Origin of the sequence: Curtobacterium sp. PhB115 (assembly GCF_003752025.1) — a bacterium.
Classification (GTDB): Bacteria; Actinomycetota; Actinomycetes; order Actinomycetales; family Microbacteriaceae; genus Curtobacterium.
In genome coordinates this window covers 1-56,961 of record NZ_RJKR01000011.1, presented here as the reverse complement: position 1 = coordinate 56,961, position 56,961 = coordinate 1, and the positions used below count along the sequence as shown (strand labels likewise).

Sequence of the window (56,961 nt, the reverse complement as noted above, 5' to 3'; positions counted from 1 at the left end):
CCGAAGGACGAGAAGGCCGCACTCGTGCAGCAGGCACAGGCGCTCGCCGCCCGTGTGAAGGAGGCGCAGGCCCTCGTCACAGCGGCCGAGCAGACCTTCACCTCCGTCGTCCGTTCCATCCCGAACGTCGTGCTGCCCGGCGTGCCGGAGGGTGGGGAGGACGACTTCGTCACGCTCCGCACCGTCGGCACGAAGCCCGAGTTCGACTTCGAGCCGAAGGACCACGCCGACCTCGGCGAGCACCTCGGCATCATCGACATCCCGCGCGGTGTGAAGGTCTCCGGCTCGCGCTTCTACTTCCTCCGCGGCCTCGGTGCCCGGCTCGAGATCGCGCTGATGTCGCTCGGCCTCGACCGCGCCGTCGCAGCCGGGTTCGAACCGCTCATCACCCCGACGCTCGTCCGCCCCGAGACCATGGCGGGCACCGGGTTCCTCGGCGAGCACGCTGCCGAGGTCTACCGGCTCGAGGCCGACGACCTGTACCTCACCGGCACGAGCGAGGTCGCCCTCGCCGGCTTCCACGCCGACGAGATCCTCGACCTGGACAGCGGTACCCACCGCTACGCCGGCTGGTCGACCTGCTACCGGCGCGAGGCCGGTTCGGCGGGCAAGGACAACCGCGGCATCCTCCGCGTGCACCAGTTCAACAAGCTCGAGATGTTCTCCTACGTCCACCCGGACCAGGCCGAGGCCGAGCACGAGAAGCTCGTCGGCTACCAGGAGCAGATGCTGCAGGACCTCGGGCTGCACTACCGCGTGATCGACGTCGCCGGCGGCGACCTCGGCACGAGCGCCGCGAAGAAGTACGACATCGAGGCCTGGGTCCCGACGCAGGGCACGTTCCGCGAGCTCACCTCCACGTCGAACTGCACCACGTACCAGGCCCGCCGTCTCGACATCCGCTACCGCACCGAGAGCGGCAAGACCGCTCCGGTCGCCACGCTCAACGGCACGCTCGCGACCACCCGCTGGATCGTCGCGATCCTCGAGACGCACCAGCAGGCCGACGGCTCCGTCGTCGTGCCCGAGGTCCTGCGCCCCTACCTCGGCGGCGTCGAGGTGATCGAGCCCCGATGAGCGCGAAGGGGCGGTTCGTCGATGGTGACGCGCAGGGCGCCGGCACCGGTGCGCCCACCCGCACCAAGCGCTGGTTGGTCGCACTCGACATCGACGGCACCACGATGCGCGAGGACGGGGTCATCACCGACACCGTCGTCGCCGCCATCCGCGACGCCGAAGCCGCCGGGCACGAGGTCATGCTCTCCACCGGCCGCAGCGAGGGCATGACCGTGCCCCTGCTCGAGACCCTCGGCATCGAGCCGAAGTACCTCGTCTGCGCCAACGGAGCACTCACGCTCGCCCGTCGCCCCGACGGGTCGTACGAGCGCGTCCACGTGGAGCGGTTCGACCCGTCCGAGGTCCTGCAGACGATCCACGGCGCGCTCACCAACGCGGCCTTCGGCGTCGAGGACGAGACCGGCCGGTTCCTGCTGTCCGAGAACTTCCCGGCCGACACCATGACGAACGCCGGCGAACAGGTGCCCTTCGAACGCCTGCTCGAGGTCGAGGCCACCCGCGTCGTGGTGATCTCGCCGGAGCACGGGCTCGAGGAGTTCCTGCAGATCGTCGAGGCGATGGGCCTGCACAAGGTCTCGTACACCGTGGGGTGGACCGCGTGGCTCGACATCGCACCAGAGGGCGTGACGAAGGCGACCGCGATGGAGCGCATCCGCGAGTGGCTCGACATCCCGCGGTCGCGTGTCTTCGCCGCGGGTGACGGCCGGAACGACATCGACATGCTGCGGTGGGCGTCGACCTCCGGTCGCGGCGTCGTGATGGGCCAGGCTCCGGACGACGTCGTCGACGCCGGCAACGAGCTCACCGGCGGCGTGACCGACGACGGCTTGGCAGCGGCGCTCGACTCCCTGCCCCGCTAGACTTCTCGGGACGCGATCACGTCTCGCCACGTGGTCGCGTCACTGGAGGGTTGTCCGAGCGGCCGATGGAGCCTGTCTTGAAAACAGGTGGGCAGAGATGTCTCGTGGGTTCGAATCCCACACCCTCCGCCATGCAACGCGTCGGTACGGTCGGTGGATGATCGAGGTCGTCGAGTACCGGGCGTCGTGGCCCGACCGGTTCGCCGCGTTGCGTGACGCGTACGCCGCGGCCCTCCAGGAAGCCGAAGCTCCGTTCCGCGCCATCGAGCACGTCGGCAGCACCGCGGTCCCCGGTCTGGCGGCCAAGCCGGTCATCGACGTGGACGTCGTCGTCGATCCCGCGCACGTGTCGGCTGCCGTGTCCGCGCTCGCGACGATCGGGTTCGAGCCACGCGGCGACCTCGGCGTCCCGGATCGGCAGGCCTTCCGGACGCCCGAGCGCTTCCCTCCGAGCAACACCTACGTCGTCACGGCCGGGTCGCTGGCGCTGCGGAACCACCTCGGCGTCCGCGACGTCCTTCGTGCGGATCGGGCGCTCCGCGACGAGTACGCCGCGGTGAAGCGCAGCGCAGGTGCCGAGGCACGCGACATCGACGACTACCTCGAGCGCAAGAGCGGCGTGCTCAGCCGTGTCCTCGATGAGGCCGGCCTCTCTGCCGAGGAGCGTGACGCGATCACCGCCGTCAACCGCGGCATCACCGGCCGAGGCGCTCGCGGCTGACCGAGGCGCGTCAGGGTCGGTACGGCCGTGGCCACACGGCGACGAGCTCCCCGCCGGTCAGGCTCAGTGACACGACCATGCCGATCAGCGAGTCGACCAGGAGCACGACGACCGCGAGGACCCAGGCCGACCTGCGGGTCCCTCGCGCTCGACCCGCGAGCGCGAGCAGTGCGGCGAGCCCGAGGGCGTGCGCGAGGAGCAGCGGCACCCCGCCGATGGTGACGATGTCCTCGTTGAACCCGGAGCGGTCGTGCGCCGTGCCCCGCAGGTCCTCCTCGGAGGCGAGGTACAGCCACAACCACGAGCAGCACCCGCCCAGCGCGCCGATCACCGCCGTGGCCCAGAACGCCCACGTCCAGCCCATCGACGTCCACCCCGACCGTCGTTCCGACACCGCCCCCGTCGTCATCCGCTCAGGGTAGCGCCGGTTGTCGGATGCCGAATGTGCTCGCCATCCGCGCAGCGGTATCCGGCGTTCCGCCCTGCAGCGTGATGGCTCGCGAAGGGTGACATCCTGAGTGTCGTGTCCGCTAATGTCCGTCACATGGCAGAGCTCGACTATGCGTTCCTCGCTGATTTTGCGCAGGTGGAGAACGGTCGCCTGATGGTGATCGGCGGGAGCTACACGCACGCCACGCTCGAAGGTCGTGCCCTCCCGGCGAACTGGATCACGTCGGTGGCCGGACGGGTTCGGATGCGAGAGGGTGACGGGCCGGTCGAGATGAGTGTCCTGCTGGGCCCGGACGACGGCGCGTACGAGATTGCCTTCAGCAGCGTCCTGACGACGGATCAGGGGGCCCGACCGTACGGAGACGGCAAGGTCGGGGTCCTGTTCGCTGCGACTCTCACCATTCCGATCCTCAGCGCGGGGACGTACACCTGTCACGTGCGGCTGGACGACGTCGAGGTCCGCACGCTTCGGTTCGAAGCGGAAGTGCTGGGAAGCTAGTTGCAACCGGTCTTCACCCGCCATGTGCTGCAACGCATGGCCCAGCGTCGAATAGAACGTGCTGACGTCATGTCCGTGCTCAGCGAGCACTTGCACGTCTTGCCGACTCCGGAGGGGTCCACTCGGTTCGACGGCGTCCCACGGGGCGACGGGCGTGTCCTCAAAGTATGGGTTGTAGGCTCGCCTCCACAGACCGAACCCATGGTCGTCAAGAGCGCAGCGTGGAAAGGTGGTATCTGATGCCGAGAGTTCCGTTCCAGATCACGGTCGATGCGCAGAGCGATGTCGCCTACATCACGATGAGCGACTCCGACGTCGAGGACACGCGCGAACTCACTGCCGACGTCCTCGTGGACGTCGATGCCCTCGGCATGGTCGTGGGTATCGAAGTGCTGCGCCTCGATGCGGAGATCCCGTTCCAGCGTCTCGTCGACGAGTTGCACGTTCACAGCGCGGATGTCGAGACCCTGCGAGCACTCCGGCCGAGTGTTGCGTCGTCGCTGCGTTTGACTCAGGGCACCGAAGGCACTTCTGTCCAGCGGGGTGCCGCAGCGAACGCGGACGGTTCGTCGATCGCGGTCTGACAACGAGGACGAGCGCAGGCCCCTCGGCTCCGGTGAGGAGCCGGTACTCCTCGGTCATGCGGCTTCGAGATCCCGCTCGCGGAGCAGGATGTTCTTCCCGAGGAACAGCTGCGGCGTGCGCCGCTTGATGGACGTCCGCCACTCCGCGATGCCTCGTCGTCCCCGTCCCACAGTCATTCGACGGGGAGACCGAGTGACAGGGCGCCCTCGTTCGGGTGCGAGAAGTCGTCAGCCGAACGTCGGTTGTCGACGTCCGACGCGAGGGACAGCCAGAGCCACGTGGCGAAGCCTGCGACCGTCCCGAGCGCTGCCGTCACCCAGAAGGCCACAGCGCGCCCTGTGGACGCTTCCCCCGTCGTCATCGGGTCAGGGTACCTGCGGGGCGAGGGAACTCGCCTGCGGTGACTGACGGTCCTGGTCCACGAACCGGGGTGTTCGTGAACCAGGACCGTCACCGCCCTGACGAGAACACGCTTCAGGCCGTCGCGAGCGCCGGGTACAGCGCCGACAGCGGCGCGCTCAGACCCGCCCGGACGTTCCGGCTGATCTCGTCGGCGAGGACCTCGTGCTCGCCGGCCTCGACCGCGTCCCAGATCGTCCTGACGATGTCGGCCGGGTCGGCCTTCTCGACGTCGAGGTCGGCGGTCATGCCGGTGTCGGTGTAGCCGAGGTGGGCGCCGACGACCTGCGTGTCCTGCGGTGCGAGCTCGAGCCGGAGGGAGTTCGTGATGGACCAGAACGCCGCCTTCGAGGCCGAGTAGCCACCCGCGAGGGCGATCCAGCTCAGGACGGAGTGCACGTCGATGAGTGCCCCGCCGCGGAGTGACGGCGCGAAGGCCTTGGCGACGCGGAGTGCACCGAAGACGTTCGTCGCGAAGACGTGCTCGACCTCGTCGACGGAGGTGTCGAGCAGAGGTGCGGAACCGCCGATGCCGGCGTTGTTCACGAGCACGGTGGTGTCCGCGGCGGCACGGGCGGCCGCGTCGACGCTCTCCTGGCTCGTCACGTCGAGGGCGAGCGGCACGATGCGCTCGTCGTCCCAGGTGCGCGGGGTGCGGGCGGTGGCGTAGACCTTGGCGGCGCCGCGGTCGAGTGCCTGCTGGACGAACTCGGCGCCGAGGCCGCCGTTCGCTCCGGTGACGAGGACGATCGCGTGGGTGAGGTCGGTCATGAGGTGCTCCAGTCGAGAAGAAGATCAACAGCAGGTGAGTACGGAAACCGAACCTAACACGTCGTGTCCGGAAATCGAACCCAGCTAGGATGAACGCATGCTCGGCATCCTCGGCGGCGACGAGCGCTGCCCCATCGCACGCTCCCTCGACGTCCTCGGCGAGAAGTGGACGCTCATGATCGTCCGCGACGCCCTCGGCGGCTCGACCCGCTTCAGCCAGTTCCAGCAGAGTCTCGGGATCCCGCGTGAGGTCCTCACGGCCCGGCTCGCCTCGCTCGTCAACGGGGGAGTGCTCGAACGCACGACCTACAAGCCCGAGGGTGCGCGGGCCCGCGAGGAGTACGTCCTCACCGATGCGGGGCGTGACCTGTCCCTGGTGCTGCTCGCCCTCGGCGGCTGGGCGGACCGGCACCGTCCGTCCGAGCGCACGTCGGACCTGCGCTTCGTCGACACCGAGTCGGGTGCAGCCGTCGAGGCTGCCGCGGTGACGCGGGAGACGCACCAGCGCGTGCCGCTGGAGCGACTCACCGCGGTCATGGAGCGTGCGTCCGCGACGTGAGCGATGGCGGACGGGAGGGAGGTGGCGGCCCCGCCCCGCGCCTCCAGGCCGTCAGTCAGGTGCGTCAGCGACGCACGTCGCACCCGCAACTCGCGCCCAGGACCAACTCGGCCGGCACGAGGTCGCGGTGCCACTGGTTGTCCGCGTCGAGCCCGAGCACGCGGTCGACCGCGGCGATCGCCATCGTCTCGATCGGCTGTCGGACCGTCGTGAGCTGCGGGTTCGTGTAGTCCGCCTCGGCGCCGCCGTCGAACGACACGATGGCGACGTCCTCGGGCACGCTGAGTCCGAGTTCCCAGAGCGCGCGCAGGAGTCCGACGGCCTGCATGTCGGAACTGACGAAGACCGCTCGTGGTCCGGTGCGGTCGCTGAACATCCGGAGACCGGCCTCGTACCCGCCGTGTCGGGTGAAGTCGCAGCGCACGATCGGTCCGTCCGGGTGGCCGGCGTCGCGGAGGGCGCGCATCCATCCCTGTTCCCGGAGCTCCATCGAACCGGCGTGCCCCATCACGAGGCCGATGGACGCGTAGCCGTGCTCGACCAGGTGCTTCGTGCCGTCGTGGGCGCCGCGCAGGGCGTCGACACCGATGCTCGCGTAGTCGGGGACCTCGAAGAAGGTGTTGAGCAGGACCATCGGGATGCCGGGGTCCGACACCGTGGACAGGTCCGGGCGGGTCATGATGCTCGTCATGATGATGCCGTCGACCTGGCGGGCCGACAGGCTGCGGAGGCGTTCGCGTTCCTGCACGGCGTCGCCGTCACTGTTCGCGAGCAGGACGTCGTAGCCGCGGGCGGCCGCGGCGTGTGTGACCTCCACCGCGAGCTCGGACCAGAAGGGGTTGTCGAGTTCCGGCACGATCAGGCCGAGCATCTTCGACGATCCGGTGCGCAGCGCCTGCGCGCTGGCGTTCGGTCGGTACCCGAGGACCCGGATGGCGTCCCGGACCCGGGCGGCGGTCTCGGCGGCGACCGGACGGGGTCCGTCGTGGACGACGTAGCTGACGACCGAGGTGCTGACCCCGGCGTACCGGGCGACGTCGGCGCGGGTGACCGCCCTCGGGGTCGTCGGGACGGTCACGGGTGCCACCTTCGTCGGGTCGGAAGTCGCGTTCGGGTGCCGGCCCGTGCGGACCGACACCCGAACACCACTTGCTATTCGCTCGCGATACTAGACGAGGACCCGGCCTCGGCCGTCTCGGGGGCGTCACCGAAGTCCGGCACGTCGAGGCGGACGCCGCCCTGCAGTGCCGACTGGTGGGCGATGATGCCCGGCAGCGTGAACCGTGCGGCGGTCCAGGCGTTCACCGGCGGCAGGGTGCGGTCGACGACGGCGCGGACGAAGTCGTCGGCCAGGAACTGGTGCGAGCCCTCGTGTCCGGTCGGGACGCCGGCGTACTCGGCCGGCAGACGGTCGGTGTCGTGCACCTCGGCGTACCCGGAGACGAACGCGTCACGGAGCGAGGGGTCGACGCCGGCCAGACGCGGGTCGTCGAGCTCCATCGTCGCCTGCGTGTTGATCTTGTCGCTGATGTCGTGCGAGTCCTCCTTGTCCTGCCAGACGCTGACCTTGGCGAGCTGCTCGAAGCTCGCCTCGGTGCCGAAGTAGCGGAAGCGGGACTCGCGGATGTGCGACGGGTAGCCGACGCGGCGCATCTCGTTGATGCGCATGACGCCGCCGTTGTCGAGCTCGAACAGGGCGGTCGCGTTCGAGAAGTCGTTGTCGAACTGGCTGACGTCCTTGTCGAAGACGCCGTCGCCGCGGTCGTCCTTGACGCCGAGGCAGCTGACGCTGACCGCGTGACCGGGGATCGCGCCGAGGACGCCACCGACGGAGTGCGTCGGGTAGAGCATCGGCGGGTAGCTGGCGGTGCGCTTCCAGTCCTCGCCGCCGCTGAACTGGTAGGCGGCGTAGAAGCCGAGGTCCATGTCGTGCACGTAGTCGCCCTCGGCGTAGAACACGCGGCCGAAGGCGCCGTCGGCGACCTGCTTGCGCGCGAACACCGTGGCGGGGTTGTAGTAGCTCGTCTCGCCCATCATGTAGGTGAGCCCGGTCTCGCGGACGGCCTCGATGATGGCGCTGATCTCCTCGACCGAGATCGCCATCGGGACGGCGGAGTAGACGTGCTTGCCGGCGCGCAGGGCCTTGACCACGAGCGGGCCGTGCGTCCAGCGCTGGGTGAAGATCGCGACCGCGTCGACGTCCGAGGCGAGCACGGCGTCGAAGTCGGGGAAGGTGCCGTCGAGGTGCTGCGACTCGACGAGCTCGGACGCACGGTCGTCGACGAGGTCGGTGACGAACACCCGGTCGACGTCGGGGTGGAGCTTGAACAACTTCGCGAACTGCGGGGCGAACTGGCCCGCGCCGACCATTCCGACAGAGATCATCAGTGACCTTTCCAGGGTGGGGGATGCGTCGCCGAGCGAGTCGCTCCGATGCGATCGAGGAGCATCCTGACACACCTTGTCTACACGTGACAACCCCCTCACCGGCCCAGCAAAAAGATGCTTGTCAAGTGCTATCCCCACGTGTAGATTCCCGGCTCACGGACTGCTGCACGTCAGTCCACCGCAGACGAAGGAGTCGCGATGGCCACCGAGAGCCCAGTGTCGTCACCCTTGACGACAGCCAGCACGAGACGGAGGAGCAGGTCCGTCGACCTCGCCGCCGCCCGCACCAGCGCACCACGGCGCCGCCCCAGGAACGACCTCTGGCTGGCACTCGCCTTCATCGCCCCGGCCGCCGTCGGGTTCGCGGTGTTCCTCGCCTGGCCGACCGTGCGGGGCATCTACCTGAGCTTCACGTCGTACAACCTGCTCACGCCGCCCGAGTTCACCGGCCTGCAGAACTACGCCCGCCTGGTGCAGGACTCGATCTTCTGGCACTCGATGGTCGTGACGGTCGAGTACGTCCTCATCAACATCGTCATCCAGACCGTCGTGGCGCTGTTCATCGCCGTGATGATGCACCGCCTGACGAAGTCGACCTTCGTCCGCGGGATCGTCCTCGCCCCGTACCTGGTGTCGAACGTGGTCGCCGCGCTCGTCTGGCTGTGGATCCTCGACACCCAGCTCGGCATCGGCAACGAGATGCTCGCAGCGCTCGGCCTCGACCGCATCCCGTTCCTGCAGAGCGACGTGTGGGGCATCCCCTCGATCGCCCTCATCAACGTCTGGCGTCACGTCGGGTACACCGCGCTCCTGATCTTCGCGGGCCTGCAGTCCCTGCCGGAGACGGTCTACGAAGCCGGACGCATCGACGGTGCGAGCGAGTGGAAGATGTTCTGGCGCATCACCGTGCCGCTCCTCCGCCCGATCCTGTCCCTGGTGCTCATCATCACCGTGATCGGCTCGTTCCAGGTCTTCGACACCGTCGCCGTCACCACCCAGGGTGGTCCCGCGAACGCCACGAACGTCGTGCAGAACTACATCTACAACCTGGCGTTCGGCCGGTTCCAGTTCGGCTACGCGTCGGCCGTGTCCGTCGCGCTCCTCGTCGTCCTCAGCATCATCACGATCATCCAGTACCGCCTCACCCGCTCGGGTGAGTCGGACCTGGACTGAACGGAGCGCCAGACCATGACCTCGACACTCACCCGTTCCCTCACCACGAAGCGCGAGCCCCGACCGGGTGCTGCGCACCGCCGTCGCCCCTCGGTCGGCCGCGTCCTCGCGTGGGTCGCGATGATCGCCGTCATCGTGATCACCCTGTTCCCGTTCTACTGGATCCTCCGCACCGCGCTGTCCTCGAACGGCGCGATCAACTCCGACCCCACGTCGCTGCTGCCCGTCGGGTTCAGCCTCGGGGGCTTCGAGCGCGTCTTCGGCCTGCAGTCCACCGAAGAGGCGCTGGCCCAGGGCGGCTCCGGTGCCGCGCTGAACTTCTGGCGGTACCTGCTCAACTCCGTGATCGTCTCGACGCTCGTCACGGTCGGTCAGGTGTTCTTCTCCGCCGCTGCGGCCTACGCCTTCGCCCGCCTGCGCTGGCCCGGACGCGACAAGGTCTTCGGTGTGTTCCTCGCCGGCCTGATGGTGCCCGCGATCTTCACGCTGCTGCCGAACTTCACCCTCATCAAGCAGCTGGGGCTCGTCGACAACCTGCTCGGCATCGCCCTGCCGACGATGTTCATGACCCCGTTCGCGGTGTTCTTCCTGCGGCAGTTCTTCCTCGGCATCTCGAAGGAGGTCGAGGAGGCCGCGCTCATCGACGGCGCCGGCAAGATCCGGGTGTTCTTCCGCCTCGTCATCCCGATGGCGGCCGCCCCGATCGCCACGCTCGCCGTGCTCACCTACATCACGAGCTGGAACGACTACTTCTGGCCGCTCATGGTCTCCTACACGGACAGCTCCCGCGTGCTGACCGTCGCACTCGGCGTCTTCAAGTCGCAGACCCCGCAGTCCGGCACCGACTGGGCCGGCCTGATGTCCGCGACCCTCGTGGCGGCGCTCCCGATGATCCTGCTGTTCGGCGTCTTCGCCAAGCGGATCGTCAACTCCATCGGCTTCTCCGGGATCAAGTGACCCGGCTCCGGACAGGACCAACACCATGACGAACCAACTGACCCGTCGCGCGCTGTTCGCCGGCGGCGCCTCCGCCCTCGCCCTCGGTGCGCTCGCCGCGTGCTCGTCCCCGAGCCGGGGGACCGGTGCGGGCAGCGGCGCCCGCACCGTCAGCTACTGGCTCTGGGACTCGAACCAGATGCCCGCCTACCAGCAGGTCGCCGACGCCTTCCACCGCGAACACCCCGACATCACGGTGAAGATCACCCAGCTCGGCTGGGCCGACTACTGGACGAAGCTCACGGCCGGGTTCATCGCGGGCACTGCGCCCGACGTCTTCACCGACCACCTGACGAAGTTCCCGCAGTACTCGGACCTCGACGTGCTCTACAAGCTCGACGAGCTCGAGGCGACGAAGAGCATCCGCGACGACGACTTCCAGTCCGGGCTCGCCGAGCTCTGGAAGGGCCAGGACGGGCACCGGTACGGCTCCCCGAAGGACTGGGACACGATCGCGATGTTCTACGACCGGAAGGCGATGGCGAAGGCCGGCGTCTCCGAGGAGGAACTCCAGTCGCTCGAGTGGAACCCTGACGACGGCGGGTCGTTCGAGAAGATGCTCGCCCACCTCACCATCGACACGAAGGGCCGCCGCGGCGACGAGCCCGGCTTCGACAAGGACCACGTCGAGGTCTACGGCATCTCGTCGAACGGGTCGGGCGGTGACGGCTTCGGGCAGACGCAGTGGTCGCCCTTCACCGGGTCGATCGACTGGTTCTACACGAACGAGAACCCGTGGGGGAACAAGTTCCGCTACGACGAACAGGTCGTGCAGGACACACTCGCCTGGTACTACCGCCTCGCCGACAAGGGCTACATGGCGAAGTACGGGGTGTTCTCCACGACGACCGGGCCGGACGTGCAGCTCGGAGCCGGCAAGTGCGCGCTCTCGTTCAACGGCTCGTGGATGATCGGCACGTACCTCGGCATGAAGGACGTGGACGTCGCCGTCGCACCGACGCCCATCGGGCCGACGGGCAAGCGTGCGTCGATGTTCAACGGGCTCGGCGACTCGATCACGAAGCAGGCCAAGGACCCGGAGGCCGCGGCGCTGTGGGTCGCGTTCCTCGGCAGCGACACGGCGCAGGAGATCGTGGGTCGGGCGGGCGTGGTGTTCCCGGCACGACCGGCGGGCACCGAGGCTGCGGTGGCGTCGTTCCGGAAGCGCGGACTCGACGTGTCGGCGTTCACCCGTCAGGTCGAGGAGAAGACGACGTTCCTGTTCCCGGTCACGCGGAACCCGGCCGACGTGCAGGCGCTGCTGCAGCCCGCCTTCGACGACGTCTACGCCAACGGCAAGCCGATCTCGACGTTGACCGGGATCAACGAGCAGGTCAACAACCTGCTCGCGCTCACCTGAGCCTGCAGGGCGCCTGACGCGGTCTGACGCGACCACCCTCGGACTGGGCCCACGCCGCCGGTTCCGGCGCGACGCGCCAGCGGCGCGTCGGCCGTGTCGGTGGGGAGAGGCGCGGTGCCAGCTGGCACCGCGCCTCCAGTCAGTGAGACTGGTCCCGTGGAACGACGTGAGCAGATCCTGGTGGCCGCGGCGGAGGAGTTCGACCGCGCCGGCTTCGCCGCCGCGACGATCGCGGGCATCGCCCGCACCGCTGGCGTCTCGCAGGGGGCGCTGTACTTCCACTTCCCGACCAAACTCGCCCTGGCACTCGGGGTCATCGGCGAGCAGAACGCCCGCACCTTCGACGTCGTGAGCCACACCGACAGCTCACCCGTCGCCGCGCTCGTGGGGGCATCACGCGGGATCGCGGACCTGCTCCGCACCGATCCGATCGTGCGGGCCGGCATCCGTCTGTCCCTGGAGCGCGGTGAGTTCCACGCGGCGACGGTCAGCTTCTACGAGCAGTGGATCGGCGGGATCGTCGACGTGTTCCGTCTGGCGATCGCGAGCGGTGAGCTCCGCACCGACCTGACCGCCGATCAGCTCGGCGCCACCGTCGTGCCCTACTTCACCGGCGTGCAACTGGTGTCCGACGTGCGGACGGGGCGTACCGACCTGTTCCCGGCGGTCGCGACCATGTGGCACGTGGTGATCACCGCGACCGCCGATCCGGCGCACCGGTCCCGACTGCTCGGCGTCGTGGACGAGGCCTTCCGCGTCGCGTAGGCCCCCGCGCGTCAGCGGTCGTGCAGCTCGCGGTCGCGGAACCACTTGAGCAACCACGCCGCACTGGTCCCGTCGAAGGACGGCGAGAACTCCGACGACCCCGCGAGGAACGGGCTGAAGCCGGCCTCGGCGCGGACGTCCGCGTCGTCGAGCGCCCGGTACGCCATCGACCAGCCGTCGAACCGACGGCGGTCGATGTCCTCGCGCACGAGCGACTTCACCTCGCCGTGGCGGGGATCACGCGCGATCGCCGCGAACCGGTCGTCGACGCTCCACGCCGGCCCCTCGAGCAGCTGCATGAAGCGGCCGCCCTTCGCGACGAGCAGCCCCGACACCCCGAGGGCCTCGTTGTTGAGCCGGGCCTGGCGGAGGAGCACCGCCAGGGCGTCGTCGTCGAAGGGGACGACGGCACGACTCATGTAGACGATGGAGACCAGCACGGTCCCATCGTCTCAGCCCGCGGGGAGTTCGTGGGCCGTGACGTCCTCGTTGCGCTTCTTGCGCCACGGCCGAGCGGGGGTGTCCGGCCCGTCCCAGACCAGGATGGCGCCCCACGCGGCGGCGAGCAGCGGCACCGAGATGATCGCGCCGGTGATCCCGGCGAGCACGGTGCCGGCGGTCAGACCGATCAGGATGACGAGGCCGTGCAGCTTCAGCGTGCGGCCCATCAGCACCGGCTGCAGGAAGTTGCCCTCGAGCTGGTTCACGACGATCACGATGCCGACGACGATGAGCGCCTGCACCGGACCGAGTGCGACCAACGCGACGAGGGCCGCCAGGATGCCGGCCGCGGTGGCGCCGACGATCGGGATGAACGCCGTGATGAACACGACGACGGCCAGGGGGAGCGCCAGCGGCACACCGACGATCGCGATGCTGATGCCGATGCCGATCGCGTCGACGGCGGCGACCGTGGCGGTGCCACGGACGTAGCCGCCGAGGGTGGAGACGACCCGGTCGCCGACCCGGCGTGCGCGGGCGTAGCGCTCGCCGTTGAAGGGACGGAGCAGGAACTCCCAGATGCTCGGGCCGTCCTTCAGGAAGAAGAACAGCACCACGATCATCAGGACCAGGCCGGTCAGGAAGTTCGCGGTCGCCGAGGCACCGGCGAGTGCCCCGGAGCCGAACTGCGCGCTGGTGACGAAGTCCGTCACCGACTGCACCGCATCGTCGACCTGCGAGTCCGAGATCGAGATCGGCAGGTTCTTCGCGAAGTCCTGCAGCTGCTGGAAGCCGTCGACCGCCGAGTCCTGCAACTGGGACCACTGGTTCTCGACCGCGACGACGATCAGCCAGCCCACCAGGCCGAGGACCGCGAGCACGCCGATGAGCACCGCCAGGGTCGCGAGGACCGACGGCACCCGGTGCTTGCGCAGCCACGACACGACCGGGTGCATGGCCGAGGCGATGATGAGCGCGAGGAGCACGGGGATCGTGACGACGCTGAGGATGCTGCCGGCCCACACCACGCCCGCGGCGAGCACCACGACGATGATCACCTGCAGGCACCGGGTCGCGAGGCGGCCCGTCGAGTCGGACCACGCAGCCTGGATGCGGGAGGGCTCGGTCGGGCGGGGGCTGTCGCGGAAGAACGGCATACCGAGACGCTACCGATCGGCGGGGCGACGCGCCGGGGCTGCGGGGGAGGCGTCCGTCGGCTGCTCGTCCCCGCGCGTGGCCGGGGCGACGACGAAGGCCACCACCAGGAGTGCGAGGGGCACGAGCATCGCGGTCTGCAGGCCCAGGTGCTCGCCGACGAACCCGAGCAGCGGCGGCCCCACCAGGAACGCGATGTACCCGGCGGTCGCGACGACGGACACCCGGCGGTCGCCGTCGGTGGGGTGGTCGCCGGCCGCCGAGATCGCGAGCGGGAACCCGAGGGCGATGCCGAGCCCCCAGACCGCTGCGGCCACTGCCGTCACGGCCGGGCTCGGGGACACGACGACGAGCAGCACCCCGACCGCACCGACCGCGGCGCACACCCGGACCACCGGGGCGCGGCCGAAGCGGGTCACGAGCGGGGTGCCGGCGGAACGGCCGATCAGCATCGCGAGGGCGAAGCCGGTGAAGACGAGCGAGCCGACGGCCTCGGGGGCGTCGTGGTCCGTGGTCATGAGGAGGGGGAGCCAGTCGCTCGCGGCGCCCTCGGCGAAGGCCATCGCCAGGGTGATCACGGCGATGAGCACGAGCTGGACGGTGATGACGGAGCGGCGGGTGGCGGCGGTGACGCGGGCGTCGGCGCTCGTGCTGGCGTCGGCGCGCGTGCTGGCGTCAGCGCTCGTGCTGGCGTCGGCGTCGGCGGGTGTCGCTTCGCGGGGCAGGGGCCGGAGGTTCAGCGCTGCGAAGATCGCCAGTCCCGCCATCACGGTGGCGCCGACGAGCAGGTGCACCACGACCGGGGTGCCGGCTGCCGTCATCGCGATCCCGACGAGACCACCGACCACGGTCCCCAGACTGAAGCAGGCGTGCAGCACCGGGACGACGGGGCGACCGATGTGCCGTTCGACCGCGGCGGCCTCGACGTTCAGGCCGATCTCGGCGACACCGGACCCGAACCCGATCAGGAAGAGCCCCGCCCAGACACCCGCCGGCACCTGTGCCGGGGCGAGCAGGGCGACGAGCACCATCCCGACCACGGGCAGCGCACCACCGAGCAGGATGAGCGGTCGCGTGCCGAGCCGTCGGACGAGCGCACCGGCGCCGAGGATCCCGATCATCGATCCGATCGACAGCCCGAGGAGCACCAGCCCCATCGCCTCGATCGATGCCCCGAGCTCGTCGCGGATGGCGGGCGTCCTGGTCACCCACGTCGCGATGCCGAAGCCGGTCATCGTCGACGTGGCGAAGAGGGCCCCTCGAGGGTGCGGGGTCATGTGACCATCTGATCGGTCCGCCGACGGCCCGTCAAGGGTCGCGCGTCCGGCTCGCGCCTAGGATCGGGACCATGGCGACCGTCCTCCTCGTCCGTCACGGACGCACGACCGCGAACGCGTCCGGGGTGCTCGCCGGGCGCACGGCAGGGGTCGGGCTCGACGCCGTGGGCCGCGGCCAGGCCGAGCGGACCGCGGAGCGCATCGCGGCGGTCCCCGTCGTGGCAGTGGTGTCCAGCCCCCTCGAGCGGTGCCGGCAGACCGCCAGGGCCATCACCGGACGGCAGCCCGGCGACCCGCAGACCACCATCGAACGGGCGATCACCGAAGCCGACTACGGCGAGTGGCAGGGGCGGAAGCTCGCGGACCTCGCGAAGGAGCCGTTGTGGCGGACGGTGCAGGCCAACCCGAGCGCCGTGGTGTTCCCCGGTGGCGAGTCGATGCAGACCATGCAGTCCCGCGCGGTCGCGGCGATCCGACGCATCGACGCCGAGGTCGAGGCGGAGCACGGTCCCGGAGCGGTGTGGGTCGCGGTGAGCCACGGCGACATCATCAAGTCCGTCCTCGCCGACGCGTTCGGCATGCACCTCGACCTGTTCCAGCGCATCGGGGTCGGACCGGCTTCGGTGTCCGTCGTGCGGTACGGCGAGCACCGGCCCGAGGTGGTCGCGACGAACACCGAGTCCGGCGATCTCTCGTGGCTCGCCACGGCTCCGGCGCCGAGCGGCGACGCGGCGGTCGGGGGCGGAGCCGGACATCCGGAGGCCCCGTCCGAGACAGGCCCTGCCAGACCCTGAACGGGCGGAGGCGCGCCCTCCTACAATGCGGGTATGCCCACCATCGTCCACGGCTTCGACTGGCCGGACCGCCTCGTCGTCGGCACCATCGGCCGCCCAGGCGAACGCGCCTTCTACCTCCAGGCACGGGACGGCAAGCGGGTCACCAGCGTCGCACTCGAGAAGGAGCAGACCGCGGTGCTCGCCGAGAAGATCGACGAACTCCTCGACGAGGTCGCCACGGTCGACGCGAACCGCTTCAGCGTCCCGGACACCGCGCCGGTCGAACTCCGCGACCCCGCACCCCTCGACCAGCCGGTCGAGCCCGAGTTCCGCGCCGGCGCGCTGAGCCTCGGCTTCGACCCGGCGACCGCGCAGGTGGTCATCGAGGCCTACCCGATCGACGACGACGTGGAGATCCTGTCGGAGGAGAGCGAGGACGGCACCGAGATCGAGGCCGTCGTCGAGATCCCCGAGCCCGAGGAGCTCTTCCAGGTGAAGATCCCGGTCGGCACCGCCCGCGCGTTCGTCGAGCGCACCCGTGAGGTCGTCGCCGCGGGCCGACCGCCCGGCGAGGCATGAGCGACGGCTCCCTGTCCATCCGGGCACGCATCCGGGAGGCCTCGAACGCGACCTTCCTCGCCGACCTCGACGGCGACGCGGTGGTCTACAAGCCGATCGAGGGTGAACGGCCCCTCTGGGACTTCCCGGACGGCACCCTCGCCGGTCGTGAGGTCGCCGCGTACCTGGTGTCCGAGGCCTTCGGCTGGGGTGTCGTCCCGCCGACCTGGCTCGGCGACGGACCCTACGGCCCCGGCATGGTCCAGCGCTGGCAGCACGTCGACCCCGACCAGGACGCGGTCGACCTCGTCGCGGCCGAGGACGCCGAAGCCGAGGGGGCGCCGTGGCTGCCCGTGCTCGAGGCGATCGACGAGCAGGACCGTCCGGTGACGCTCGTGCACGAGGACTCCGAGGCGCTCCGGCGGATGGCCGTCTTCGACGTGGTCGTGAACAACGCCGACCGCAAGGGCGGCCACGTGCTGGCGATGCCCGACGGACACCGGTTCGGCGTCGACCACGGCCTGACCTTCCACGTCGAGCACAAGCTCCGCACCGTGCTGTGGGGATGGATCGGGGACCCGCTCGGCCCGGACGAACTCGAAGGGCTCGACCGCGTCTCGGCGGCACTGCGTGGCGAGCTCGGCGACGCACTCGCCGAGCACCTGACGGCGGAGGAGGTCGACACGGTCCGGGCTCGCTGTGCCGCACTCCGTGCCGTCGGCATCTTCCCGCCGCCGCCAGGCCACGGCCCCGCGGTGCCCTGGCCGCTCTTCTAGACGCTCGAGCGGCCGGTGGGGATCGGGTCGGTGAGCCCCGTCGGGTCCGGAACCCACCGACCCGCCCGCGTCCCTGATCCGAGGGCGCGGGCACCCACGGTGCCCCTGCGCGGGGAGCGCCGTTGCTCTCCGGGACACCGTGGGCATCGACCGGTCGAGCGCGGATCAGAGGCTCTCGACCGACCGCTTCCGGCGCACCGACGACGTCGGTGCAGGAAGTTCGGTCACGGTGGCCGAGGTCTGGGGCTCCTGTGTGGCGATCAGCATACGACTGCGGAACGGCGAGCAACAGGCCTCAGCGGAAGTTGCCCGCTGGCCCGTCGAACAGGGGCATCCCGCCACGTCGGGACCCCAGGTAGGACCCGACCACCGCGACGCCGAGGTCGTCGTTCTCCGGAGCGACGACGGTGCCGTCGACCCGCTTCGCCATCGCCCCGATGAACCGCGCCAGGCCGGGGTCGTCGCCGAGCCGGAAGAAGGTCGTCTGCGCACCGAGCCGGCCGGAGTTCTCCAGTTCGCGGACGGTGAGCGCGATCGTCACCGGGTCGGGCGGGTAGTCGAACCACACCTGGCCGTTCGGTTCGAGGTGCGAGGTCGGCTCGCCGTCGGTGACGATCAGCAGCACGGGCTGCGCGGTCGGGTGCTTGCGGAAGTGCCGGTTCGCGAGCAGCAGGGCGTGGTGCAGGTTCGTGCCCTTGTCCCACATCGCGTCGAGTCCGACGAGCTGCTCGATGTCCATCACCTCGGCCTCGCGTCCGAACGCGATGAGCTGCAGGTCGTCGCCGCGGAACCGGGTGGACACCAGGGTGTGCAGCGCGAGCGCGGTGCGCTTCATCGGCACCCAGCGGTCCTCCATCGCCATCGAGAACGAGGTGTCGACGAGCAGTGCAACGCAAGCCTGGGTCCGCGCCTCGGTCTCCTGCACCTCGACGTCGTCGATGGTCAGGCGAACGCCGGGGCCCTCGCGACCGGACGCTGCGGTCCGGGTCAGCGCGTTCGTGATCGACCGGGTGACGTCCCACGGCTCAGTGTCCCCGAACGCCCACTGCCGCGTGGCGCCGGACGGTTCGCCGGCCGCGCCGGACTGCCGGATGTCCCGTGCGCCCTGACGGCCGGACATCCGTTCGGCGACGTCGCGGAGCAGGCTCTTGCCGAGCTGCCGCATCGCCTTCGGGGTGAGCCGCAGCTGCCCGTCGGCGCCGCGGCGCATCGCCCCGGAGTTCCGGAGCGCCTTCTCGAGCTGTTGCAGGGTCTTCGCGTCGACCGCGGCGTCGTTCCCGAGCTGCCGGGAGAGCGCGTCGAGGTCGAGGTCGTCGAGCTCCGAGCCGGGTCCGGACTGCGCGAGCTGGTCGGCCAGGGCGTCGAGGTCGGCGATGTCCTGGAACACCCCGGTGCCGTCACCGAGCCCGAGGCCCTGCTCGCCGTCCATGCGCTCCGAACCGCCCCAGTCCTCGCCGGGGCGGAGGGACCGCAGGTTGCCGTCGAGCTGCGACAGCTGTCCCATCAGGTCGGGGGAGCCGAAGGCCTGCTGGGCGAGGGCGTCGAGCTCGTCGCGCTGCTCCTCGGTCATCGAGTTCCGCATCCGCTGGGCGGCAGCGGCGCGGGCCGCCAGGTCGTCGAGCAGCTCGTCGACGTTCGCCGGGTTCGACGGGAAGTACTCGCCGTGCTGCGCCATGAAGTCGTCGAACTGCTGCTGGGTGTCCTCGCCGCGGGCGTGCGCCTCGAGCAGGGCGTTGAGGTCCTGCATCATCGCACTGACGGCGGCGCGGTCCTCGTCGGTCGCGCCCTCGAGCGCCTGCTTCATCCCGGCGAAGCGCTGGTCGAGCACCTCGCGACCGAGCAGGTCCTTTATCTCGTCGTACTTCTGCCGTGCGGTCGGGCTCGTCCAGTCGTAGTCGCCGAGTTCCTGCACGGCGGCGGCCGGCGACGGGGACAGGCTGTCGAGTTGCATCTCGGCCAGGGCACGGTCGCCGTCGTCGAGGTCCACGTTCCGCGCGAGTTCGCCGCGTTCGGCCCGCAGCGCCTCGTCGAGGAGCTCGCGCACCTGCTGCAGCGTGCCGTCGAGGTTGTTCTTCGCGGTGAGTTCCCGCCGGCGCTCGGCGACCTTGCGGGCGAGGTCGTCGAGGCCGCGCTGGGTCCGTCCGCCGCGACGCAGGAACTCCCGCATCGCGCGTTCGGGCGAGGTCCCGCCCATCACGTCCTGCCCGATGGCGTCGAGTGCCTCGGCGAGGTCCACGGGCGGTGCGAGCGGGTCGGGGCCGTCGGTGTAGCGCCCGTAGCGGGTGTCCCGCGTCAGCCGACGGTTCTGCCTAGCCATAGACGGCTTCGCCCCCGCCGGACTCCTTGCTGATTCGCCGGGCCAGGAAGAGCCCCTCGAGCGCGAGCTCGATCGCCCCGGCTCGCTCGCCGTCGTTCGTGGCACCGAGCCGCTCGCAGACCTGGTCGTACAGGTCCGACTCACCGATCGACGGCAAGCCCTCGAGGAACGCGCGGGCACCGACCTGTTCGCCGGTGGTCACCATCGTCCCGCCGTCGAGGGCTTCGACCAGGACGGTGAAGTCGAGCCCGCGGAACCGGGACCGCACGGTCTCCGCCGTGGCGGTCCGGAGCAGGTGCTCGAGGACCTCGTCGGCGCGGTCCTCTTCGCCGTTCTCGAACTCGATCTTGCCGCCGAGCACGTCGACCGCGGTCTCGAGGTCGATCGGGCGGGCGACGGCGTCCGGCTCGCCCTGCCGCGCCGCACGGTGCACGGCCGCAGCGGCGACGGTCTCCGCCCCGGCGATCGCGAACCGGGCGCTGACGCCGCTGCGCTGGTCCACGGCGCTGGAGCCGCGCAGGGCTCGGGTGAAGCGCGCGAGGATCTCGACGATCGCGTCGGGCACCTCGGCGGTCAGCTGCGCCTCTTGCCGGATGACGGCGATCTCGTCGTCGAGCTCGATCGGGTAGTGCGTGCGGATCTCGGCACCGAAGCGGTCCTTCAGCGGCGTGATGATCCGGCCGCGGTTCGTGTAGTCCTCCGGGTTCGCGCTCGCGACCACGAGGACGTCGAGCGGCAGCCGGAGCACGTAGCCACGGATCTGGACGTCGCGCTCCTCCATCACGTTGAGCATCGCGACCTGGATGCGTTCGGCCAGGTCCGGCAGCTCGTTGATCGCGACGATGCCGCGGTGGCCCCGGGGGACGAGTCCGAAGTGGATGGTCTCCGGGTCGCCCAGGCTGCGCCCTTCGGCGACCTTCATCGGGTCGACGTCGCCGATCAGGTCGGCGACGCTCGTGTCCGGCGTCGCGAGCTTCTCGACGTAGCGGTCGTCGCGGTGCCGCCACGAGATCGGCAGGGCGTCGCCGAGGTCCTCGGCGCGTCGGGTGCTCGCGGTGGTGATCGGTTCGTACGGGTGCTCGCCGAGCTCGGAGCCGGTGATCACCGGGGTCCACTCGTCGAGCAGTCCCTGCAGGGTGCGGAGCAGGCGGGTCTTCCCCTGTCCGCGCTCGCCGAGCAGGACGACGTCGTGTCCGGCGATGAGGGCGCGTTCGAGCTGGGGGATGACCGTGGTCTCGAAGCCGTGCAGGCCGGGCCACGGGTCGGCGCCCTGTCGGAGGGCGGTGAGCAGGTTGTCGCGGATCTCGGCGCGGACCGTCTTCTGGACGTGACCAGAGGTGCGGAGCTCGCCGACCGTTCGGATGTCGGGTCGGGTCACCGCTCCGACGCTACGCCGCGTTCGCGAAAGCGACCAGATGGCGGACTGGAGGCACGGGGCGGGCCCGCCCCGTGCCTCCAGTCGCTTGTGGGTTTCCATAGCAGGAGCAATGATTGACGTTCCGGCATCGGAGCCGGATTCGATAGGGGGATCCGGCTCCGCGCCGGGATTCGTTGTCCCCCGGTCATCGTTCCGGCTCTGAACCACCTCGGCGATCTGGGCGTACGTTCCGCTTTCGTGACCAGTACAGACGGGGCGATCAAGAGCCTGGTGCCCGCCAGGATGGACAGACTGCCGTGGACCCGGTTCCACTGGAGTGTCGTCGTGGGACTCGGTGTCTCCTGGATCCTCGACGGTCTGGAGATCCAGATCGTCTCGAACGCGGGGTTCCAGGCCGACCTGAACCTGTCCACGCAACAGGTGACGTCCCTCGGCACGATCTACCTCGTCGGACAGGTCGTCGGGGCACTCGTCTTCGGGCGCATGTCCGATCGGCTCGGACGGCGCAAGCTCTTCATCCTGACGCTGGCCATCTACCTGATCGGCTCTGGCATCGCCGGGTTCGCGCAGGACTTCTGGTTCCTCGCGGCCTTCCGCTTCGTCGCCGGCCTCGGCATCGGTGGCGAGTACGCGGCGATCAACTCCGCGATCGACGAACTCATCCCGTCGAAGTACCGCGGCCACGTCGACATCGCCATCAACGGCACCTACTGGGGCGGCGCCGCACTCGGTGCGTTCGCGAACATCTACCTGCTCGACACGCAGTACTTCGCCGAGAACATCGGCTGGCGCATCGGCTTCTTCCTCGGCCCGGTGCTCGGCATCGCGATCATCTTCCTCCGACGGCACATCCCGGAGAGTCCGCGGTGGTTGATGACCCACGGACGCGAGGAAGAGGCCGACGCCACCGTCACGCAGATCGAGGAGTCGGTCGAGAAGTCGACCGGGAAGCGGTTGCCGGACGTCGACCGGTCGAAGGCGATGACGGTCACCCCGATGGACCGCGTCGGGTTCCTCACCATCGCGAGGGTGCTCCTGAAGCAGTACCCGACCCGCACCCTCGTCGGCGCGACGATGATGATCACCCAGGCGTTCCTCTACAACGCGATCTTCTTCACCTACGCACTCGTGCTGACGAACTTCTTCGGGCTGAAGACCGCGCAAACGTCGATCTACTTCTTCCCGTTCGCCATCGGCAACCTGCTCGGACCGATCATCCTCGGTCGCTTCTTCGACACCTGGGGTCGTCGGCAGATGATCTTCCTGACGTACCTGATCTCGGGACTCGTCCTCGCGACCTCGGCGTTCCTGTTCCGGGCCGACGCGATCTCGGCGACGGTGCAGGTGGCGTTCTGGTGCGTGTCGTTCTTCTTCGCCTCGGCAGGCGCATCGAGTGCGTACCTGACGGTGAGCGAGATCTTCCCGCTCGAACTGCGGTCGCAGGCGATCTCGTACTTCTTCGCCCTCGCCCAGATCTTCGGAGCGGTCGCGCCCGCCATCTACGGTGCGTTCATCGGCGACGGGTCCTCGCGGGAGCCGCTGTTCTGGGGGTACCTGCTCGGGTCGGCGGTGATGATCGGCGGTGGCGTGGTCGCACTGATCTTCGGCGTGGACGCCGCCCGCAAGGGGTTGGAGGACGTCACACAACCCCTCTCGGTGCTCACCGGGGAGGCCGAACGGGAGCGGAAGTAGCGGCGCGGTCGGCGGACTTGACATTCTGTATTCAGAGTGTTTAGCACGCCGGCCGTTCGGCTGTCATCGTGCTCCCATGGCACTCCTCCACAGCGCAGCCCAGTCCTCCACGATCCACGGGATCGGCGACGTCCGCATCGGTGGCGCCGCTCGTGCGTGACCCTGGGTCGATGGAGAACACAGCGATCCGCACGGGCGGCGTGGGCACCGACCCGCACGGGCTCCGCCGCAGTCTGCTCCGCGACGCGGTGTTCCTCCGGCTGCTCGAGAGCGTGCTGCGCGGCGAGTACCGCCGTGGGCAGCGACTGCGGCTGGACACCATCGCGGACGAGATGCGGGTGTCCCGCACCCCGGTCCGCGAAGCGCTCGTCACACTCGAAGCTGCAGCTCGTCACGGTGCAGCGCTACATCGGGGTGGTGATCTCGCAGTGGTCGGTCGAGCAGATGGCCGAACGGTTGCGCATCGCCCGCACGATGGTCGTCGATCCGCCGTCGTGCGGTGCCACCTTCCAAGACCGCTTCGACGCGCACTGGCTGCGTGAGTGCCGGACCGAGGCCGGCGCGTTCGTCGAACTCGGTGCGTGGTACCTGCGGCGCCGCGGGTCGTCGGTGAGTGCCGACTGGTTGGCGTCGCAGCACACCGTGCTCGACGTCTTCTACACGGACGACGTCGCGCTCGCCAACGGGATCGACGCCGTCGTGGACCGTCGCCGGCGCCTCGACGTGGTCGACCGGGCCGTCGACGCTGCCGAGCGCGAGGACCTCGACGAGTGCGCCGCAGCACTGCTCGACCTGGCCGGGGCGCTCATCGGTCTGCCGGACCGGTTCCGGGTGGCCGTCCCGGCCTGAACCGGGCGCGGCTGCGCATCCACTCAGGGCCCGTCGACCCCCGGTCGGACGCGGGCTCGCCGGACGGACTCACCGCGGATTCCGACGTCCTTCGCACTGAATCGCCAGGCATCGCCGTGGCAGCCTTGTGCGGTTGCCGTCCCCGGCGTGTCCCCCGACGACAGGAGTGTCCGTGAGCGATGTCCGCGATCGATCCCACCGACTCAACCGCGTCGACGGGATCGCACGACACGGACGCCTCCGCCGTCGCGGCCCGTTCGGCACGGTCGCGAAAGTGCTGTCGGGGGTCGTCGCCGTCGCGCTCGTCAGCTCGGCGTCCGTCGCCGCGATCGCCGCGAAGCAGGTCAGCGACGACCTCGGCGACGGCGTGGAGATCGAGGGGCAGCCGGCGCCGCACCGGCAGGGCGGGACGACCTCGCTCAGCGCGTTCGAGGGCGGCTTCAACATGCTCGTCGTCGGGACGGACAACGACCCCGAGCAGAGCGCCGAGTTCGGTGAGCGCGACGCCACCCTCAACGACGTCAACATCCTGCTGCACGTCTCGGCCGACCACAGCAACGCCACCGCGGTGAGCATCCCGCGCGACCTCGTGACGCCGATCCCCGCCTGCCGCCGGACCGACGGCTCCACCGCGCCAGCGATGGCGGCGCAGCCCATCAACACCGCGTTCGGGGACGGCGGGCTGAACTGCGTGACCCAGACCGTGCAGGGGCTGACCGGCTTGGACATCCAGTACTCGGCAGCCGTCTCGTTCAACGGGGTCATCGAGATGTCGAACGCGATCGGCGGCGTGCCGGTGTGCGTTGCGCAGCCGATCCAGGACGAGTACACCGGGCTGAACCTGCCAGCGGGGACGTCGACGCTGCAGGGCGACGAGGCGCTCGCGTTCCTCCGCACCCGGCACGGCGTCGGTGACGGGTCCGACCTCGGCCGGATCTCCAGCCAGCAGGTGTTCCTGTCGTCGCTGCTCCGCACCGTGAAGTCGAGCGGCACCCTGACGTCGCCGACCAAGCTCTACAAGCTGGCCCGTGCCGCGGCCTCGAACATGCAGCTGTCCGAGAGCCTCAACGACGTCGGGACGATGGTGCAGATGGGGCGGGCGCTGCAGGACCTCCCGCTGTCCCAGGTGAACTTCGTGCAGTACCCGGGGTCGACCGGCGGCACCGGGGTCTACGCCGGCAAGGTCCAGCCGACGACGTACCTGGCCGACCAGTTGTTCGCGAAGATCAAGGCGGACCAGTCGTTCACCCTGGGGGCGGGCAGCACGGGCATCGGGTCCGAGGCGAACGCTGCGTCGCCGTCCGCTGCTGCGTCATCGCCCGCTGCTGCGCCGTCGGCTGCTGCACCCCCGGCTGCCGCACCGTCTGTTGGCGCCTCGTCGCCCGCGGCCGCTGCGCCGTCCACGCCCGCCGCTGCGTCGGGGTCGGGGTCGGCGTCGGCGTCGGCGTCGCCCGAGACCATCGACGGGCTCGAGGGCCAGTCCGCCGACCAGCAGACCTGCTCGAAGGCCTTCGGCTACTGACCGGCGCCGTGCGGCGGCCCGTGTGCCGGCGGCCCGAGCTCGCGAAAGCGACAGTGTGCCGCCGAACATCTGCGGCACACTGTCGCTCTGACGGCACAGACCGCGGGCCGTGCCGGACACAGCCGTGCCTGGACACAGAAACGGGGCGCGCTCGTGGACCGCGCCCCGGAAGCCGCTCCCCGAGCGGGCGCCGGACAACCGGGCGCGCCGGGCCCGGCTCGGAGAGCGACGTCGGTGCTGTGTCGCGACTACGGGGACGAGCCCCGGAATGTGATCGCCGCGTCTCGTCGAGACTATTCACCGGGGTACGTCGCGACAACCCCTCGGTGTCCCCACTTCGGGGGACCAGCTGTCACGGGCCGTGCCACGCGCGGGGTGCGGGGCGGGTCGAGAGTGGCTCGGTCCTCCTGTATGGTGGTCGGAGCACTCGCGAGAGTGCTTGGAGACGTCGCATAGTCCGGCCGAGTGCACCACCCTGCTAAGGTGGAGTCCCCTTTAGGGGACCGAGGGTTCAAATCCCTCCGTCTCCGCACACTCCACGAAGACCCCGGTCCACACGGACCGGGGTTTCGTCGTCCACGGGGACCGTCAGACGGTGGCGATGCTCCCCGTCGCCGTCCGACCGGTCGACGTCGCACGAGTCCTCCGCGCCGCAGTCACTGCGACGAGCGTCAGCACCACGGCGGCCAGCGTGATCCCCGAGCCGGCCCAGATCGGCGACGTGTACCCGAGCCCGGCGGCGATGGTCAGGCCGCCGATCCAGGCGCCGAGCGCGTTGCCGAGGTTGAACGCGGCGATGTTGGCACCGCTCGCCAGGGTCGGGGCGTGGTCGGCGTGGTGCATGACCCGCGTCTGCAGGGCCGGCACGGTGGCGAACCCGAACGCTCCCATCAGCACGAGCGCGATCACGGTGAGCACCGGCGAGGTCGCGACGACGGCGAACAGCGCCAGCACGACGGTCAGGGCGCTGAGGACCCAGAGCAGCGTGCCGTCGATCGATCGCGAGGCCAGCTTCCCGCCGACGAAGTTCCCGACGAACAGCCCGACGCCGAAGACGATGAGCAGCCACGGCACGGTGCTCGAGGCGAACCCGGAGACCGAGGTCAGCGTGTAGGCGATGTAGGTGAAGGCGCCGAACATCCCGCCGTAGCCGAGCACGGTCATGCCGAGCGACAGCCAGACCTGGCCGGAGCGGAAGGCGCTGAGCTCACGGACGAGCGACGGGGTCTCGACGTCCGAGGTCCGCACGGTCGGCACGAGGACGAGCACGCCGACGAAGGCGACGACCCCGATCGCGACGATCGCCCAGAAGGTGGCACGCCAGCCGAGCGCCTGCCCGAGGAAGGTCCCGAACGGCACCCCGAGGACGTTCGACGCGGTGAGGCCGGTGAACATCAGGGCGACGGCGGACGCGCGCTTCTCGCGAGCGACCATGTTCGAGGCGACGACGGACCCGATGCCGAAGAACGCACCGTGGCAGAGCGCCGCGATGACCCGACCGGACATCATCACGCCGTACGTCGGGGCGATCGCGGACAGGGTGTTGCCGATCACGAACAGCACGAGCAGGCCGAGGAGGACGGGCTTGCGGGGGAGCCGGGTGGTCGCGGCGGTGAGTCCGAGCGCCCCGACGATGACCGCCAGCGCGTACCCGGTGACGAGCCAGCCGGCGGTGGTCTCGGTGACGCCGTAGTCGGCCGCCACCTCGGGCAGCAGGCCGGTGATGACGAACTCGGTCAGACCGATACCGAATCCGCCGAGTGCGAGGGCGATGAGTCCCGCGGGCATGGGTGTTCCTTCCGTTGTGCGGCTGTGCCGCGTACGCTGGTTGTTGCAGACGCGGCCCATCGATAGTTGCACACGCGGGATATCCGCGCAAGCAACGTCGACCGACGAGCGACGACCGCGCACCCGCACGACCACGAAGGAGCCCGATGTCCGTCGACGACACCTCCACCGCCGTCCGAGCGCACGGCTGGCGCACCCTCGCGGCGCTGCACGGCCTGATCGAGACGCGGCTCGAGCGGGCCCTGCGCGAGGTCGACCTCTCCGTCGTCGAGTTCACCGTGCTCGATGCCCTGCGTCGCCAGGACGGCTTCCACATGCGCATGCAGCAGCTCGCCCGTGCCGCCGCGCTCAGCCCCAGCGCCACGACCCGCCTGGTGAACCGGCTCGAGGAGCGCGCGCTCCTGACCCGTGTCCTCTGCGCGGACGACCGCCGTGGCCTCTACACGGAACTCACGCACGCCGGACAACGACTGCTCGACACGGCCACGCCGATCCACGCCGAAGCGCTCGACGCAGCCCTCGCCGAGGCGCGCGAGGTCCCGGAGCTCGAGGAGCTCGCGGCGGCCGTCGACCGGCTCGAGGGCGCTCGCGTCTGACGACCGGCACACGCGACCGGGGGTGGAGCAGCTGCCTGGAGGCCCTGGTCGCCGCCGCCACGCACGGTACGGTGAGCGGATGGCACGTCGAACGACCGCCGCGGCGGCCGGGGCAGCCCTGGTCGCGCTGGCCCTGGTCGGCTGCACCGCCGCCGGCACCACGACCGAGGACGACGGAGCCCCGACCGACGTCGCGGTGGAGGCCTACGTCGAACCCGGCGCCCACGCGCAGGACCGCGTCGGAAGCGCTGCCGGCCGAGCGGCGATGATCGGTGTCGACGGCGTCACGGTCGCCGACGACGGGACGGCCCTGAACGATGCTCCAGCCGGGATCACCGACCTCGCCGCGACGGCCTCCGGCGGGGGAGCTGCGCCCGAGCTCCTCGTCAGCAACTACTCCGAGACGCTCGGGGACTTCTCGCCCGAGGTCGGCACCGCGCTCCTCGCCAGCGTGGCGAACCGGGAGCGGGTCGCCCGACAGCTGGCGGCCCTCGCTGCGTCCGAGGGGATGTCCGGCGTCCAGATCGACCTCGAGTCCCTCCGTGGTCGTGACCGCGCAGGACTCGTGGCCTTCGCCGAGACCCTGCACGAGGACGTCCGGGTCGCACTCGGGGACGACGCCGAGGTCTCGATGGCCGTGATGGCCTCGACCACGGCGGACGGGTACCGCGAGACCGGGTACGACCTCGCCGCCCTCGCGGACCACGTCGACCGCTTCGTGCTGATGACGTACGACCAGCACGGCCCGTGGAGCGACCCTGGCACCGTCGGCGCCCTGCCCTGGGCGGAACACGTGGTGACCGCCGCCGAGGACGAGGGGCTCCGAGCGGACCGGATCGACCTCGGCATCGCCGGCTACGGGTACGTCTGGGCGAGCCGAGGCGCCGCGGCCGACGCCGCAGACCCGCAGCTCACCCCCGCCGCTGCACGACGGGCGGCCGGCAGTGCTGCGCACTGGTCGGCACGGGACAGCGAGTGGTCGGCATCGCTCGACGACGGCCGTGAACTGCACTGGTCCGACGCCCGCTCGTACCGGGCCAGGGTGTCGCTCGCCGAGGACCTCGGGCTGCACGGGGTCGCGCTCTGGTCCCTGAACTCCCTCGCGCTGCCCTCGCCCTAACGGGACGGGTTCGGCGGCGCCGTGGTGGTGCGGACGACGAGCGTGGGTTCGACGAGGGTGTGGATCGGCTCGGCCGACACCGTGGATCCGATGCGCTCCACGAGTCGTGTCGCCGCGAGCCGTCCGACCGCGTCGTTGTGCGGGTCGACTGTGGTCAGACGCAGGAGGGGAGAGGCGGCGAGCGGGGTCTCGTCGTGGCCGATGACCGAGACGTCCTCCGGCACGCGGAGCCCGGCTTCGCGCACGGCAGCGATCGCGCCCATCGCCATGACGTCGTTCGCGGCGAACACGGCGGTCAGGTCCGGGTGGTCCTGCAGTGCACGCCGGGTGCCCTCGTAGCCGGTCGTCTCGGACGTGTCGCCCACGCCGACGACGAGCGGCTCGATGCCGGACGCGACCAGCTGCGCGACGGCGGCCTCGCGGCGGAGTGCAGCCGGGCCTCCCGAGCCGGTGACGTGGACGATGCGGCGGTGACCGAGCCCGATCAGGTGATCCGTCGCCAACCGGCCGCCCGCGGCTTCATCGGAGGCCACGACGTCGAGCCCCCCGGGGGCGTCGGCGCGTGCGCCGGCGACGACCACCGGGGTGTCGGCGGGGACGACGAGGTCGGGGAAGCCCTCGGCGGCGAGCACCACGCCGTCGACGCGCAGGGACACGAGGTCGTCGAAGGGCGAGGAGTCGAGGTGGGCGTTCGCGCGGGTGTCGGCGAGGGTGAGCCGGAGGCCGTGCGGGGCGAGGGCGTCGCGGATGCCGTCGAGCATCGGGACGTACCAGGGGTTCCGGAAGTCGTCGACGACGACGCCGATCGTGCGGGTCCGGGTGCCGGCGAGGATGGCGGCGGCACGGTTCGGCCGGTACCCGAGTTCGGCGGCCGCTGCGAGCACGGCTGCTCGCCGGGCTTCGGAGACGCCTGGGTCGTCGCGCATCACCATCGAGACGAGGGACTTGGACACCCCGGCTCGGGTCGCGACGTCGATGATCGTCGGGGGTCGTGACACGCGGCTCCTTGACAGGACATGGGGTGGTCGGTCTACAGTCTAGCGAGTTGTTCTGGAACGTTCCAGAACGCGTACATCCCAGAGCACAGCCACCTTCTCGAAGGAGAGAACATGAGCGACAGCATCGGCGTCGCCGTCATCGGCGCGGGCATGGCGGGCAAGGCCCACATGGCCGCGTGGCGGAACGCGCCCTCACTGTTCGGATCGACGCTGCCGCCCGTGCGGCTCGTGTCCGTCGGCGACGTCTACGAGCCGTTGGCCGCCGAGGCCGCACAGCGCTTCGGGTACGCGCGGCACGACACCGACTGGCGAGCCATCGCCGAGGCCGACGACATCGACGTGGTGAGCGTCGTCGTGGCGAACACGCTGCACCGCGAGATCGTCGAGGGGCTCCTCGCCGCCGGCAAGCACGTCCTCTGCGAGAAGCCGCTGTCCGACTCGCTCGAGGACGCACGGGCGATGGCCACCGCGGCCGCCGAGGCATCTCAGCGCGGGCTCGTCGCCCGCGTCGGCTTCACCTACCGCCGCGCCCCGGGGCTCGCCGTGATCCAGCAGCTCGTCCAGGACGGCACGCTCGGCCGGGTCCTGCACGTGTCCGGCCGGTACTGGACGGACTACGGCTCCTCGCCCGACGTCCCGTTCTCGTGGCGCTTCGCCGGGGCCGCAGGCACCGGAGCCCTCGCCGACGTCGGCTCGCACCTGGCGTACGTCGCGGAGTTCCTGGCCGGCCAGATCCAGAGCGTCAACGGCGGGATGTTCACCACGGCCATCACGAAGCGCCCGATCGCCGCGGGGTTCGCCCTGCGCGGCCAGGCCGTCCCGCTGACGGGTGAGGAAGCTGACGTCGAGAACGACGACTACGCCACCTTCAACGCCCGATTCGGCGACGGATCCGTCGTCGGCTCGCTCGAGGTCTCCCGCGTCGCGACGAGCCACCCGAACGGCCTCGTCATCGAGGTCTTCTGCGAGAACGGCGCCGCCCGCTGGGACCAGGAGCGCGCCTCGGAGATCGGCCTCGCGCTGCAGTCCGACGGCTCCCGCCTCGGTGGGTACCGCCAGGTCGTCCTCGGCCCGGACCACCCCTACGTCGCCGGCGGCATGGCGATGGACGCCCCGGGTGTCGGATGGGGCCAGAACCAGATGTTCGAGTACCAGGCCCGCGCGTTCCTCGACGAGGTGACCGGCAACACGGTCGACCCGCTGCCCGCGAACGCCACGTTCGACGACGGGGTCCACAACATGGAGGTCCTCGACGCGGTGGCGCGGTCCGCCGGTGCAGGCGGCGCCGCCGTGGACGTCACCCGAGCAGAAGGAGCGGTCACCCGCACCGAAGGAGCGCTCGCATGAAGCTCGGCCTGTACAACGCCATCTTCCACGACCGCCCGCTCGCGGACGCCCTCCGCGCCATCGCGGACAACGGCCTCACCGGCATCGAGCTGAACACCGGCGGGTTCCTGCCCCCGGTGCACGTGCCGGACATCGACGAGATCCTGGTCGACGACGCAGCACGCGACGCCTTCCTCGCCCAGTTCGAGGGCACCGGGGTGTCCATCGCCGGCCTGAACTGCAACGGCAACCCGCTGCACCCGGACCGCGCGATCGGGGACGCCCACGCCGAGGACATCCGGCGCAGCATCCGTCTCGCAGCACGCCTCGGGCAGGACCGTGTCGTGACGATGTCGGGACTCCCCGCGGGCGAGCCCGGCGGGACCCGGCCGAACTGGATCGTGAACGCGTGGAACTCCGCCGCACTCGACGTCATCGAGTACCAGTGGAGCGTCGCGGTGCCGTTCTGGCAGGAGATCGACGCCCTGGCGCGTGAGCACGGCGTCAAGGTCGCACTCGAGCTGCACCCGCAGAACGTCGTGTTCAACCCGGCGACGATCCGGGAGCTCGTGGAGCGCGGCGGGCTGACCAACGTCGGGGTCGAACTCGACGCGAGTCACCTGTTCTGGCAGCAGATGGACCCGGTGGCGGTGGTCCGCGACCTCGGCGAGCTGGTGTTCCACGCCGCCGCGAAGGACGTCCGGATCAACCCGCACGCGGCGATCAACGGCGTGCTCGACAACTCGTTCCGTCGGTTGTCGCCGGACGAGCCGCGCACGAACCTCGGCGGCGACGAGTGGGCGAACGAGTGGCCGAAGCCGTCGGCGTGGGACTTCGTCGCGCTCGGCAAGGGCCACGACGAGGCGTACTGGTCGGCGTTCCTCGAGGCGCTGCGCGAGGTGGACCCGGACATGTGGGTGAACATCGAGCACGAGGACACCGAGCTCGGCCGCGAGGAGGGCGTCGCCGTCGCGGCGCAGGTCCTCCGCGCCGCCGACGCGGCGCTGGCGGCGCGCGCGTGAGTCGCGTCTGACGCGCGACCCGACGATCTGGACTGGAGGCCCGGATCACGTGGGCCGATCGGCGCACGTGATCCGGGCCTCCAGTCCAGGACGCGTACCGGTGACACATCCTCCGGTCGCGTCCACCCGGCCGATGTAGCATGCACGACACCTGTCCCGAGACGAGGAGGCCTGCGTGCCGGACCCGACCGACCCCGCCTTCCCGCTCGAGCGCGTCCGCGAGGTGGGGGACGCCATCGTCGCGTCGGTCGCCACGGTGATCGACGGCAAGGCCGAGGCGATCCGCACCGCGCTCACGGTGATGCTCGCCGAGGGGCACCTGCTCGTCGAGGACGTCCCCGGCGTCGGCAAGACGGTGCTCGCGAAGGCCCTCGGCGCCTCGGTCGGCGGCTCGGTGAACCGCATCCAGTTCACGTCCGACATGCTCCCCTCGGACGTCACCGGTGTGAACATCTTCGACCAGTCCTCGGGCACGTTCCGGTTCTCGCCCGGCCCCGTGTTCGCGAACGTCGTCATCGGCGACGAGATCAACCGCACCAGCCCGAAGACCCAGTCCGCCCTGCTCGAGGCGATGGCCGAGTCGCAGGTCACCGTCGACGGCGTCACCCGGCAGCTCGACCGGCCGTTCATGATCGTGGCGACGCAGAACCCGATCGACATGGAGGGCACGTACCCGCTGCCCGAGGCCCAGCGCGACCGCTTCATGGCGCGCATCGCGATGGGGTACCCGAGCGTCGACGCCGAACGGCAGATGCTCGCGAACCGAGGTGCCGGCGACCCGCTGTCGCACCTCCGCCCGATCGTCGACGTGACCACCCTGCGCGCCGTGATCGAAGCCGTCGCGAGCGTGCACATCTCGCCCGACGTCGAGGCGTACATCATCGCCGTCGTCCGCTCCACCCGGACCCACCCCGACCTCGTGCTCGGCGCGAGCCCCCGCGCCACGCTGCACCTGGCGCAGGCCGCCCGTGCCCACGCGGCACTGCTCGGCCGGCCGTTCGTCACCCCCGACGACGTCGCCGAGCTGGCGCCGATCGTGCTCGCACACCGGCTCGTCCCGGTCGCCCGCGGCCTCGGCGGCACCGGTGAGGACACCGTGCGCGAGATCGTCGTCCGGATCGTGTCCGACACCGCGGTGCCCTTCACGGCGACCCCCGTCCGCTCCTGATGGCCCGACCGACGGCGCCCGGGTCGCTGCTGCGACAGGCCGGCGCCGCGCGCTCGACGCTGTCGCGGTTCGGCCGGCGCGGGGCATCGCTGCTCCGCCGCACCCCGTTCCCCCGCCCGACGGTGCGCGGCTGGACCGTCGTCGCCGTCGGCGTCGGGCTGGTCGGCGGTGGTCTCGTCGGCAGCACGAGCGTCGCCGTCTCGGCAGGACTGCTCCTGCTGGTCCTCGTCGTGCTCGGCATCGTGATGGCGTTCGTCGTCGCCGCGCCGCTCCGGGGGAGCCGCAGCACCGCACGCGCCATCGTGCAGGTCGGCGAGGTGTACCGCGAACGGATAACGCTCGGTAGCACGAGTCTGCCGATCGGGCCGCGGTCGACCTTGCTCGTCCGCGAACAGCTCGAGGACGCCTTCGCGAGTGTGACCGAGGCGGAGACGTACGCGCAGGTCGGCCCCGGGTTGCCGCCCGCCGTCCTCGACGTCGAGGCGCTCGCCATGCACCGCGGTCGCACCCTGGTCGGTCCGGTGACGATCCGCGTCGAGGACCCGTTCGGGCTCCTGCGCATCGACCGGCCGGTCGTCCCCGCCGAAGAGGTCGTCGTCGTGCCCGCGAGCGCACCGATCGCGGCGATCGATGCCGGCGCACTGGCCGGAGCGGTCTCCGCCGACGAGGGCCGGGTGGGCCAGGGCGGCTCCGCCGACGACAGCGAACTCCGTCCGTACCGCCCCGGCGACCCGATCCGCCGCGTGCACTGGGGCCAGAGCGCCCGCCGCGGCGAACTGCACGTCCGCCAGACCACGCAGGCGCAGCCGCCGGAAGCCGTGATCGCGCTCGACGTCCGGCGCGAGTCCTACCAGCGGCTCGGACGGGACGACCTCGCCGAGCTGTCCGACCTCGGCGGCGACCAGGCCTTCGAACACGCCGTCGTCGTGGCCGCCAGCGTCGCCCGTGCCCTGGCCGCCCGGACCTCGCGCGTCGTGCTCGTGAGCGACGGACCCGCTGGCAGCACCCGGCACACGGGCGACGTCGGCGGGCTCACCGACGTCCTGGTCGGGCTCGCCGACGTCCGGCTCCGGAGCGACGCGCGACCGGTGACCGACGTCCTGCCCGACGTCCGCGGCCGCGACGTGCACGGCATGACCGCCGTCGTCACCGGACACTGCACCGCCGAGGAGGCCGCCGAGCTCGTCACCGCGACGAGCGGGTCGAGTCGCGGGATCCTCGCGACCATCGTGCCGCCGGACCCGGTGGTGCGCGGCATCCTGGACCGTGGCGGCTGGCGGACCCTCGTCGTGCCCGTCTCCGGCGCCTCGAACTCCGGGGCCGCACGGTGAGCGGCACCACCGCCCGTCCCCGGCCGCCGGTGGACGTGCGCGAGATCCTGGACCGCGACGAGGACGACCGCGACACCCCGAGCACCTGGGTCGTCGCCCTCGCACCCGTCCCCGTGCTCATCGCGGCACTCGCGATCCGGCCCCTGGTGCAGGGAACCGCCTGGTGGGCGTCCGGGGTGGTCGTCGTCGCCGTGCTCGTCGCCGTGATGCTCGCCGTCCGCCGCCGTGCGCCGGGGATCCGGTTCGTCGCCCTGGTCGCCGCGTTGATCGTCTGCTCGTGTGCCGCCGCGCTCGTGAACGACGTGCAACCCCTCGGCTGGCTCGACGCGAACGGCGCCCTCGGCGAGACACTCGCGGCGATCCGGCTGAACCCCGCGCCGCTGCCGCAGACCGACGCGATCCGGTTGGTCGTCACCGTCTCGATCGCCTGGGTCGCCGGCGTCTCGCTGTTCCTGGCCGCGATCGCCCGGATCCCGGCGCTCGCGGCCGCCCCGGCGCTCGTCATCCTCATCGTCCCCGGCATCATCACCGGTCAGCCCGCCGGCACCGTGCTCGTCGTCGTCACCGCGATCGCGTTCCTCGCGCTCCTCTGGCTCTCCGTCCGTCCGGTGCAACGGGTCGTGCCCGCCGCCGTGGTCGGTGTCATCGGACTCGTCGTCGCGATCGGCCTGCCGACGATCGTGCCGATCAACGCCAGCTGGCTGTCCGGCGTCACCGGGGCGATCCAAGCGCCCATCCAGCCGGGACGCCCCGGCACGCTGCTGAACCTCGGTGACGACCTGCGCCGTCCGAACGAGCTCGAGGTGCTCCGCTACCGCTCCTCGGACGGCCAGCCCGAGTACCTCAAGCTCGCCGACCTCGACGAGTTCGGCACCGGCGACTGGGTGCCGACCGTCACGAACGCCGCCGACGCCGAGACCGCCGACCAGCAGCAGTGGGCGGAGGGCGTGAACCCCCGGCTCTCGACCCGCGGCGACGTGACCGTGCGGATCACCGGGCTGTCGAGCACGTACCTGCCGGTGCCGTCGGGTGCGGTGTCGATCGAGTCGCGCTCGACCAACCTCGACCTGTCGCAGTGGCGCTGGATGGGGGACTCGAGCACGGTCCGCTCGACCGGGCCGGCGACCCCGCGCGGAGCCACGTACGAGGTCTACGGGGCCTCGACCTTCGCCAACGACTACCTCGACGCCGTCGCCGCGTCGGGCGTGCTGTCCCGGGGCGGGGACAACCGCGGCTTCCGTGAGCCCAGCGCCGAGCAGCTGCGCACCGACCTGGCCCTGCCGGACGACCTGCCGGGCACCATCGCCTCGACGGCCGAGCGGGTGGCCGGCACGGCGGGCGACGACTACCAAGAGGCCCGCGCGCTCGAGCAGTGGTTCCGCAGCGACCTGTTCACGTACTCCGAGACCGCTCCGGTCGAGCAGGGCTACGACGGGGACAGCATGGACGTCGTCGCGACGTTCCTGCGCGTCCGCGAGGGCTACTGCGTGCACTTCTCGTCCGCGATGGCCGTGATGGCCCGCACCCTCGGGATCCCGTCGCGCATCGCCGTCGGGTACCGGGCCGGCGCTCCGCAGGAGGACGGCGAGTACACGGTGTCGAACCGGCAGCTGCACTCGTGGCCCGAGCTGTACATCCAGGGCGCCGGGTGGGTCGCGTTCGAGCCGACACCGGACTCCGACGACGCCGCGACGCCGTCGACCGAGGCCACCGAGACCCCGACCGCCGCGAGCCCGGAGACACCGCTGCCGGCGCCCGACCAGTCCGCTCCCGCCGAGTCGTCCGCGTCCGCGACCCCCTCGGCATCCGCGCTGCCCGGTGCCGCCGGTGGGACGACCGGTACCGGTGGAGGCCCCGCCGGACTGCTGTTCGGGGCCGTCGTCGTGCTGCTGTTGCTGCTCGCCCCCGGTGCCGTCCGTGCACTCCGGAGACGCTCCCGGCTCGCCGCCGTCGCCGCGGGCCGGTCACCCGCGACGAACGCCTGGCGCGAGGTCCTCGACGACGTCGCCGACCACGGGTACGCACCGGGGCTCGCGCCGCCGGACGATGCCGCGGCAGCCGCACGCACCGCACGAGCGGTCCTCGGTCGGCTCCAGCCGGTGCTGCCCGCGGCGGTGCTGCCGCACCTCGAGGCGGTGGTCGACGCGGTCGACCGTGAGCGCTTCGCCGGTGGCGGGGACGCGTCGGTGGACGGCGACGCTCTGGCGGACCACGTCCGGGAGGCACGGGTCGCGCTCGACGCGTCGGTGTCCGGTGGGCGGGTGGTCCGGTCGCGCGTGCTGCCGCCGAGCCTGCTGCCCTCGTCGGCGTGGTCCCACGAGGGTCGTCGGTCGCGTCGCAGCCCGGCCTGACGCGCGGGGTCGCACGGTGCGAGGTGCGCGGTGGCGCCGCGTCGCACGGTGCGAGGTGCCCGCGGGTCGCACCGTGCGAGGTGCGCGCAGTGTGCGAGGTTCCGCGCAGTGTGCGGCCCTCGGAGCCTCGCACGGTGACCGGAACCTCGCACACTGCAGAGCCCGCCCGCACCCCGCGCCACACCCCGCGCCGCGCGCCCCGCCCCGCCCCGCTGGTCAGCGGCGCCGCACGACCGCCTCGACGAGCGCCGCGACGACCTCGCCCGGGTCCACCCCGGGGAGCGCCGGCGCGTCGAACACGAGCCCGACGTTCGCGGCGATCAGCGCGGTGGCGAAGTCCTCGAGCGGCATGCCGGCGTCGACCTCGGGGTGCGCACCGAACCACAGGCGCACCAGGTCGTGCACGCCGTCCTGCAGCACGCGCCGCTGCCGCATGAACTCCGGCATGAACTCGGGGTTCCGGATCGCGAACCCGCGGAACTCGGAGAGCAGGGCGAACTGCGCGCTCTGGTCGTGCCGCCCGAAGGCCGCACGGACGACGTCGCCGATGTCCACGGCGGCGATGTCGGCGCGGACCAGGTCCTGCAGGGAGCCGAGCACGAGGTTCGTCCCTCGCTGCATGACCTGCGCGACGAGGTCTTCCTTCGAGGAGAAGTTCGAGTACACCGCGCCCTTGCTGAACCCGGCGCGAGCGGCGACGTCGTCGAGCCGGGCACCGTGCACCCCTTGCTCGGCGAAGACCTCGGCGCCGGCGATGAGGAGCCGTTCGCGGACCTCGGCCCTGGGCGTCCGGGGCGTGGGGGAGTCGGGGACGTCGTCGTTCATCGGTTCCTGCTTCGACGGGGCCCTGGGGCCGTCGGGTCCGGCGTCGTGGGGCGGTGCTGGTGGATCACGACCATCATCGCGGGTCCGCCGGGTGGTCGGAGACCTGCCGCGCCGCGCGTCTGATCCCGCGCGGCATCAGCGAAGCCCCCAAACCACACGTCTGCTCGAACCGCCGCGTTCGGGTCGCGTCGGTTCGTACGGACGAGATGAGCCGGGACGATACCCGGCGGTAGCGATGCTACGCCGCGGCACCGACAGATGACAGTCCCTAGCCGTCGAGCGACGAGTCCCCGGACGTGTCGTGCTCTTCCCGGACACTGCCCCGTCCGGTGCGTCGACCTGGTCGGCGCAGGAGCCGCAGTGCGTCCGGCCGGAGGACCCGACTGCGACGCAGGCTCCGCCCGCGGCGCAGGAGCGAGCCGAGTGTCGACTTCGGCTGCCACTCGCGGCCGTTCGGCAGACCCCAGCCGCGCCGGACGGCGCCCCACCGCAGCCCGAGCGACAGCGCGATCGCGGCGATGATCCCGATCGAGGGGGAGCCGAGCGCGGACGCGATGACCATCACGGCCGAGGCGGCGACCGCGACGGTGGCGTAGAGCGCGTTCCCGCCGAACACCGCCGGCACACGGCGCAGCAGCAGGTCCCGCATCGCGCCGCCGCCCACCGCGGTGATCGTCCCCATGATGATCGCGGCCGGCCAGTCCAGCCCGGCGTCGAAGGTCCGCTGCACCCCGACCACGGCCCAGAACCCGATGACGGCGGCGTCGAGGACGGTGAACAGGCGGTCCCAGGTCAACTCGGAGAACGACACGAAGAAGGCGATGAGGGCACCGGCGATCGCGACCGGCACGTAGAGCGGGTCGACGAGCGCGACGGGCGGCCCGTTCTGCAGCAACGTGTCGCGGAGCATGCCGCCGCCGAGCCCGGAGACGAAGCCGACGACGAGGAACCCGAACAGGTCGAAGTCCATCGTCCGGGCGATCGATCCGCCGAGCAGCGCGGACGCGAAGACCCCGGCGAGGTCGAGCACGTTCGTGACCACGGCGAGGCCGTCGACGGACAGCAGGTTCATGAGAACCATCAAACCCCACGCCGAACGGGTGGCGGGCCGAGCGCCGGTTAGGTTAGCCTCACCTTCGTCATGCTCGCCACTCTCGTCATCGGCCTCCGCGAAGGTCTCGAAGCGACGCTCATCGTCGGCATCATCGCCGCGTTCCTGCGTCGGAACCGTGTCCCGCTCGCCCCCATGTGGTTCGGCGTCGGGATCGCCGTGCTGCTCAGCGTCGGTGTCGGCTTCGGGCTCCAGGCGGTCGAGCAGGCGCTGCCCCAAGCCCAGCAGGAGGGCATGGAGGCGGTCATCGGCATCGTCGCGGTCGTGTTCGTCACCGGGATGATCGTCTGGATGCGGACGCACGCGCGGACGCTGACGACGGAGCTCGAGGCGAGCGCGACCGAGGCGCTCGGTCGCGGCACTGCCTGGGCCCTCGCCGGTATGGCCTTCCTCGCCGTCCTCAAGGAGGGCTTCGAGACCGCGGTCTTCCTCCTCGCCACGTTCCAGGCGTCGTCGGACACGGGGCTGGCCGCGCTCGGCGCCGTCATCGGGATCGCCGGCGCCGTCGTCATCGGGTACGGCATCTACACCGGCGGCGTCCGCCTGAACCTGTCGAAGTTCTTCACCGGCACCGGCGTCTTCCTGGTCTTCGTCGCCGGCGGGCTCGTCCTGACCGTGCTCCGCCGCGCCCACGAGGCCGGCTGGATCGTGATCGGCCAGCAGCGCACGGTGGACCTGACCTGGCTCGCCCCGAACGGCTCGGTGCAGGGCGCGCTCATCACCGGTGTGCTCGGTATCCCACCGGACCCCCGCGTGATCGAGGTGCTCGGCTGGGTCCTCTACGTCGTGCCCGTCCTGGCCCTGACGCTCTGGCCCCGAGCGTGGCGTCCTGCCCCGGGCCGTGTCCCCGCCGTCCGTGCGGTCGTCGCCGGCTCGCTCGCCGTGGCCGCCGCCGCACTCGCGATCGCCGTCCCGACGGGTGGCGTCGACCTGCCGCGCACGGCAGCGGTGCGCGGTGACGCCACGTCGGTCTCGGCGGACGTGGACGGAGCGTCCGGCGTGCTCCGCGTCGCCGGCACCACCACCGGCCAGGAGGCACGGATCACGTTGCCGACGTCGGCCCACCGCCGCGTCACCCGCGCGGGCGTGGCCGCCGACCGGTGGCGCGTCGTGCAGGACGGCACGGGCGAGCAGGGGAGCGGTGCCGATCGTCCGTCGACGCTGACGCTCGACGACCTCGTGGCCCTGTTCGGCCGCATCCCCGTCGGGGTCTCCCCGTCGACCAACCCCGGCCCGTTCACCGCCCGCTGGGCGGTGCGCGACACCGTGACCCTGTGGACCGTCCGTGGTGGCGTCCTGGACGCGACCCGCGCGGAACGCACCGTGTTGACGCTGAGCGGTGGGGGCCTCCCGTCCGCTCGCACGACGACCCTGGACCGCGGCGTGTGGTCCGTCCCCGACTCCCGCGTCGAGCGGTCGGCCGCCTCGGTGGCCGCCGCCGACACGCGCGCCGCCGAGCTGCTGCTCTGGGGGGCCTGGCTGCCGATCGCCCTCGGCGTCGCGGCCGCCGCCCAGGCGCTGCTCGCACTCCGTGACCGCCGTCGTCGGACGGCCCCCGCGAACCCCACCCCCGAAACCGTCCCGACCCGCGGCCCTCCGGCCGGGGACCCTGCAAGGAGCAACGACTATGCCGTTCGGTAAGCCCGTTCGACCCCTGATCACCCTCGGCGCGCTCAGCGCCGTCGCCGCCCTCGCGCTCGCCGGCTGTGCGAGCGCCTCACCCGAGGACGGTGGCTCCACCGACGCCGCGAAGGTCTCGCGCGTCTCCGTCACGCTGACGAACGACGGTTCGGACGAGTGCGCCGTGTCCGAGACGAAGGTCCCGGCCGGACCGGTCACGTTCACCGTCAAGAACGAGTCCTCGACCGCCATCACCGAGGTCGAGCTGCTGCAGGACCAGCGCATCCTGGGCGAGAAGGAGAACCTCGCACCCGGCCTCGACGCCGTGCAGTTCACCGCGACGCTCACGGGCGGGAAGTACCAGGTCTACTGCCCCGGCGCCGAGACCGAGCTCACCGACTTCACCGTGACCGGCAAGGTCGCCTCGACCGCGAACAGCAGCGCCGCGACCCTGCTGCAGGACGGCACGAAGGGCTACGCCGAGTACGTCGACGCGCAGGTCGCGGACATGGTCTCCGCCGTCGAGCTCCTGCAGAAGGACATCGACGCGGGTGACCTCGACGCCGCGAAGACCGACTACGCGAACGCACGCCCGTTCTACGAGCACATCGAGAGCGACGTCGACGGCTTCGTCAAGAAGGGCTTCAAGGCGACCGACAACGCCGGCAACCTCGATTACCTCATCGACATGCGTGCGTCGAACCTCGACGACGCCGTCGGCTGGAGCGGGTTCCACGCCGTCGAGAAGGACCTGTTCCAGGACGGGGCGATCACCGCCTCGACCAAGAAGACCGCTGCCGACCTGACCGAGAACGTGCAGCTGCTCGCGAAGCTCGTGCCGACGCTCGACTACAAGCCCGAGGACCTGGCGAACGGCGCTGCCGGCCTGCTCGAGGAAGTCCAGTCGAACAAGGTCACCGGTGAGGAAGAGGCGTACAGCCACATCGACCTGGTCGACCTCGCCGCGAACGTCGAGGGCGCCCGACAGGCCTTCGCCTACCTCAAGCCGGGGCTGACGAAGCTCGACCCGACCCTGACGAAGCAGATCGCGAAGCAGTTCGACGCCACGAACACGCTGATGGACGACTACCGGAACGCCGACGACCTCGGCGGGTTCGACACCTGGGACGCGGCCACCAAGCAGTCCGACGCGAACACGATCTCGCAGCAGATCCAGGCCCTGCAGGACCCGCTGTCCCGGCTGGCCGAGAAGGTCGCCACCGCGTGACCGAGCCCCACGACGAGCCCCGCGCACACGTCTCCCGACGGGGGCTGTTCGGCGCGGGGCTCGCGGCGGCCGGAGCCGGCGCGGGCGCTGCGGTCGGCATCGGTGGTGCCACCACGGCGACCGGCGTCAACCCGTTCACGGCCGCCGCGAACGGCGACGAATCGATCGACCTGTCCCAGAGCCACCCGTTCTACGCCACCGCCGCACGGCAGCCGCAGGGCGGGGTGCAGACAGCGCCCCAGCGGTACTGCGTGTTCATGACCTTCGACCTGTCCACGAGCGTCGCGACCGAACTGCAGGTGCTCCTGGCCCGCTGGTCGGCGGCGATCGCGCAGCTGCAGGCCGGCAAGACCGTCGGCAGCGTCGAACCGGCACACGGCGACGGTGTCGGCGCGGACACGGGCGAGGCCCTCGACCTCGGTCCCGCGTCCCTGACCGTGACCGTCGGGCTCGGACCGGGTGTCTTCGACGAACGCTTCGGCCTGGCGTCGAAGAAGCCCGCGGCGCTCGCCGACATCCCGCGGCTGCCGAGCGACAACCTGCAGGAGGGCCTGAGCGGCGGCGACCTGTCGCTGCAGGCCTGCGCCGACGACCCCCAGGTGGCGTACCACGCGATCCGCGACCTGGCCCGGATCGCACGGGGCACCGCGACCGTCCGCTGGACCGTCCTGGGCTTCGGACGCGCGTCGGCCGGGGCGAACCAGTCGACGCCCCGCAACCTGATGGGCTTCAAGGACGGCACCAGGAACATCACGACCGACGAGGACCACGACCGCTTCGTGTGGGTCGACGAGCCGGGTGCGGGTGCCGCGTGGATGACCGGCGGCACGTACCAGGTGGTGCGGAAGATCCGGATGAACATCGAGATCTGGGACGCCGACGTGGTGAGCGACCAGCAGCGCGTGTTCGGGCGCACCAAGATCGAGGGTGCACCGCTGTCCGGCGGGACCGAGCACACGACGCCGGACTTCGCGGCCGAAGGCGAGGACGGGGCGACGAAGATCGACGCGACCTCGCACATCGCGCTCGCGGCGCACGAGGCGAACGACGGCGTGAAGATCCTCCGTCGCCCGTACAACTACACGGACGGTCTCAACGAGTACGGCCAGCTCGACGCGGGACTGCTCTTCGCGGCGTACATGAACGACCCGGAGCACTTCACGCGGCTGCAGCGGAAGCTCGGGGCGTCGGACCGCCTGAACGAGTACATCTCGCACATCGGGTCGGCGGTCTTCGCGATCCCGCCGGCACCGCGCAAGGGGTCGTACATCGGCGAGCAGCTGTTCCGCTGAACGCTCCGGGAGAGTGGGTGCCCTCCGCCGTTTCCCTGGAGGCGGAGAGCACCCGCGCCGCGGGGTCTGGTCGAACGGAACCACCGCCGACACGAGAGGTGACCCGGCGCGACGCGTCGCGATGCGACAGCCCTGAGGGTACCCCGCGGATCCGTGGATCCGCAGTCGAACAGCCACTATGGGACAGACTCACGGAACGGGCCGCCTCACCTCGGTGAGACGGCCCGTTCTGGTGTGCCTGGAGGCGCGGTGTCAGTCCGTCAGGACCGTCGCCTCGCCGCGTGCGCGCTTCCGGCGCAGGGCGACGAGCGCCGCGAGTCCCGCCAGGAGCAGGATGCCCGCCGCGGCGGCCGGGACCGCGAGGTCCGCACCCGTGTAGGCGAGCTCGCCGCCCGCGTCCGTGGTGTCGGACGGGTCGCCGACGGTGTCGGTCCCGGTCCCGGTGCCCGTGCCGTCGCCCGGGGTGACGCCGCCGCCGTCGACCGGGTCCGTCGGGTCGACGGGGTCGCTCGGGTCGACCGGGTCCGTCGGGTCGACGGGGTCCGTCGGGTCCGTGGGATCGGTCGGGTCGACGACCGCTGCGAGCGGGATGGTCACGGCGAGCGTGATCGTCTGGCCGCCGGGCAGGGTGACGACGAGGGGCTCGTCCGTGGTGGCCGCGGCCCGAGCGGTCGGTGCGTCCGCCGAGGTCTCGATCGCCGGCACCGGGAAGGTCAGGGTCGCGGTGCCCTGCTCGTCGGTCTTGTCGACGATCGTCGCGTCGATCGGGGCAGTGGCGAGCTCGACGTCGCCGGCGCTGACCGAGACGGTCCCGGGCGTGGTCGGGTCGTCGCTGCTGAACACGAGCGACGACAGGTCGATCGTGACCTCGTCGCCGGGCTGGAAGCCGCCCTCGGGGGTCGGGGTGACCGTGGCGCCGACGGCCCGCTGGTCGGTCGGCGGAGTGACCGTCGGGTGGTCGGTGAAGTAGTCCACCTGTGCCTGCAGGTCGACCTGACCGGAGTCGGCGATGTTCGTGCCGGTCGCGAAGGCGGCGAAGTTGTCGCCACCGGTCGACAGGAACGAGTTCACCGTGACCTTGACGGTGTCGTCGAGTGCGATCGGCTCGCCGTCGAGCGTCATGCCGGTGATGCGCTCGCCGCGGCCCTCGTCGGGGTCGTACGTGTACGCGAAGCCGTCGGACACGCCGAGCTTCAGGAACGGACGCTCGAGGCCGTCCGGCTGCCACTGCTGCTCGAGCGCGTTCTTGATCTGCTGGCCGGTCATGTCCTCCGTCACGAGGGTGTTCGCGAACGGCTGGACGAGGGCGGCTTCCTTGTAGGTCACGGTGCCGTCCGGGTCACCCGCTCCGCTCGACGCGTAGACCATGTCCGTGCGGAGCCCGCCGGGGTTCATGAACGCGACCTGCGAGCCGTTGCGCTCGGTGGCGGACCGCTGGACCTCGGCGATGTAGTTGCCGAGGACGGACTCGCCACCGCGGTTCTCGGAGGTCCGATCGGACTGGACCGCACGGCGGAGGTCGCCGGTGATCGCGCCGAGCGGCTTGCTGCCCTCGACGTCGGCGACGGCCTTCGCGGCGGTCACGATGCCGGTGACCTCGTCCACCGAGGTGGTGTTCGCCGGCACCCGGGTCTCGCCGTTGACGGACCGGACCTCGGAGGTGATGCCGGTGAGCTGCTTGCCGGCGTCGACGGTGAGCTGGAGGTGGCCGAAGTTCACGCCGTACGAGCCGGTCTGGATCACCGGGCGGGCGGTGCCGTCCGGGCCGGGGATCGAGTGGTTGTACGTCGCGTGGGTGTGCGCGGACACGATCGCGGACACCTTCGACGAGACACCCGAGGTGATCTTGCCGAAGGCGCCGGTGCCGGTCGCGTCGGCGATGGCCCCGGTGGTGGCGCCCTCGTGCACGAGGAGGACGAGGACGTCGGCCTCGTCGTTCGCGTCGTCGCCGTCGGTGAGCTGGTCGGCGTACTTGTTGACCTGGCTGACGATCGGGGCCATCGCGAGCCCCTCGACCCCGCCGGGGCTGACGAGCCCGGGGATGAGGTCCTCGGTGGTGGCGCCGATGAAGCCGACCTTGACGCCGCCCTTCTCCACGATGGAGTACGGCGTGAAGGCCGGGTCGGTCGTGCCGGCCTCGACGATGTTCGCCGAGACGTAGGGCCAGTCGGCACGGTCCTCGATGCGCCCGGTCAGGTCGTCCTGGCCCTTGTCGAGCTCGTGGTTGCCGATCGCGCTGACGTCGAGGTCCATCGCGTTGAGCGCGTCGATCGTCGGTGCGTCCTGCTGGATGAGCGAGGTGAACGTCGAGGCGCCCACGTTGTCGCCGACACTGGCGAAGATCGTGTTCGGGTTGGCTTCGCGGTACGACTGCACGACGCCGGCGAGCTTCGCGGCACCGGCGGCCTTGTCGACGGCGGTGCCCTCGGACTCGATGCGACCGTGGAAGTCGTTGACGTCGATGATGTCGATCGTCGTGTCGCCCTCGGCGGCGACGGCGGTGGACGGGACGGACAGTGCGACGAGCACACCCGCGGTGGCGAGGGCCGCGCCGCTGGCGATGCGCCGTCGGCGGCGCGGGGAGGAGTTGATGTTCATCGTCCGAGAACCTATGAGGACGCACAGCCGACCCGCCAGCGCAGACGAGAACTCGTCACATGAAGTTCACATGAGCAACACCCGTCGTCCGTCAGTCGCGACCCAGCGCGCCCTTCACGCGTTCGGTGACCTCGGCCGCCATCGCCTTCGCCGAGTCCTTCACGACGCCGAGCTCCACCGGGTCGCCCTTCAGCAGGGACTTCGCGGTGTTGATCGCGTACTCCTTCGTGATGTGCGGGGGGAGCGGCGGGACGTTCCGGCTGACGTACGCATCGATGAGCGTCACGCCCTGGTGCGCGAACGCCCGCTCGACGGCGGCGTCCACCTCCGAGTCCTCGTGCACGGCGATGCCCTGGAACCCGAGCAGCGTCGCGTACCCGGCGTAGTCGATCGACTCCACGTCCTGCGACCCCGGCCACATCGGGTTGCCGTCCTCGGTGCGCATCTCCCACGACACCTGCCCGAGGTCGTCGTTGTGCATGACCACGATGACGAGCTGTTGGTTCGGCCACGCCGCCTGATACTTCTTCACGGTGATGAGCTCGTTCATGCCGAGCATCTGGAACGCCCCGTCGCCGATCGTGCACACGGCAGGGCGGTCCGGGAACGCGAACTTCGCGGTCACGGCGTACGGCATCGCCGCGAGCATCGTCGCGAGGCGCCCGGACATGTCGCCGCGCATGCCCTCCCGCAGCCGGATGTGGTGGCCGTACCAGTCGGCGGTGGTGCCGGCGTCGGCGGTCACGGTGACGCCGTCGGGCAGCCGGTCGTTCACGGCCTGGATCACCCGGCGGGGGTTCACGCCGTCGTCGTAGGCGACCTCGGCCTGCGCGCGCATCTCGGACTCCCACTCGCGCATCTCGTTCGCGACGGTCTCCTGGAACGACTTGTCCGTCGTCTGCTCGAGGAGCAGGAGCACGGCGTCGAGGGTCGCTCCGACATCGCCCCAGAGGTTCAGCTCGGTCGGGTAGCGCAGCCCCAGCTGCTCGGGCTTGATGTCGACCTGGATGCCCCGGGCCTGCCCGGTCTTCGGCATGTACTCGCCGTACGGGTAGTTCGTGCCGAGCAGCACGAGGGTGTCGCAGTCGCGGATCTGGTGCAGCGACGGCAGCGACCCGAGCAGGCCGAGCTGCTGCGAGTGGTACGGCACGTCCGACGGGATCACGTCCTTGCCGCGGAGCGCCGTGATGATCCCTGCGCCGGCCTTCTCGGCGGCGGCGAGCACCTGCGCGGTCGCGCCGCGGGCACCGGCCCCGACGAGGAACGTCACCTTCGACCCCGCGTTGATGATGTCCGCCATCTTCCGGATCTCGTCGGCCGGCGGCGTGATGCGCGTCGACGCGGGGACGTCGCTCGACCGCGAGGCCCAGTGCTCGAGCGGCGGCGCCTCGTACGCCATCGCCTGCACGTCGTGGGGCAGGATCACCACGGCGGGCTGCTTCCGGAGCGACGCCGTCCGGAACGCGGTGTCGACGACGACGCCGACCGCCTCGGGCGTCGCGACGGTCTCGACGTAGCAGGCGACGTCGGCGAACACCCGCTCGAGGTTCGACTCCTGCTGCGTGAACGACCCCATCGCTGCGAGGCCCTGCTGCCCGACGATCGCGACGACCGGCTGGTTGTCCATCTGCGCGTCGTACAGGCCGTTGAGCAGGTGGAAGGCTCCGGGGCTCGACGTCGCGATGCACACGCCCACCTCGCCGGTGAACTTCGCGTGCGCGGTCGCCATCAGGGCCGCGATCTCCTCGTGCGTCGGGCGCACGTACTCCAGGCCTTCGCCGTCACCCGCCGCCTTGCCGAGGGCGCCGTCGAAGGCGCCGATCCCGTCTCCCGGGTACCCGAAGACGCGCGAGACGCCCCAAGACTTGATGCGGTCGATGACGAAGTCGCTCACGGTCGTGCTCATGCACCCAGCGTGCGCGGGTGCGCACGGTTCCGTTCACAGGCTCTGGACTGGAGGCCCGGATCACGTGACCGACGCCGGTCACGTGATCCGGGCCTCCCGTCTAGGGCTGCTGCGCGATCAGCGGACGGAGGGTGCGGTGCGCGATGCGCAACCCCTCGAGCACCTTCTCGTCGGTGCCGCCCCAGAGCGGGTCCTCGTGCTCGACGCTCAACGTGCCGTCGAAGCCCGCCTCGTAGAGGCGGTCGACGACGTGCGGCCAGTCCACGACCCCACGGCCGGGCACGCGGAAGCGCCACCAACCCATGTCCCACGGGTCGTCGCCCTTCTCGACCTTGCCGAAGAAGCCGTACGCGTTGCGCTCGTCCGGGAACAGCTCGAGGTCCTTCGCCTGTGCGTGCACGATGTGCTCCGCGAACGGCAGGATCGTCTCGAGCGGGTCGATGCCGATCCAGGTCAGGTGCGACGGGTCCCAGTTCAGGCCGAAGCCGAGACCGGTGACCCAGCCCCAGAGCTCGGGGGAGTACGCGATGTTGCCCGGGTAGCCGTCGGGGTGCCAGCCCTCCATCACGCAGTTCTCGATGATGAGCTGCACGTCCCGCTCGCCGGCGTAGTCGACGAGCTCGGGCAGCACCCGGTCGCCCTCGGCCATGTTCTCGCGGACGGACTTCGTGTTGTCGCGGCCGATGAACGTGCCGACGTAGGGCACGCCGAGCGTCTGCGCGGCGTCGATCGCGTGCTTGAGGTGCGTCCGGATCTCCGCCCGTCGGTCCGGGTCCTGGTGCAGGTTGTTCTCGTAGTACGCGAACGCCGAGATCTCGAGCCCGGTGCTCTCGAGCAGGTCCCTGGTCGCCTGGGCGTCCTCGTCGGTGAAGGTGGCGACCGGCAGGTGGGCGGCCTCGAAGTCGCGGCCCCCGGTCCCCGGCCAGACGCCGACCTCGAGCCGTTCGTAGCCCTGCTCGGCAGCGAACCCGGCGATCCGGTCGAGCGACCACCCGGGCAGACACGCCGTGAGCATGCCGAGCTTCATCGGATCTCCCTCCACGTGGTGTCGGCAGCGCTGCCGATCACCGCGTCGATGATGTCCGCCGCCCGCGCCCCGTCGGCGAAGGTCGGCAACCCGTCCGGCCAGGCTGACCGGTCGGCACCGGCACGGACCGCGGCGTAGGTGTCCGCGACGAACGCGGCGAAGGCGTCGAGGTAGCCCTGCGGGTGCCCGGACGGCACCACCGCCAGGCGACGCTGGTCCGGCGACCCCTGCGACGGGTCGCGGACGATGATCTGCGCACCCCGCTCGTTGCCGAACCACGCCGACTCTGGCTGCTCCTGGTCGAACGCCGCGCTGCCGCGGGTGCCGTCGACCTCGAACCACAGGCGGTTCTTCCGGCCGGAGGCCACCTGCGAGATCACCACGTTGCCGATGCGGCCGGTGGCGGTGCGGAACGTCGCGACGGCGGTGTCCTCGGTCGTGACCTCGGCCCGCTCGGCGGCGTCGGCCACCGGGTCGGGGTCGGGGGAGCCGGAGAACGACGGCCCCGACGCTGCCGGACGGGTCGGGTAGACGATGTCGGTCGCTGCGGACACCGACGCGAAGCGCTCGCCGGTGACGAACTCCACCAGGTCGCACCAGTGCGAACCGATGTCCGCGAACGCCCGGGACAGCCCGCTCGAGGTCGGGTCGACCCGCCAGCTCGAGGCGTCCTCGTCGAGCATCCAGTCCTGCAGGTAGTGCCCGTGCACGGCGAGCAGCCGACCGAGGTCGCCGTCCGCGATCTTCGCCCGGATCTCGCGGACCATCGGGTGGTAGCGGTACACGAACGGCACGGTCGCGACGACGCCGGCGTCCGCGGCCGCTGCCACGAGCTCCGCGGCCTGCGCGGGGTCGATCGCGAGGGGCTTCTCGCAGACCACGTTGATGCCGGCCGCGATCACCGCGAGTGCCTGGGGGTGGTGCTGGTCGTTCGGCGTGCAGATGTGCACGACGTCGGGAGCGTCGGCGATGACCTCGTCGAGGTCGGCGTAGCCACGGGGCAGGTCGAGCTGCGCCGCCACCTGCTCGGACCGGGACGCGTTCCGGCCGAGGACGCCGAGCACCTCGGCGCCGGCGGCCTTGGCAGCGCGGGCGTGGACGCCCGCGATCATGCCCGTCCCGACCACGGCGACACGGAGGCGTCGCCCTTCGTACCCAGTGCTCATGGTGCTCCCTCGCGCCGAACTGACACCACCGTAGCGGCACGGCCATCCACCGGGGGTGATGAGTACGGTCTGGTGCATGTCGAGCCTCCAGACCTCTCTGCTCATCCTCGGAGCCAGCGGCGACCTGTCCAAGCGCCTGCTGCTGCCCGGACTCGCCACCCTGCTCGAGGTGAAGGACGACTGGGACGTCCAGCTCGTCGGTGCCGGTGTCGAGGACATCTCGGACGCCGACTGGAAGCAGCTCGTGCACGACTCGTTCGAGAACGCACAGGCGTCGAAGAACGAGGACGAGGGGGCCACGGGCACGGCGACGCTGTCGGACCGGCTGCAGTCGGTCATCGACGCCTCGAGCTACCGCAAGGCCGACGTCACGAGCCCCGACGACCTGCGGGCCCTGCTCGCCGACTGCCGGCACGACCCCGCGATCTACTTCGCCCTGCCGCCGGCGGTCACCGAGAAGAGCTGCGAACAGCTCGCCCACCTCGACCTGCCCGCCGGCACCCGCCTGGCGCTCGAGAAGCCGTTCGGCACCGACGCCGCCAGCGCGTCGCACCTCAACGACCTGCTGCACTCCTTCATGCCCGAGGAGCGCATCCACCGCGTCGACCACTTCCTCGGCCGGTCCACCGTGCTCAACCTGCTCGGCCTGCGGTTCGCGAACCGGATCATCGAGCCGCTGCTGTCGTCGCAGCACGTCGAGCGCGTCGACATCGTCTACGACGAGACCCTCGGGCTCGAGGGGCGGGCGCGCTACTACGACAAGGCGGGCGCGCTCACCGACATGATCCAGAGCCACCTGCTGCAGGTGATGGCCGTCGTCGCGATGGAGGCCCCCGCCTCGATCGACGCCGACGACCTGCGCACCCAGAAGGAGCTCGTGCTCCGGGCCGTCCGGCCGTGGGGCGGAGACGTGATCGCTTCCGGCAAGCGCGCCCGGTACACCGCCGGGAAGATCGGGGACCGCGAGCTGCCGTCGTACGCCGACGAGGACGGCGTCGACCCCTCGCTCGGCACCGAGACCCTCGCCCAGCTCACCCTCGAGATCGCGAACTGGCGCTGGGCCGGGGTGCCCTTCACACTCCGCTCCGGCAAGGCACTGGCCAAGCAGCGTCGCGAGATCGTCATCACGTTCAAGGACTCACCACACGTGCCGGAGGGCCTCACCGGCACCGAGCTGCCGGACCGGCTGCGCATCTGGATCGCCCCCGACGAGATGCAGCTCGAGCTCAACTTCAACGGCGCAGGAGACCCGTACACGATCGACCACACCAGCCTCGAGGTGACCTTCAACCCCGGTCGCCTCAGCGCCTACGGCGAGGTCCTCGCCGGGGTGCTCGAGGGCGACGCGACACTCTCCGTCCGCGGTGACAGCGCGGTGCAGGGGTGGAAGGTCGTCGAGCCGTTCCTCGACGCCTGGCGCTCCGGGAAGACCCCGCTCGACGAGTACGCCGCCGGTTCCGGTGGTCCCGACGGCTGGGACAACATCGACGCGTGAGCACGACGTCGGCGTAGCGTCGGCGGACGTGACCACCATCGACGACGTCCTGCAGACCGTTCCCGAACCCGCCGGTGCCGACATCCGTGTCGACACCGTCCGCTACGACCACGAGGGCACCGCGCTCGAGGGTGTGCTCGCGAAGGACGCCGCCGTCGCGGGCCCCCGTCCCGCCGTCCTCGTCGTGCACGACTGGCACGGTGTGAACGAGCACGTCCAGGCGCGCGTGACGATGCTCGCACGGCTCGGGTACGTCGCGTTCGGTGCCGACGTCTACGGCGCGGACGTCCGCCCCGGCGACGACACCGCCGCCCAGGTCGCCGGGTCGTTCTACCAGGACCTGCCCCTCATGCGGGCGCGGACCCAGGCAGGCCTGGACCGACTGCGCGAGGACCCCGCCGTCGACCACTCCCGCATCGTCGTGATGGGCTACTGCTTCGGCGGCTCCGCGGCGCTCGAGCTCGCACGGACCGGTGCCGACCTGGCCGGGGCCGTCTCCTTCCACGGCAACCTGCTCACCCACGACCCCTCGGACGCGGCGGCGATCCGGGCGAAGCTCCTCGTGCTGACGGGTGCTGCCGACCCGGTCGTCCCCGACGCGAAGGTCGCGGCGTGGCAGGACGAGATGCGCGGCGCACCCGAGGTGGACTGGCAGGTGGTGACGTACTCGGGGGCGATGCACGCGTTCGCGGTGCCGGGGACCGATGCGCCCGACCACGGCGCGCAGTACCAGGAGCGTGCGGACCGTCGGTCGTGGCAGGCGCTGCGGGTGTTCCTGGCCGAGGTGTTCGACGAGGAGGCCGCTGCGCTCTGAGCGACGCGGCCCCGGTCTCGCTGGGCGGGGCTCGGCTCGCGACACGCCGAGTGGGGTGCTCGGGCGGCCTCGATTGGCGCCCGGGCCGCACCTGTTGTAGAGTCTTCCACGGCCGCAAGGCCACGCGCTCGTAGCTCAATGGATAGAGCATCTGACTACGGATCAGAAGGTTGGGGGTTCGAGTCCCTTCGAGCGCACAGGAAGACGAAGGGCCCCGGTGGATTCCACCGGGGCCCTTCGTCGTGCCGGGCGCGGTCGCCCGCGGGCTGCCGCGCACCCCGTGCCCCGCGCGCGCCCGCCCGCCCCGCTTCGTGAGCAGAAATGGTCGGGTTCGCAGGCGGGACTCGACCATTTCTGCTCACGAAGCGCCCGCGCCCCGCCCCCGGCGCCGCGCGCACCTCAGCGCGCGAGCGCCTGCAGCTGCTTCTTCAGGTCCCGCTCGAGGAACGGCTCCAACGACATCGCCCACGTCGCCGTGATGTGCGTCGTGTCCCGGTAGACCAGCACGCCACCGACCACCGCCGGGCACGTCGTCGCCGTGCAGTAGTAGTCGGACAGGTCGATCGCCGCCGCTCGACCCCCGGCGGCCGTGAAGGCCCGCACGGCCTCGAGTGACGAGTCCGTCTGGCCGAGCGCCTCGGACCGCGGTCGGTCGCAGGACGCGTTCGTCGGCCCGGACATCTTGCTCACGCAGGCGATGACGTCGGGGCGGGGGACCGGGTTGTCACGGATGGCGATGACCGGGAGCTCGTCCCCGGCGGCCTGTTCCCAGGCGTCGACGAGCCCGTTCCGGGTGGCGGTGTCGCGAGCGGTGCCGGCGGGCAGGCTGACGGGCATCTGGGTGGCCGAGTGCGTGACGATCAGGGCATCGGCGTCCCGGTGGGCGCGGACGTAGTCGATCGCGGCGTGCTTCCAGGCGTTGCAGCCGCGCATCGAACCCGCGTTGACGGCGTTCTGCTGCGCGGTGGTGAGGTAGCAGCCGCCGACCCCGGCAAGGTCGATCCGCCAGCCGTTGTCGTCGGCGATCTTCTCGTAGGCGCCGAGCAGCGCGTTGCTGTGCGAGTCGCCGATGACGATCAGGTGCTTCTTCCAGCCGGTGGCCTTGCCGAGGACGCAGGTCGTGAACGTGCCGTGCCAGCACGCTGCCCGGTTCGCGTCGTCGTCCTCGGCAGAGGCTGGTGCCGGGACACGGACGTCGGCGAGGGTCGGGTCCACGCAGGGTTCGGGGGCGCTGATCCGTGCGGCGGCGCCGAAGCAGGACTCGTCGTCGTCCTGGTGCTCGGTGGTGAGCTGCTTCGTCACGCTGGCGGCGCGGACGTCCTGGACGTAGACGGCGGTGAGCGTGGAGGCGCCGAGCGTCACGACCGTGAACGTGCAGATGACCCCGAGGGCGACGACCCCGCGGGGCCGCAGGTCGCGGAGCCACGTCGAGAACCGCACGGGCTCCTCGAACCACAGGGTGGTGACGGTCGCCAGGCCGACGGCGACGAGCAGCACGGCGGTCGAGGTGGCCCAGTCCAGCGGGCGGCCGAGCATGATCGGCAGGATCACGACGAGCGGCCAGTGCCAGAGGTAGAGCGCGTAGGAGATCCGCCCGACGAAGGCGACCGGGGCGAGTTCACCGACCGACTCGAAGACGGTGCGCGCGCCGAACAGCACGACGAGGGTGGCCCCGGCGACGGGGAGCAGTGCGGCGATCCCGGGGAACGGCGTTCCGGGGCCGATCACGACGAGCGACAGCACGAGCGCCACGGCACCGGCGCTGGTCAGGACGAGGCGCACCCGTCGGGCGACCTCGGTGCGGACCTCGGGCAGGTGCACGGTCGCGGCGAGGCCGCCGAGGGCGAACTCCCACGCCCGGGTACCGGTGGAGAAGTAGGCGACGCCGGGGTCGGTGTGGGTCTGGACGATGCTCCACACCAGGGACAGCACGACGACCGAGCCGAGCAGCAGACGCGCCGTGGCCAGCGGGGAGATGCGTTTCCGGACGAGCACCGCCACCCCGATGAGCAGGAGCGGCAGCACGATGTAGAACTGCTCCTCGACCGACAGCGACCAGAAGTGCTGGAACGGCGAGGGGTCGTCGGCGGATGCCAGGTAGTCGACCGAGTTCGCCGCCAGCTCCCAGTTCTGCAGGTACACCGTCGAGGCGATGAGCTCCCGGCCGTACTGCTCCCAGAGGGCGCTCGGCACGGCTGCCAGCACGGCGGCTCCGGTCGCGACGATCGTCAGGAACGCGGCGGGCAGCAGCCGTTTGGCGCGGCGGGACCAGAACCGCCCGAGTCGGATCGTGCCGGTGGCGAGCTGCTCGCGCAGCAGGAGCCCGGTGATCAGGAAGCCGGAGATGACGAAGAAGACGTCGACACCGACGAAGCCGCCACGCAGCGCGCTCGGCCACAGGTGGTAGAAGACGACGGCCAGGACCGCGAAGGCGCGCAGCCCCTGGATGTCCCAACGGGTGGTGTCGCGCGCACGGTGCGCGACCCCTCTGACCCCCGTCGTCCCCGTGTTCACCGAGATGATCCTACGAGACGCGGGGCGTTCCGTGAGACGGCTGGCCCGTGGGCCTGGAGGCGCGGTGCGGGCCCGCACCGCGCCTCCAGGCCGTCATCGGGTCGCGTCTACGACGCGACGGACGCGCGCACGTCGGCGAGCGTCGGGTAGTCCGTGTAGCCCTCGGCGCTCTGGCCGTAGAAGAGCTCGGGGCGCGGCTCGTTCAGCTCCGCGTCCTGCTCCCAGCGGTGTGCGAGGTCCGGGTTGGCGATCGCGGCACGGCCCACGGCGACGGCGTCGGCGTGGTCGCCCTCGACGAGTGCGGTCGCTTCGTCGCGGGTGGTCAGCGACGAGAAGCCCGAGTTCACGATGAACGGTGCGCCGGCGGTGCGGCGGATGTGCTGGACGAGGTCACCGGTCGGCTCGGCGTGCAGGACGTCGACGAAGGCGAGTCCGAGCGGGGCGAGGCCCTCGGCGATCGCGGAGTACGTGGCGTGGACTTCGGCCGCGTCGTCCTCGATGACGCCCTGGATCCCGTGCTCCGGGGACAGGCGGATGCCGGTGCGGTCGGCGCCGATGGCCTGGGCGATGGCGGTGGTGACCTCGATCGCGAAGCGTGCGCGGTTCTCGGGGGATCCGCCGTACTGGTCGGTGCGGGTGTTCGACACCGGGGACATGAACTCGTGCACGAGGTACCCGTTCGCACCGTGCACCTCGACGCCGTCGAGGCCGGCGGCGATCGCGTTGCGGGCGGCCTGCACGAAGCCCTGCACGGCCTGCTGCACCTCGTCGGTGGTGAGCTCGTGGGGGACCGGCATGTCGGCCTTGCCGGTCGCGGTGTGCGTCTGGCCGGGTGCGGCGATCGCGGACGGGGCGACGATGCGCGGGGTCTGCGAGATGTCGGGGTGCGAGACGCGGCCGCCGTGCATGAGCTGCATGACGATGGTGCCGCCCTCGGCGTGCACGGCGTCGGCCACACGGCGCCAGCCGGCGATCTGCTCGTCGGTCTCGATGCCGGGCTGTCCGGGGTAGGAGCGACCCTCCTGGACGGGCCAGGTGCCCTCGGTGATGATCATGCCGAGGCCGGCGCGCTGTCGGTAGTGCTCGACGAGCAGGTCGTTCGGGATGCCGTGCTCGCCGGCGCGCGTGCGGGTGAGGGGCGCCATCACGACGCGGTTCGACAGGGTCAGGGCGCCGAGGTCGGCGGGTTCGAAGAGCTTCACGAGACGGGAGAACCGGGTGTTGCCCGGTGCAATTCCGGTTCGGCCCGGTTCCGTTCCGGCTCGGAGGAGATCGTCAGGCGCGGGGGCAGACCAGCGTCGACGAGCGCACCTGGCCCTCGGGGCGGATCACCTGGTGCATCGAGAGGGGCTTGCCGCAGATCGGGCAGCCACGGTCGACGCTGCGGTCGTCGACGCCCTCGGGGTGTCCGGCGCCGATCTGTGAGGGGCCCATCTTCGCGATGAGCGTGCTGTTCCACCGTTCGTACCACTGGCCGAAGCGACTCACGGGAGATCCTTTCATTCGTGCACGAACCATTGTGCCACCAACGAAGTGTTCACGCCAGGTCGACGCGGTCGAGCAGCTCGGTGAGCTCGTCCTTCAGGGCCTCGAGTCGCGCCAGGGGCCATCCGAGCCGGTCGGCGACGGCGAGGGGCACGGCCCGTGCTCGGTCGCGGAGTGCTCGTCCAGCCGTGGTGAGCGAGACCTCGAGCTGGCGTTCGTCGGCGGTGCTGCGGGTGCGTCGGACGTAGCCGGAGGCCTCCAGCCGCTTGAGCAGTGGGCTCAGGGTGGCGGAGTCCAGGCGGAGTTCGCCGGCGATCTCGCGCACGGACCTCGGGTCGCGCTCCCACAGGGCGAGCATCACGAGGTACTGCGGGTGCGTCAGGCCCATCGGCTCGAGCAGGTCGCGGTACAGGCCGATGACACTGCGGCTGGTGGCGGCGAGGGCGAAGCACAGCTGCCGGTCGAGGGCGAGCGGGTCCGGTGCGGTGGTCATGGGAGCCACGATACCGTTCGCACACGAAGTGTCACGGGGTTGGGCGGGGTGGCCTGTCGATGCGTTCGCGCCTTGCGACAGAACACTCGTCGATCGACGCGTGCTTCGTCGCACGATGCGCATGCATCGTCTGCGTGTGCATGTTCCGACATCCCACGAGTCGAACGACAGGTGGGACGTCGGAACATGCGGGCGCATACGGAAGATGCGCGCGGGGGTGGGCACAACCGCCTGGAGGCGCGGGGGGGGGGGGGGGGGCCCGCCCCCCCCCCCCCCGCGGGGGGGGGGGGGGGGGCCCCGGGGGCCGGGGGGGGCCCCCGCGCGTGCCCCAGCGCCGCCCGGG

General features: G+C 71.1%; 51 protein-coding genes, 3 tRNA genes and 1 pseudogene (1 of these 55 only partly in view). 33 read left to right on the top strand and 22 right to left on the bottom strand.

The genetic code is table 11. The features are described 5' to 3' along the window. The 4 genes from serS to EDF19_RS15655 all read left to right on the top strand — a co-directional run. Positions 1–1,077: the 3' portion of a serine--tRNA ligase gene (gene serS / locus EDF19_RS15670; protein ID WP_123681800.1), read on the top strand. Its footprint begins 186 nt before the window's first position; only the last 1,077 of its 1,263 coding nucleotides appear in the window; the start codon falls outside the window, past its left edge; the stop codon is at positions 1,075–1,077. Then, the gene (locus tag EDF19_RS15665; RefSeq protein WP_123681799.1) at positions 1,074–1,937 is read left to right on the top strand and encodes an HAD family hydrolase; all 864 of its coding nucleotides are present in this window, start codon (positions 1,074–1,076) and stop codon (positions 1,935–1,937) included. The genes serS and EDF19_RS15665 overlap by 4 nt, the downstream gene beginning before the upstream one ends. A gap of 44 nt (positions 1,938–1,981) precedes the next feature. Then, positions 1,982–2,069, top strand: a tRNA-Ser gene (locus EDF19_RS15660). A gap of 25 nt (positions 2,070–2,094) precedes the next feature. Then, positions 2,095–2,658 carry a GrpB family protein gene (locus EDF19_RS15655; RefSeq protein ID WP_123681798.1) on the top strand — a complete coding sequence of 188 codons (564 nt, stop codon included), beginning with the start codon at positions 2,095–2,097 and terminating at the stop codon, positions 2,656–2,658. A gap of 10 nt (positions 2,659–2,668) precedes the next feature. Here the strand turns inward: EDF19_RS15655 and EDF19_RS15650 are convergent, their stop codons facing one another. Next, positions 2,669–3,067 carry a hypothetical protein gene (locus EDF19_RS15650; protein WP_148071121.1) on the bottom strand — a complete coding sequence of 133 codons (399 nt, stop codon included), beginning with the start codon at positions 3,065–3,067 and terminating at the stop codon, positions 2,669–2,671. Between the two features lie 135 nt (positions 3,068–3,202). Between EDF19_RS15650 and EDF19_RS15645 the strand changes: the two genes are divergently transcribed. From EDF19_RS15645 to EDF19_RS15640, 3 genes are read left to right on the top strand one after another with little or no spacing between them, the layout of a single operon-like run. After that, complete coding sequence (locus EDF19_RS15645) at positions 3,203–3,607, top strand: DUF6941 family protein (protein ID WP_123681796.1); 405 nt, start codon at positions 3,203–3,205, stop codon at positions 3,605–3,607. Continuing rightward, positions 3,608–3,847, top strand: a complete 240-nt coding sequence (locus tag EDF19_RS19555; RefSeq protein WP_395860483.1) for a DUF4258 domain-containing protein — start codon at positions 3,608–3,610, stop codon at positions 3,845–3,847. Beyond that, positions 3,829–4,191 carry a DUF2283 domain-containing protein gene (locus EDF19_RS15640; RefSeq protein WP_185022892.1) on the top strand — a complete coding sequence of 121 codons (363 nt, stop codon included), beginning with the start codon at positions 3,829–3,831 and terminating at the stop codon, positions 4,189–4,191. Before EDF19_RS19555 ends, EDF19_RS15640 begins: the two co-directional genes overlap by 19 nt. A 173-nt stretch (positions 4,192–4,364) precedes the next feature. On the opposite strand, the gene EDF19_RS18840 is transcribed toward EDF19_RS15640, so the two are convergent. Next, the gene (locus tag EDF19_RS18840; RefSeq protein ID WP_148071120.1) at positions 4,365–4,553 is read right to left on the bottom strand and encodes a hypothetical protein; all 189 of its coding nucleotides are present in this window, start codon (positions 4,551–4,553) and stop codon (positions 4,365–4,367) included. 113 nt (positions 4,554–4,666) lie between these two features. Next, positions 4,667–5,362, bottom strand: coding sequence for an SDR family oxidoreductase (locus tag EDF19_RS15635; RefSeq protein WP_123681794.1), 696 nt, complete (start codon positions 5,360–5,362; stop codon positions 4,667–4,669). Positions 5,363–5,459: 97 nt separating this feature from the next. Between EDF19_RS15635 and EDF19_RS15630 the strand changes: the two genes are divergently transcribed. Continuing rightward, entirely contained in the window at positions 5,460–5,921 is a 462-nt protein-coding gene (locus tag EDF19_RS15630) for a helix-turn-helix domain-containing protein (RefSeq protein ID WP_123681793.1), read from the top strand. Positions 5,922–5,985: 64 nt separating this feature from the next. Here EDF19_RS15630 and EDF19_RS15625 read toward each other — a convergent pair whose 3' ends face one another. Further along, positions 5,986–6,999, bottom strand: a complete 1,014-nt coding sequence (locus EDF19_RS15625) for a LacI family DNA-binding transcriptional regulator (RefSeq protein WP_260217235.1) — start codon at positions 6,997–6,999, stop codon at positions 5,986–5,988. A gap of 74 nt (positions 7,000–7,073) precedes the next feature. Next, entirely contained in the window at positions 7,074–8,306 is a 1,233-nt protein-coding gene (locus EDF19_RS15620; protein ID WP_395860479.1) for a Gfo/Idh/MocA family protein, read from the bottom strand. A gap of 201 nt (positions 8,307–8,507) precedes the next feature. On the opposite strand from EDF19_RS15620, the gene EDF19_RS15615 reads away from it, so the two are divergent. The 4 genes from EDF19_RS15615 (at position 8,508) to EDF19_RS15600 (ending at position 12,603) form a co-directional block, all read left to right on the top strand. Continuing rightward, positions 8,508–9,482 carry a carbohydrate ABC transporter permease gene (locus EDF19_RS15615; RefSeq protein ID WP_260217234.1) on the top strand — a complete coding sequence of 325 codons (975 nt, stop codon included), beginning with the start codon at positions 8,508–8,510 and terminating at the stop codon, positions 9,480–9,482. A 15-nt stretch (positions 9,483–9,497) separates the two neighbouring features. Continuing rightward, positions 9,498–10,439 carry a carbohydrate ABC transporter permease gene (locus tag EDF19_RS15610; RefSeq protein WP_123681792.1) on the top strand — a complete coding sequence of 314 codons (942 nt, stop codon included), beginning with the start codon at positions 9,498–9,500 and terminating at the stop codon, positions 10,437–10,439. Between the two features lie 25 nt (positions 10,440–10,464). Then, positions 10,465–11,838, top strand: a complete 1,374-nt coding sequence (locus tag EDF19_RS15605; RefSeq protein ID WP_123681791.1) for a sugar ABC transporter substrate-binding protein — start codon at positions 10,465–10,467, stop codon at positions 11,836–11,838. A 156-nt stretch (positions 11,839–11,994) separates the two neighbouring features. Continuing rightward, positions 11,995–12,603, top strand: a complete 609-nt coding sequence (locus EDF19_RS15600) for a ScbR family autoregulator-binding transcription factor (RefSeq protein ID WP_185022891.1) — start codon at positions 11,995–11,997, stop codon at positions 12,601–12,603. Between the two features lie 11 nt (positions 12,604–12,614). Here the strand turns inward: EDF19_RS15600 and EDF19_RS15595 are convergent, their stop codons facing one another. The 3 genes from EDF19_RS15595 to EDF19_RS15585 are packed head-to-tail and all read right to left on the bottom strand — an operon-like array spanning position 12,615 to position 15,476. Continuing rightward, complete coding sequence (locus EDF19_RS15595) at positions 12,615–13,043, bottom strand: BLUF domain-containing protein (RefSeq protein WP_123681789.1); 429 nt, start codon at positions 13,041–13,043, stop codon at positions 12,615–12,617. 12 nt (positions 13,044–13,055) lie between these two features. Then, entirely contained in the window at positions 13,056–14,201 is a 1,146-nt protein-coding gene (locus EDF19_RS15590; protein ID WP_123681788.1) for an AI-2E family transporter, read from the bottom strand. Positions 14,202–14,210: 9 nt separating this feature from the next. Beyond that, positions 14,211–15,476: an MFS transporter gene (locus EDF19_RS15585; protein WP_123681787.1), complete on the bottom strand. Its 1,266-nt coding sequence runs from the start codon at positions 15,474–15,476 to the stop codon at positions 14,211–14,213. Between the two features lie 71 nt (positions 15,477–15,547). Here EDF19_RS15585 and EDF19_RS15580 point away from each other — a divergent pair, with 71 nt between their 5' ends. From EDF19_RS15580 to EDF19_RS15570, 3 genes are read left to right on the top strand one after another with little or no spacing between them, the layout of a single operon-like run. Continuing rightward, positions 15,548–16,270, top strand: a complete 723-nt coding sequence (locus EDF19_RS15580; RefSeq protein WP_123681786.1) for an MSMEG_4193 family putative phosphomutase — start codon at positions 15,548–15,550, stop codon at positions 16,268–16,270. A gap of 33 nt (positions 16,271–16,303) precedes the next feature. Continuing rightward, on the top strand, positions 16,304–16,831 hold the full coding sequence (locus EDF19_RS15575) for a DUF3090 domain-containing protein (protein ID WP_123681785.1): 528 nt from the start codon (positions 16,304–16,306) through the stop codon (positions 16,829–16,831). Next, entirely contained in the window at positions 16,828–17,586 is a 759-nt protein-coding gene (locus EDF19_RS15570) for an SCO1664 family protein (RefSeq protein ID WP_123681784.1), read from the top strand. The genes EDF19_RS15575 and EDF19_RS15570 overlap by 4 nt, the downstream gene beginning before the upstream one ends. 295 nt (positions 17,587–17,881) lie before the next feature. Here the strand turns inward: EDF19_RS15570 and EDF19_RS15565 are convergent, their stop codons facing one another. Continuing rightward, a complete protein-coding gene (locus EDF19_RS15565; protein WP_123681783.1) occupies positions 17,882–19,903 on the bottom strand; it encodes a VWA domain-containing protein in 2,022 nt (673 codons plus the stop codon). Further along, the gene (locus EDF19_RS15560) at positions 19,896–21,281 is read right to left on the bottom strand and encodes an AAA family ATPase (protein WP_123681782.1); all 1,386 of its coding nucleotides are present in this window, start codon (positions 21,279–21,281) and stop codon (positions 19,896–19,898) included. Before EDF19_RS15560 ends, EDF19_RS15565 begins: the two co-directional genes overlap by 8 nt. A gap of 237 nt (positions 21,282–21,518) precedes the next feature. Here EDF19_RS15560 and EDF19_RS15555 point away from each other — a divergent pair, with 237 nt between their 5' ends. From EDF19_RS15555 to EDF19_RS15535, 5 genes and pseudogenes are all read left to right on the top strand, one after another. Next, the gene (locus EDF19_RS15555; protein ID WP_311317122.1) at positions 21,519–22,973 is read left to right on the top strand and encodes an MFS transporter; all 1,455 of its coding nucleotides are present in this window, start codon (positions 21,519–21,521) and stop codon (positions 22,971–22,973) included. A gap of 170 nt (positions 22,974–23,143) precedes the next feature. Then, positions 23,144–23,347, top strand: a pseudogene (locus tag EDF19_RS19550) (GntR family transcriptional regulator); the annotation flags it as partial. A gap of 22 nt (positions 23,348–23,369) precedes the next feature. Further along, positions 23,370–23,822, top strand: a complete 453-nt coding sequence (locus EDF19_RS15545; RefSeq protein ID WP_260217233.1) for a hypothetical protein — start codon at positions 23,370–23,372, stop codon at positions 23,820–23,822. A 172-nt stretch (positions 23,823–23,994) separates the two neighbouring features. After that, the gene (locus EDF19_RS15540; protein WP_123681965.1) at positions 23,995–25,344 is read left to right on the top strand and encodes an LCP family protein; all 1,350 of its coding nucleotides are present in this window, start codon (positions 23,995–23,997) and stop codon (positions 25,342–25,344) included. 441 nt (positions 25,345–25,785) lie between these two features. Continuing rightward, positions 25,786–25,874 (top strand) — tRNA-Ser (locus EDF19_RS15535). A gap of 58 nt (positions 25,875–25,932) precedes the next feature. Here EDF19_RS15535 and EDF19_RS15530 read toward each other — a convergent pair. Then, complete coding sequence (locus EDF19_RS15530; protein WP_123681779.1) at positions 25,933–27,132, bottom strand: MFS transporter; 1,200 nt, start codon at positions 27,130–27,132, stop codon at positions 25,933–25,935. Positions 27,133–27,278: 146 nt separating this feature from the next. Between EDF19_RS15530 and EDF19_RS15525 the strand changes: the two genes are divergently transcribed. Both EDF19_RS15525 and EDF19_RS15520 read left to right on the top strand, forming a co-directional pair. After that, the gene (locus EDF19_RS15525; RefSeq protein WP_123681778.1) at positions 27,279–27,728 is read left to right on the top strand and encodes a MarR family winged helix-turn-helix transcriptional regulator; all 450 of its coding nucleotides are present in this window, start codon (positions 27,279–27,281) and stop codon (positions 27,726–27,728) included. Positions 27,729–27,807: 79 nt separating this feature from the next. Continuing rightward, positions 27,808–28,848 carry a glycosyl hydrolase family 18 protein gene (locus EDF19_RS15520; protein ID WP_123681777.1) on the top strand — a complete coding sequence of 347 codons (1,041 nt, stop codon included), beginning with the start codon at positions 27,808–27,810 and terminating at the stop codon, positions 28,846–28,848. On the opposite strand, the gene EDF19_RS15515 is transcribed toward EDF19_RS15520, so the two are convergent. Further along, the gene (locus EDF19_RS15515) at positions 28,845–29,846 is read right to left on the bottom strand and encodes a LacI family DNA-binding transcriptional regulator (protein ID WP_123681776.1); all 1,002 of its coding nucleotides are present in this window, start codon (positions 29,844–29,846) and stop codon (positions 28,845–28,847) included. The genes EDF19_RS15520 and EDF19_RS15515 overlap by 4 nt on opposite strands. Positions 29,847–29,957: 111 nt before the next feature. Here EDF19_RS15515 and EDF19_RS15510 point away from each other — a divergent pair, with 111 nt between their 5' ends. From EDF19_RS15510 to EDF19_RS15490, 5 genes are all read left to right on the top strand, one after another. Beyond that, a complete protein-coding gene (locus tag EDF19_RS15510; RefSeq protein WP_123681775.1) occupies positions 29,958–31,193 on the top strand; it encodes a Gfo/Idh/MocA family protein in 1,236 nt (411 codons plus the stop codon). Further along, positions 31,190–32,194 (top strand): sugar phosphate isomerase/epimerase, encoded by a 1,005-nt coding sequence (locus tag EDF19_RS15505; RefSeq protein ID WP_123681774.1) that lies wholly within the window; start codon positions 31,190–31,192, stop codon positions 32,192–32,194. Before EDF19_RS15510 ends, EDF19_RS15505 begins: the two co-directional genes overlap by 4 nt. A gap of 175 nt (positions 32,195–32,369) precedes the next feature. Beyond that, a complete protein-coding gene (locus EDF19_RS15500; RefSeq protein ID WP_185022890.1) occupies positions 32,370–33,362 on the top strand; it encodes a MoxR family ATPase in 993 nt (330 codons plus the stop codon). After that, complete coding sequence (locus EDF19_RS15495; RefSeq protein WP_123681772.1) at positions 33,362–34,693, top strand: DUF58 domain-containing protein; 1,332 nt, start codon at positions 33,362–33,364, stop codon at positions 34,691–34,693. The genes EDF19_RS15500 and EDF19_RS15495 overlap by 1 nt, the downstream gene beginning before the upstream one ends. Beyond that, positions 34,690–37,044, top strand: a complete 2,355-nt coding sequence (locus EDF19_RS15490; RefSeq protein WP_123681771.1) for a DUF3488 and transglutaminase-like domain-containing protein — start codon at positions 34,690–34,692, stop codon at positions 37,042–37,044. The genes EDF19_RS15495 and EDF19_RS15490 overlap by 4 nt, the downstream gene beginning before the upstream one ends. 216 nt (positions 37,045–37,260) lie before the next feature. Here the strand turns inward: EDF19_RS15490 and EDF19_RS15485 are convergent, their stop codons facing one another. Then, a complete protein-coding gene (locus tag EDF19_RS15485) occupies positions 37,261–37,869 on the bottom strand; it encodes a TetR/AcrR family transcriptional regulator (protein WP_123681770.1) in 609 nt (202 codons plus the stop codon). Positions 37,870–38,137: 268 nt separating this feature from the next. After that, entirely contained in the window at positions 38,138–38,941 is an 804-nt protein-coding gene (locus tag EDF19_RS15480; RefSeq protein ID WP_123681769.1) for a trimeric intracellular cation channel family protein, read from the bottom strand. A gap of 69 nt (positions 38,942–39,010) precedes the next feature. Between EDF19_RS15480 and efeU the strand changes: the two genes are divergently transcribed. The 3 genes from efeU to efeB are packed head-to-tail and all read left to right on the top strand — an operon-like array spanning position 39,011 to position 43,120. After that, entirely contained in the window at positions 39,011–40,621 is a 1,611-nt protein-coding gene (gene efeU, locus EDF19_RS15475) for an iron uptake transporter permease EfeU (protein WP_123681768.1), read from the top strand. Next, positions 40,608–41,828 carry an iron uptake system protein EfeO gene (gene efeO, locus EDF19_RS15470; protein ID WP_123681767.1) on the top strand — a complete coding sequence of 407 codons (1,221 nt, stop codon included), beginning with the start codon at positions 40,608–40,610 and terminating at the stop codon, positions 41,826–41,828. Before efeU ends, efeO begins: the two co-directional genes overlap by 14 nt. Then, the gene (efeB, locus tag EDF19_RS15465; protein WP_123681766.1) at positions 41,825–43,120 is read left to right on the top strand and encodes an iron uptake transporter deferrochelatase/peroxidase subunit; all 1,296 of its coding nucleotides are present in this window, start codon (positions 41,825–41,827) and stop codon (positions 43,118–43,120) included. Before efeO ends, efeB begins: the two co-directional genes overlap by 4 nt. Positions 43,121–43,372: 252 nt before the next feature. Here efeB and EDF19_RS15460 read toward each other — a convergent pair whose 3' ends face one another. The 4 genes from EDF19_RS15460 to EDF19_RS15445 form a co-directional block, all read right to left on the bottom strand. Beyond that, complete coding sequence (locus tag EDF19_RS15460; RefSeq protein WP_123681765.1) at positions 43,373–45,718, bottom strand: bifunctional UDP-sugar hydrolase/5'-nucleotidase; 2,346 nt, start codon at positions 45,716–45,718, stop codon at positions 43,373–43,375. A gap of 91 nt (positions 45,719–45,809) precedes the next feature. After that, on the bottom strand, positions 45,810–47,624 hold the full coding sequence (locus EDF19_RS15455; RefSeq protein ID WP_123681764.1) for a thiamine pyrophosphate-requiring protein: 1,815 nt from the start codon (positions 47,622–47,624) through the stop codon (positions 45,810–45,812). 100 nt (positions 47,625–47,724) lie between these two features. Then, a complete protein-coding gene (locus EDF19_RS15450; RefSeq protein WP_123681763.1) occupies positions 47,725–48,651 on the bottom strand; it encodes a sugar phosphate isomerase/epimerase in 927 nt (308 codons plus the stop codon). Further along, entirely contained in the window at positions 48,648–49,817 is a 1,170-nt protein-coding gene (locus EDF19_RS15445) for a Gfo/Idh/MocA family protein (RefSeq protein WP_123681762.1), read from the bottom strand. The genes EDF19_RS15450 and EDF19_RS15445 overlap by 4 nt, the downstream gene beginning before the upstream one ends. A gap of 76 nt (positions 49,818–49,893) precedes the next feature. On the opposite strand from EDF19_RS15445, the gene EDF19_RS15440 reads away from it, so the two are divergent. The 3 genes from EDF19_RS15440 to EDF19_RS15430 all read left to right on the top strand — a co-directional run bounded on the left by EDF19_RS15440 (position 49,894) and on the right by EDF19_RS15430 (position 52,323). After that, entirely contained in the window at positions 49,894–51,312 is a 1,419-nt protein-coding gene (locus EDF19_RS15440) for a glucose-6-phosphate dehydrogenase (RefSeq protein WP_123681761.1), read from the top strand. A 28-nt stretch (positions 51,313–51,340) separates the two neighbouring features. Continuing rightward, a complete protein-coding gene (locus EDF19_RS15435) occupies positions 51,341–52,126 on the top strand; it encodes a dienelactone hydrolase family protein (RefSeq protein WP_123681760.1) in 786 nt (261 codons plus the stop codon). 124 nt (positions 52,127–52,250) lie between these two features. Then, positions 52,251–52,323: transfer RNA gene (locus EDF19_RS15430), tRNA-Arg, on the top strand. Positions 52,324–52,525: 202 nt separating this feature from the next. On the opposite strand, the gene EDF19_RS15425 is transcribed toward EDF19_RS15430, so the two are convergent. From EDF19_RS15425 to EDF19_RS15410, 4 genes are all read right to left on the bottom strand, one after another. Then, on the bottom strand, positions 52,526–54,640 hold the full coding sequence (locus tag EDF19_RS15425) for an acyltransferase family protein (protein WP_185022889.1): 2,115 nt from the start codon (positions 54,638–54,640) through the stop codon (positions 52,526–52,528). Between the two features lie 107 nt (positions 54,641–54,747). Then, positions 54,748–55,842 carry an alkene reductase gene (locus EDF19_RS15420; RefSeq protein ID WP_123681758.1) on the bottom strand — a complete coding sequence of 365 codons (1,095 nt, stop codon included), beginning with the start codon at positions 55,840–55,842 and terminating at the stop codon, positions 54,748–54,750. A gap of 73 nt (positions 55,843–55,915) precedes the next feature. After that, complete coding sequence (locus EDF19_RS15415) at positions 55,916–56,128, bottom strand: hypothetical protein (RefSeq protein ID WP_185022888.1); 213 nt, start codon at positions 56,126–56,128, stop codon at positions 55,916–55,918. A 49-nt stretch (positions 56,129–56,177) separates the two neighbouring features. Further along, positions 56,178–56,618, bottom strand: a complete 441-nt coding sequence (locus EDF19_RS15410; RefSeq protein WP_123681756.1) for a MarR family winged helix-turn-helix transcriptional regulator — start codon at positions 56,616–56,618, stop codon at positions 56,178–56,180. Positions 56,619–56,961: the final 343 nt, after the last annotated feature.

Bases quoted from the DNA above. Each gene is read 5' to 3' on its own strand.
- EDF19_RS15505 (WP_123681774.1), top strand. From the start codon at position 31,190: ATGAAGCTCGGCCTGTACAACGCCATCTTCCACGACCGCCCGCTCGCG.
- EDF19_RS15605 (WP_123681791.1), top strand. From the start codon at position 10,465: ATGACGAACCAACTGACCCGTCGCGCGCTGTTCGCCGGCGGCGCCTCC.
- EDF19_RS15665 (WP_123681799.1), top strand. From the start codon at position 1,074: ATGAGCGCGAAGGGGCGGTTCGTCGATGGTGACGCGCAGGGCGCCGGC.
- EDF19_RS15645 (WP_123681796.1), top strand. From the start codon at position 3,203: ATGGCAGAGCTCGACTATGCGTTCCTCGCTGATTTTGCGCAGGTGGAG.
- EDF19_RS15615 (WP_260217234.1), top strand. From the start codon at position 8,508: ATGGCCACCGAGAGCCCAGTGTCGTCACCCTTGACGACAGCCAGCACG.
- EDF19_RS15480 (WP_123681769.1), bottom strand. From the start codon at position 38,941: ATGAACCTGCTGTCCGTCGACGGCCTCGCCGTGGTCACGAACGTGCTC.
- EDF19_RS15610 (WP_123681792.1), top strand. From the start codon at position 9,498: ATGACCTCGACACTCACCCGTTCCCTCACCACGAAGCGCGAGCCCCGA.
- EDF19_RS15565 (WP_123681783.1), bottom strand. From the start codon at position 19,903: ATGGCTAGGCAGAACCGTCGGCTGACGCGGGACACCCGCTACGGGCGC.
- EDF19_RS15590 (WP_123681788.1), bottom strand. From the start codon at position 14,201: ATGCCGTTCTTCCGCGACAGCCCCCGCCCGACCGAGCCCTCCCGCATC.
- EDF19_RS15570 (WP_123681784.1), top strand. From the start codon at position 16,828: ATGAGCGACGGCTCCCTGTCCATCCGGGCACGCATCCGGGAGGCCTCG.
- EDF19_RS15580 (WP_123681786.1), top strand. From the start codon at position 15,548: ATGGCGACCGTCCTCCTCGTCCGTCACGGACGCACGACCGCGAACGCG.
- EDF19_RS15460 (WP_123681765.1), bottom strand. From the start codon at position 45,718: ATGAACATCAACTCCTCCCCGCGCCGCCGACGGCGCATCGCCAGCGGC.
- EDF19_RS15530 (WP_123681779.1), bottom strand. From the start codon at position 27,132: ATGCCCGCGGGACTCATCGCCCTCGCACTCGGCGGATTCGGTATCGGT.
- EDF19_RS15575 (WP_123681785.1), top strand. From the start codon at position 16,304: ATGCCCACCATCGTCCACGGCTTCGACTGGCCGGACCGCCTCGTCGTC.
- EDF19_RS15455 (WP_123681764.1), bottom strand. From the start codon at position 47,624: ATGAGCACGACCGTGAGCGACTTCGTCATCGACCGCATCAAGTCTTGG.
- EDF19_RS15495 (WP_123681772.1), top strand. From the start codon at position 33,362: ATGGCCCGACCGACGGCGCCCGGGTCGCTGCTGCGACAGGCCGGCGCC.
- EDF19_RS15410 (WP_123681756.1), bottom strand. From the start codon at position 56,618: ATGACCACCGCACCGGACCCGCTCGCCCTCGACCGGCAGCTGTGCTTC.
- EDF19_RS15635 (WP_123681794.1), bottom strand. From the start codon at position 5,362: ATGACCGACCTCACCCACGCGATCGTCCTCGTCACCGGAGCGAACGGC.
- EDF19_RS15510 (WP_123681775.1), top strand. From the start codon at position 29,958: ATGAGCGACAGCATCGGCGTCGCCGTCATCGGCGCGGGCATGGCGGGC.
- EDF19_RS15440 (WP_123681761.1), top strand. From the start codon at position 49,894: ATGTCGAGCCTCCAGACCTCTCTGCTCATCCTCGGAGCCAGCGGCGAC.
- EDF19_RS15445 (WP_123681762.1), bottom strand. From the start codon at position 49,817: ATGAGCACTGGGTACGAAGGGCGACGCCTCCGTGTCGCCGTGGTCGGG.
- EDF19_RS15620 (WP_395860479.1), bottom strand. From the start codon at position 8,306: ATGATCTCTGTCGGAATGGTCGGCGCGGGCCAGTTCGCCCCGCAGTTC.
- EDF19_RS18840 (WP_148071120.1), bottom strand. From the start codon at position 4,553: ATGACGACGGGGGAAGCGTCCACAGGGCGCGCTGTGGCCTTCTGGGTG.
- EDF19_RS15585 (WP_123681787.1), bottom strand. From the start codon at position 15,476: ATGACCCCGCACCCTCGAGGGGCCCTCTTCGCCACGTCGACGATGACC.
- efeO (WP_123681767.1), top strand. From the start codon at position 40,608: ATGCCGTTCGGTAAGCCCGTTCGACCCCTGATCACCCTCGGCGCGCTC.
- EDF19_RS15485 (WP_123681770.1), bottom strand. From the start codon at position 37,869: ATGAACGACGACGTCCCCGACTCCCCCACGCCCCGGACGCCCAGGGCC.
- EDF19_RS15630 (WP_123681793.1), top strand. From the start codon at position 5,460: ATGCTCGGCATCCTCGGCGGCGACGAGCGCTGCCCCATCGCACGCTCC.
- EDF19_RS15655 (WP_123681798.1), top strand. From the start codon at position 2,095: ATGATCGAGGTCGTCGAGTACCGGGCGTCGTGGCCCGACCGGTTCGCC.
- EDF19_RS15525 (WP_123681778.1), top strand. From the start codon at position 27,279: ATGTCCGTCGACGACACCTCCACCGCCGTCCGAGCGCACGGCTGGCGC.
- EDF19_RS15650 (WP_148071121.1), bottom strand. From the start codon at position 3,067: ATGACGACGGGGGCGGTGTCGGAACGACGGTCGGGGTGGACGTCGATG.
- EDF19_RS15520 (WP_123681777.1), top strand. From the start codon at position 27,808: ATGGCACGTCGAACGACCGCCGCGGCGGCCGGGGCAGCCCTGGTCGCG.
- EDF19_RS15450 (WP_123681763.1), bottom strand. From the start codon at position 48,651: ATGAAGCTCGGCATGCTCACGGCGTGTCTGCCCGGGTGGTCGCTCGAC.
- efeU (WP_123681768.1), top strand. From the start codon at position 39,011: ATGCTCGCCACTCTCGTCATCGGCCTCCGCGAAGGTCTCGAAGCGACG.